Genomic DNA, 57,671 nt, shown 5'->3' with positions numbered 1-57,671 from the left:
TACACCGGTACCGCGTCCGTGCGCGGCCCCGCATGGTGCGGTGCGGGCTCCGGCCATCCGGCGGTCGCTCGACCCGAACGTCGGCGAGGTAGCTTCCACAGGCGCGGTGGGCGGGGGGAGACCGGAGTGCCGAGATCGCCGAGCGCGGTGTGGATGTCGGTCACGATCTCCACGACGTACTCCCCGGTCAGGTGCACGACGTGGGGGAGGACCCACGGCTCGAGCGAGCCGGTGATCTTCCGGAGCCTGCTTGGCCCGGCGTGAACCGCGTCGACCCGGTCCCCGTGCGTCAACTCTTTGGTTCCTCGGGGTGTCGAGAACCTCGCAGCGGCTCATTCGACGGGCTCGTCTCGGGTGGAGACGTGCGGGATCCCAGTTGTCTAGCGCTGCTTGAGGCGGAGTGCTTCTTTGCGGGTCTCGGCCTGGATGGAACGCTCGCGCTCCAGCCACGCCGGGTTCTCCGCTTTCAGCGCATCGATCTCAGCGGTGGTGAGCGGTCCGGTGATCCCGCTTCTGGCCAGGCCGGAAATGGAGACCCTGAGTTTCGCGGCGATGACCTGCTTGGGGTGCGGGCCGTTGCGGCGCAGGTCAGCGAGCCAGGCGGGTGGCGACGACTGCAACTCGTTCAGCTCGTCCCTGGAGACGACCCCCGCCTGGAACTCGGCGGGAGTGGCCGAGAGGAGGACACCCAGCTTCTTGGCCGCGGTCGCGGGCTTCATCGTCTGGATGGTCTTCCGTTTGGGCGAGGTCATGGCACCCAGAATAGTCAATCGGAACGGGTTCCCTTGACATCGGTAGCCTGAGGAAGTGACTGATGGGGAGACCGGCAAGGTGTTCCGGCTGGCGTACGTGCCCGGGGTGACACCCGCGAAATGGGTCAACGTCTGGACCGAGAGGATGCCCGGCGTGCCGGTCACCCTGATCGCGGTTTCCGCCGCCGAGGTGGTGGGACTGCTGCGGGATGGCGGCGCCGACGCCGGATTCGTCAGGCTGCCGGTCGACCGGGACGGGCTCAGCGTGATTCCTCTCTACGTGGAGACCACGGTGGTCGTGGTGCCCAAGGACCACGCGGTGGCCGCCGCCGCCGAGGTGGCCGTCGCCGACCTGACCGACGACGAGGTGTTCCATCCCCTGGACGACACCATCGAGTGGACGGTCCGGCCCGGGTTGCCCGCGTTCACCCGCCCGGCCACAACGGCGGGCGCGGTCGAGTTGGTAGCGGCCGGCGCCGGGCTTCTCCTGGTTCCGCAGTCGCTGGCACGCCTCCACCACCGCAGGGATCTCACTTACCGGCCGATGCTGGACGCGCCGCAGTCTCAGGTCGCGCTGGCCTGGCCCACGGACGCGACCACTGACCTGGTGGAGGATTTCATCGGCATCGTCCGCGGCCGGACAGTGAACAGTTCGCGGGGCCGTACCCCCGCCTCCCCTGCGGAGAAACCGGCACAGCGGCAGGCACAAAAACCCGCACAGAACGGCTCCGGCCGCCGGACCGTGCCGGCCCGCCGTAAGAGGAAGGGTTACCGGCCTCGGTGACATGCAGCCCCGAACCTCGGCTCGGACCCGGCAATAAATGTGACCGGCCCGGCGACGTGCGGTGAAGCGCCCCGGCTTCGATGGAGAGCTCAGGGGTTGATTCCAACGGTCGCGTTGGGGCACCGGCAAGATCCTAAAAGGAGAAGATCGCTTAGTCCTGACCGTCGGTTCGAGGGGATTACCAGGGTGGTCCTGCGCTCGATCGGGTCATCACGCACCGCGACCATCAGACACGCCTGGTTCACTGCGGCACTCGCCTCTCCATGCCGACATCACCACCTACCGATGTACTCCCGCAGTGGGGCGGGCTTCAGCCCGGCTGCGTCCGCCGCGTCCAGGACCCTTCGCAGGTCATCCTCCACGGTCTCGTTGAAGTGCAGCAGGATGATGTCGCCGGCCTTCAGGCGAGGAATCGGAACGGGGTCCGGCCCCCAGGTGGTGAGGTCGTACGTCCACGTGACCAGGGCTTCCGCGCCGCAGGCACGGGCGGTGGTCCGAGTGGTCTCCGAGTACGTCCCGTACGGGGGACGCAGCAGACGCGGGCTGTCGCCGAACTTGGCGAGATGCTGGTCGCGTGCCCCGCAGATTTCCGCCCGCTGCCCGGCGGCGTCGAGCGTGGACAGGTCGGAGTGGTTGACGGTGTGATTCTCGACTCGGAAAGGCCCATGGTTGAGCAGGGCGCGGAAGTAACCGTCACCGTACGAGTACGCACCCGGCAGCAGAAACAGCGAGGCGGGCACCCGGCGGTCGAGTAGCAGCTTCGCGGCAGCTGGATCGTGGGACCAGCCGTCGTCGATGGTGACGAACACGACCGGGTCGGTGGTTTCTATGTGGGAGACGACCGGAACGGGCTCGGGCCAGGCGGCCGCAGACTGAGAGGCCGACGCGTGTGCAGGGCCAGTCAGCGCGCCAATGAGCGCTACTGGGACAAGGGTGACAAGTGCATCGCGTAGGGCGCGGCGCAGCTTTGATCTTGGCATGGTGCCATATTGGCCTAGACCAATTGGCGTGTCCATAGGTCCGGTTGTGCTTGAAACGGACGCACGTGATTCGTATGTCCGAGTTTCGCAGTCGGCGGGCAGACAAGGATCAGGTAGATGGCGGCATCCCTGCTCAGGGGTAATCGGGGAGAGTGCCGATGAGTGCGGGTTCGGCGTCGTCGTCAGGCAGGGTCAAACCGGTCACCGACTCGGCCAACTCGGCCGCCTTGTTGAGATCGCTGTCGGTCTCCATGTCCAGCGTGCGCATCTGCTCCAACAGCCGGTCCGGATCGCTGCCCGACCGCGCATCGGGCTGGTCCGGCTCGAACTGAGTGGTGACCACGCCGTCCTCGGCGTACACGAAATTCTGGTCGAGGTTGACGTTGAAGAACACCGATGCGGCCACCGTGCCCTTGCTGAGCCTGCAGATCACCTCATCCAGGATCCCCGCGAAGCCGTTCGGTTCCACCAGAATCACCCCGCCCTCGACGCGGAACACGGCGATGGCAGGATCGCATCCCGGTTCCGCCTCGGGATCAATGGTCACATCCATTCGGGCGAACGCCTCCGCGGGCGACAAATCTCGGACGTAGGTCACACACACGGCCTCGTCGTCGTACCAGTCGTTCATGTTCATAGCCCTCCCTGGCGATGGGCGTGATCCTCGCACACCGCCCCGACAAATCCGATGCCATGACCAGGCGTGGTTCACCTGCCGGAAGATATGAGCCAGCGCAATTCATTTGTGATCTGCGGGCCGAGGGTGGCTTCCGCACCGGTGATCAGGGCGTTCAACTCGGTTCTCATCGGTTCGGTTGTGGTGTGATAGGCGGTCGCCGCATCGTGGGCACGCCAGGTTTTGAGGTCGTCTCGCGCTCGCCGTCGGAGCGACTCGTCAGCGTCGGTCGCGAGGATCAGGCCGGCCTTGATCCGGCTCCAGGTGTCCCGGTGGGAGAGCAGCCGATGAGCGGCCACCCGCACGTGCCGGGGGTGCGCGGCGTCGAGCAGCGCCCAGAGCCGGTCTGATGGGGGAGGCGCATCGCGCAGTGCGGCGACCACGTGCCGGACCACGACCGGGGCGGGATCGTCGAGCATGGCGGCGAAGTCCAGCGAGGCGTTCAGGCGGTGCAGTGTGCGGACCGCCTCCGCCCGCACCCGGGGGCGGCGATCGGTCAGGTACGGCCGGGCGAGCTCGGCGTCGCCCCCGGCTCCGCAGTCGGCCAGCCCGGCCATCAGGCTCCTGGCGTCATGTTCTGGCCGCCCGGCGAGGAGTTTCCGATAGGCCTCGGCCGGGTCGTCGCCGCATCGCCGTACTGCCCACTGAGCGGTGAGGCGCACGATCGAGGAGACGTCGGTCAGCAACCGTGTTCCGTACTCGGGATGTCCCAGGTTCACCAGGGCGGTAAGCGCGGTCGCGCGGACCTGGGCGGCTCGACCGGTCAGCAGCGGTTCCAGCAGATCGGGCCTGCCCATGCGGGCGACGGCCTCGGCGCACCAGGTCCGGCAGACGATGTCGGGCTCGCGCAGTGCGGATTCGACCAGGTCGGATTCCGCCAGACGGCAGCCATCGAGGGAGACTCGATAGGCGAGCCTGCGGGCATGTAGATCGGCGCAGCCACGCATCGCCGTGAGCGTGTCATCGCTGGCACGCGCGAAAGCTTCTTCGATGGCGGCCGCGATGTGCGAGCCACGCTGGCGGAGGCCCAGCCGTACGGTCAGCGGGGTGATCGTGAGCAGGACCTGTGCCGATGGCACGGCCAGCACCTCCGCCAGGGCCTGATTCGCCGCCGAGCGGACCTCGTCCGCCCAATCGGTCGCGCGGACGGCCAGCACGGGGAGGAGCCGAGGGTCGGTCCGCATGGCGGCATGCCGTACCGCACGCTCGCGTTGGCGGCCGTCGCGGGAACACGCCACAAGCGCGACGGCGAGCGGGTTGGTCAACTCCCGCACCGCGGTCGACGGCCGCAGAGCGGGGTCGTCCCTGTAATACCAGGCTGGACGGAGAGCCACATCGAGGTCGAGCCACAGCCCCGGCCTGGCCGATGCCAGGATGTCGAGGGCCCGCTCGGCGAGGCTTTCGTCGGCGACCACGCGGAACAGCGCCTGGCGCAGGTCGTCCAGTGGGTACGAATGGCCCGGCGTGGCCTTGGCCGCGAGCCCGGCGATGGATTCCAGCCGTGCGGCGTTGTCTGCTTTCCTCGGCATCTGCCCATGATCTCAATGCCTGCCGCTCACGGTGGAAGGATTTCTCGCGGCGGACAGACCCGGCATCGATGAGCGTTCGACCGGCGAGCGGCCCGTGGAGTCGGGTTCCCTCCTCGAACGTCGCAGTTCCTTGTATCTCAACGGCGCGGTTGGGCGCGCTCAATCGCGTGTACCTGGTGGAACGAGTCGCACCGACACCCCGGGAAATCCGGCCCGTCGGAAGATCACACGGCCGACGATCGACTTTCGGGTTGTCTCCGTACACTGTCGGGCATGGCATGCCGCATCAGTGAGTTGGTCATCGACGCCGCCGACCCCGCCCGGCTCGCCGAATTCTGGAGCAAGGTCCTCGGCTACGTCGAACTCGGCCGGGAAGACGACGGAAGCATCGAGATCGGTCCGCCCGGCGTCGGCTTCGGCGGCCCGCAGCCCACTCTCATCCTCAGCCCCAGCGGTGACCCGCGGGCCGGGAAGCTCCGACTGCACATTGACGTCAACGCCACCGACCGCGACCAGGACGCCGAGCTGGAGCGGCTGCTCGCTCTCGGGGCCAGGCCCGTCGACGTCGGCCAGACCGGCACCGAGAGCTGGCACGTCCTGGCCGACCCGGAAGGCAACGAGTTCTGTCTCCTGCACACCCGGCTCCAGCCCCTCTGACCAGTTCCTCACGTGACGACGACGGGACCTGGAAGCGGTAGGCGGCCCTTGCGGATCTTGCGATCATCCATGAATCGTCACACGGGAGGCGCCAACGCATGAACACGTCACCGTCGCCATCTGGAACGGAGCGGACTGACGGATCAACGGTCCAGATCGGTGCTCTCGTTCCGCTGAGTCGGCCTGGCTGGGTCGAGGCAGGCCGGCACCTGCTCGCCGGACTCGAGTTGGCCGTTCGCGAAGTCAATGACGCCGGCGGGATCGGCGGAAGACCACTCGAGCTGGTGGTCCGAGACACCGCGGCCGATCCGCAGAGGGCCGCGGCGGCCGTCGATGAATTGGCCCGCCTGGGCGTGGCCGCCCTGGCGGGGGAGTATCACAGCGTCGTCGCTCGCGCCGCCGCCGCCAGGGCCGACGCCCTCGGCCTGCCGTTTCTCTGCTCGTCGGCGGTTCTCGACGCGCTCACCGAACAACCGACGGAATGGGTCGCGCGCCTCGCCCCCGCGCAGTCCCACAGCTGGCGGATCTACGCGGACTTCCTCCTCAGCGCGGGCCACAGGCGCATCGCCGTAGCAGCCGAGTCGAGTGTCTACTGGGCGTCGGGGGCCCGAATTCTGCGTGACTACCTCGCTCCACGGGGCGGCACCGTCATCGAACTCGACATGCGCGCGCTGGCCCCCGCGGTCGTGTGCGACGTACTCGTCGGAAATCACGCGACAGCCCTCCTGCTTCTGGTCGGCCACCCGGAGCCGGCGGTGTCGATCGTCACGTCTGTCCGCCGAGACCGGCGCCTCGCGGAGATCATGATCGGTGCTCCGGCCGGGCAACCGGAGTTCGCCCAATGGGCGATGTTGCTGGGCGACGACAGCGCCGCGATCCCGTTCTTGCGCTACCTGCCCGAGCGTCTCAGCCCACTCGGTGCCCGAGTCGAGAGGGCCCTGCGCGAGCGGCTGGCCGAAGCACCCTCCTTCGTCGCCTTCGAGGGTTACGACACGGTCGCCGTCCTCGCTGATGTGCTGCGTTCTCACGGCGCGGACCGGACGCGCATCGCCGGATCCTGGCCGCGCGTCGCAGTCGAAGGCACCCGCGGGCAGATCCAGTTCTCCCGCACGCCGGGCATCAACGTTCGGCAATGGGCTTGGCCGCCGATCCAGGTCGTCGATCGAGATCCGGCGGAACCCGATCGCTTTCGGATCCTTCACACCGGCTGAGAGAGCATGAAGGTCCGGCCGTCCAGATCTGTCCGAGTGGCTTCAAGTTGCGGATGATCATGCCCGGTGCTGTCATCTCGGCTCGGTGACTGTGCCGGTTTTCGCGGATCCCCGACGCGATTGACTGTATTTGGCAATGATCGGGTCATTTACCGTTTTGGGTTGATATGTGACGTATACGGTTTAAGGTGTGAGGGGTGGGGGTCCGCAATCGGGGAGATGCATTTGCAGTGACCTGGCCGCAAGCCGCCCGAGAAGGTCTTCTACAGCCTGACGAGCGGATTGTGGAGTGCTTCTTCGATCGGGAACCGGTCGAGGGGCGGGTGCGTCCTGCCATTCTCCGGTCGTGGCGGCGATGCCGGGCGGCGGGCCTGGCCCCGGGAACGCTTGATTTCGGGGATCCCGTGGAACTGGACTGGGACGGCCCGCTGGTCCGGGCGGCCCGTCCGGTGGTCGAACGCGTGCTGCCCGTCCTCGCGGACGCGGACGCGGCCTTGCTGTTGGGTGATGAGAAGGCGAGGCTGCTGCTGCTTCGTACCGGCGACAGAGCGCTGTCGAGGGAGCTGGACGCGCGGCATCACTGGCCCGGAGTCAGCTACGCCGAAGAGTTCGTCGGCACCAACGCCTTCGCCGGTGCGCTACGGGAGAGGCTGCCTTTCCCCGCGTCCGGATTCGATCACCTCTCCGCGTGTCTGCAGCCGTTCGCTGCGACCGGCGTTCCGGTGCTGGACCCGCTCACCGGACAGGTGAGGGGCGCTGTGGCCGTCGTCTGCTTGATCGGGCGGGAGCATCCGGCGATGGGCATGCTGGCCCAACGGGTGGCCGATGCCATCGAACGACGGCTGCTCGAGCACAGCAGCGAGCGGGAACGCGACCTGCTCCAGGCCTTCCTTCGCACCGAAGCGATGCCGCGCCCGCTGCCGGGCGGGGGCCTGCCTCCGGGTGAGCTGACCCCCGGTGATCGCGTCCTGCTGGAAGACAGGGCGGTGGAGTTGATCGCCCGTGGGCAGCGTGCCGCCGTCCAGGTGCCGCTCTCCGGTGGCCGGGTGGCCGTGCTCCGCTCGGTGCCGAGAATCGAATCCGCCGGGGTGGTCGGCGTCCTCGCGCAGGTGAGGATCGAGGGTGGTCCGTGGGAGCCGATGGCGGACCTGCCTTTCCTCGCGCCGCCGGCACCCATCGAGGGCCCGATGGGCACGATGGGCACGGTGGGCTCGGTGGGCCCGGTCTCCGAGATCGGCGCGGCGGAAGCGGCGAAGACGGTCGCGGCCGCGACGAAGCCTGGCGTCGCTGAGACGGGCCGGCGACCGGAGGCGGCGCCGGTGCCTGAAATGCCGGTGCAACATGGTTCTTACGAAGATCCTTGGCTGCTGCTGGCCGGTGAGCCGGGTGTCGGGCGCCTGGCCGCCTCGGCCAGGAGGCGGCTGCGAATCCTGTTCGAGGCCGCAATGGGGATCGGTCAGACGCTGGATGTGGTGCGGACGGCCGAAGAGCTCGCCGAGGCGACCGTCTCCCGCTTCGCCGACCTGGTCACGGTCGACCTCGCCGAGTCCGTCCTGCGGGGCCAGGAGGCCGACGCCCCGTCGGCAGATCTGCGCCGCGTCGCGATCCGGGGCGCCGACGGCACCCCGGGCCTTTCCGCCTCCCGAGGGCAGCTGGTCCGTTACCCTCCGTCGTCGTCGCAGGCGCGCTGCCTCGCCGAGGGATGGCCGGTGCTATCGCCGGGACCGGGCGGGGAGAACCGGTCGCTCATCGCCGCCCCGCTGAGCGCGCACGGCAACATTCTGGGTGTGGTCACCTTCCTGCGGCGGGCCACACCGTTCGCCGACGACGACCTGTCTCTTGCCGAACAGCTCAGCGCTCGCACCGGGGTCTGCATCGACAATGCCCGCCGCTTCACTCGCGAGCATGCCACCGCGCTGGCCCTGCAGCGCGCCATGCTGCCCCGGCGCCTGCCCGAGCAGAACGCGGTCGAGGCCGCCTACCGCTACCAGCTCGCCTACGAGGCGGCCGGCTATGCCTGGTTCGACGTCATCCCCCTGTCGGGTGCGCGTGTCGCCCTGGTGGTGGGCGAGGTCGCCGGCAGCGGATTGCAGGCCGCGGCCGCCATGGGACGGCTGCGCACCACGATCAGCAACTTCTCCGCGCTCGACCTGCCGCCTGAGGAGATCCTCGCTCATCTCGACGACCTGGTCTGTCGACTCGTGGTCGAGCAGGCCGAGCAGGCCGGCGACGATGCCGCCGGGCTGCTCGGCGACATCGCCGAAGACACCACGCTGGGTCGTGCCGGCGACGCCGCGACCGGCACGACCTGCTTGTACGCCGTCTACGACCCGACCAGTCAGTGCTGCGGCCTGGCCTCGGCGGGCCACCCCCCGCCCGCCGTGGTCGGCCCCGACGGCACCGTGAAACTCCTGCACACCCGTGCCGGGCCACCGCTGGGCCGGGGAGGGCCGCCCTTCGAGACGACCGAACTCAGCCTTCCCGAGGGCAGCAGGCTCGTCCTCTACACCGGCGGGCTGCTCGCCGACGACCCGGCCGACCCGCGCATCGGAACGCAGCGCCTGCGCCAGGCGCTGGACACCGATCCCGGCCGCACCGCCGAGGAGACCTGCGCCTCCGCGCTGTCCGTCCTGCCGCACGGCCGGTGCCGCGACGACGTCATCGTGCTGGCGGCATGCACCCGGGCACTGTCACCCGGCCACATCGCCTACTGGGACCTGCCGGCCGATCCTGCGGCGGTCCGTCGCGTACGGGCCGAGGCCGCGCGGCAGCTGTCGGACTGGAACCTGGACGATCTGGTCTTCACCACCGAGCTGATCTTCAGCGAGCTGGTCACCAACGCGATCCGTTACGGAGCCGAACCCATCCGCGCGCGCCTGCTCCTGGACCGGACGCTGATCTGCGAGGTGTTCGACGCCAGCGACACCTCTCCTCATCCGCGCCGGGCCGTCGCCACCGATGAGGGAGGACGGGGACTCTTCCTTGTCGCCCAGCTCAGCGAGCGTTGGGGCACCCGCTACACCCGGCGCGGCAAGGTCATCTGGGCTGAGCAGTCTCTGGATCAGGAGACACAGGAGGGCACCGGGGAGCCGTGGACGGTTCTCGGCCTGCCGGAATGAGTTCTCGACGCGTTCCGTCACCTCGCGGTCGCGCAGTCGTTCTCAGCTGGTGGCGCCCCAGGTGAGGGAGAGCCCGGTGGCGGCGCGTTCGGTGCGGATCTCCATCATGGTGCCCAGGATCGTGGCATGGTCGGACACGACGGGAACGGCGTCGGGCGTATAGGCGATCCGGATGCTGACGAGCACGGCACTGCCCTCAGGCTCGTGAAGGCGGCGCGCGGCGGCGGGGTCGAGCAGCCCGGGCCGGACCACCTCGGACGCCCGGGCGACCGCCACTCCCGCTTCGGCGAGCGCCGTGTAGAGGGAGACGGCGGTGAAGTCGCGGTCGCGGATCTGGTCGGCCACCGGCCGACGGATCCAGGACACCTGGTGAACGGCGGGACGGCCCGCGAACTCGCGGACCCGCTCCAGCCGCAGGGCGGTGTCGCCGGGGCGCAGCCGCAGCTCCGCGGCGATCCGGGCGGGAGCCCGGCGCATCGCCCGCCCGGCCACCACGGTGCGCACGTCGTGGCCCTGTTCCCGCAGATCGTCGGCCAGACTGCGGAGCGACCCGAGCGGGTACGCCAGGTGGGGCGGGGCCACGAACGTGCCCTTGCCGTGCCGCTGCACGATCAGCCTCTCGTCGCTGAGCTCCCGTAACGCCTGGCGCAGCGTCATGAGGGTCACCCCGTAGGAGGCGCTCAGCTCCCGTTGCGAGGGCAGCGCCTCGCCGGGGGCGTAGTGTCCCGACCGGATCTTCGCGGCGAGGTCGGCGGCGATGGCGCGGTATCTCGCCTCGTGCCCGGCGTCGGGGATCATCGTGGTGCGTCACACTCCTGGTCTTCCGAACCTGAGCCGAGGGCCCGGCGCAGGGTCGTGAGGAAGGCCCGCAGGTCGTCCGGCCCCGCCCCGTCGAGCACCCGCCGCATGACCGCGGCGCCGACCACCACGCCGTCGGCGTACCGGCCGGCCTCCCGCGCCTGGTCAGGCGTGGAAATGCCAAATCCTAGCAAGACCGGCCGGTCGGTGACGCGCCTGATCCGCTCGGTGAGCTCCGCCGCCGAAGCGGCGAGGGCGGCCCGCTCGCCGGTGGTGCCCATCAGCGACACCGCGTAGACGAATCCGCGGCTGCGGCGTGAGATCTCCGCCAGCCGCGGCCGCGGCGTCGCCGGCGACGCCAGCAGGACCAGCTCGATCCCGGCGGCGGCGGCCACGTCCGTCAGCTCGTCCGCCTCGTGCACCGGCAGGTCGGGCACGATCAGGCCGCCGACGCCGGCCCGGCGCAGCGCGGCGCAGAACGCCTCGGGGCCGTCGTGCAGCACCAGGTTGTAGTAGGTGCTGGCGACCAGCGGCACGCCCAGGTCCCGGGCCTCGGCGAGGTCGGCCAGGTCGGCGAGGATCCGGCGGGTGCTCGCCCCCCGGGCCAGTGCCGTCTCGCTCGCCTGCTGGATGGTGACGCCGTCGAGCGTGGGGTCGGAGAACGGCAGGCCGACCTCGATCGCGTCCGCCCCGGCTTCGGCGAACGCCCGCAGGTAGTCCGTCCAGCCGGGCGTGATCCCCCCGGTGACGTACGGCATGAGCAGACCGCGGCCGGTGTCCCGGCGGGCGCGCAGGTGGCGTTCGACCGCGCCCGCGGCCAGGGTGGGGTTCGTCACAGCAGCTCCTTCAGGGTTGAGACGTCCTTGTCGCCCCGGCCGGACAGCGTCATCAGGACCGTCGATCCGGCGGGCAGGTCGCCGCCGCCCGCCGCGCGGATCACCCAGGCGAGGGCGTGCGCCGATTCGAGCGCCGGGACGATGCCCTCGGTGCGCGCCAGCCGTACCGCCGCGCCGACCGCCTCCTCGTCGGTCACCGTGACATACCGGGCGCGGCCCAGGTCGCGCAGGTGGGCGTGCTCCGGGCCGACCCCCGGGTAGTCGAGCCCGGCGGCGATGGAGCGCCCCTCGACGATCTGCCCGTCGTCGTCCTGCAGGAACAGCGAGCGGCAGCCGTGCAGGACGCCGAGCCTGCCGCGGGCCGCCCCGGCGCCGCCCTCCGCCTCGACGCCGACGAAGCGCGCCGCGGTGTCGGCGAAGCCGGCGAACGTGCCGGCCGCGTTGGAGCCGCCGCCGACGCACGCGACCACGTGGTCCGGCACGCCGGTCCGCAACTCGGCGGCGCACTGCCCGCGGGCCTCGTCGCCGATGACCCGCTGGAACTCCCTGACCATCCACGGGTACGGATCCGGCCCGATGACCGAGCCGACGCAGTAGTGGGACTCGCCGGTGACGCCCACCCAGTGCCGCATGGCCTCGCTGGTCGCGTCCTTGAGCGTTCGGCTGCCCGTGGTGACCGGGACCACCTCGGCCCCCAGCATGCGCATCCGGAAGACGTTCAGCGCCTGCCGCTCGATGTCGCGCTCGCCCATGAAGACCGTGGCCTCGAGCCCGAGCAGCGCGGCGGCGGTCGCGGTGGCCACCCCGTGCTGGCCCGCTCCCGTCTCGGCGATCAGTCTGCGCCGTCCCATCCGCGCGGCGAGCAGGCCCTGGCCCAGCACGTTGTTGATTTTGTGCGATCCGGTGTGGGTGAGGTCCTCGCGCTTGAGGTACAGCCGCACGCCCAGCTCCTGCGACAGCCGCCGGGCCGGTGTGAGCGGGGTCGGCCGTCCGGCGTGCAGGGCGAGCAGTTCCGCCAGGGCGCCGCGGAAGCCCGGATCCGCCCGCGCCTCCCGGAACGCCTCGTCCACCTCGCGGCACGCCTCCACCAGGGACTCCGGCGCGTACCGCCCGCCGTACTCGCCGAACCGGCCCCGCGCCCGGGGCTCGCCCATCGTCCCGGTCGCCGGTACGGGCTCACGCCATGGCGGCACATCTCGCATCCCACGCTCACCTCGTTCTATAACTCTGTTCAGAGTTCTATAACAGTGAGTGTGGCATGGACAGCGTGGGACGCGCCACCCCGGCCGGCCCCGCTCGCCGGCGCGCGGCAGCCGTTCTCGTGCCCGGCCTCCCGCCTGCCCAGCTGAAGGTCGGTTTCGTCTCAGCGTTGATCGTCTAGTTTGTCTCATATATCAATACGCAATTGCTCGAATGGCGAGATGCGTGTCAGTGTTGGCAGCATGGCACGTGAAACCGCCGTGTACACCCACGGCCACCATGAGTCCGTCCTGCGTTCCCACCGCTGGCGCACCGCCGCCAACTCCGCGGCGTACCTGCTCGAGGAGCTGGAGCCGCACATGCGGATCCTGGACATCGGATGCGGTCCGGGTACGATCACCGCGAACCTGGCCGAGCTGGTGCCCGAGGGCGAGGTCGTCGGGGTCGACGTGGAGCCCGGCGTCCTGGAGCAGGCCCGCCGCGAGACCGGCGGACGCGGCCTGACCAACGTCCGGTTCGAGACCGCCGACGTCCACGCGCTCGGCCACCCGGACGATTCCTTCTGCGTCGTGCACGCCCACCAGGTGCTGCAGCACGTCGCGGATCCGGTGGGAGCGCTGCGCGAGATGCGCCGGGTGTGCAGGCCGGGCGGGGTCGTCGCGGCACGCGACAGCGACTACGCCGGGATGGTCTGGTACCCCCGCGTGCCCGGACTGGACGACTGGCTCGATCTCTACCACCGCGTCGCCCGCGCCAACGGCGGGGAGCCCGACGCCGGACGGCGGCTGCGCTCCTGGGCCCGGCGGGCGGGCTTCACCGAGATCAGGTCCTCCTCGGCCACCTGGTGTTACACCACCCCAGAGGATCGGGCCTGGTGGAGCGGGCTGTGGGCGGACCGCACCCTCCAGTCCTCCTACGCGCGGCTGGCCGTGGAGGGCGGGCATGCCACGCTGGAGGATCTGCGGCGGATCGCGGACGCCTGGCGGGAGTGGGGCGCCCATGAGGACGGCTGGTTCAGCGTCCTGCACGGAGAGATCCTCTGTCGCCCTTCGTGAGGGCCCGCGCCTGCCGGCCATGGGAAGGACGAGACGCCCGCCCCTCCGATGGGGGAGGGGCGGGTATCAGGCTGGGTGGCTAGGGCCGGTTGTCGATGGTCAGGCCGGCCTGCTGCTTAGTACCAGCCGTCCCATCCGCAGAAGTTGCCGCAGTGGCCGGCGACGTAGATGTTCCAGGTGATGTCGTCCAAGTCCGAGTCGCCGTAGCCCCCGTAGCCCCCGTAGCCGTAGGCGCCGGCCCCACCCCATTGCGTGGGGGCGGTCGTCGCGCTTGCCGCCGTGGCGCTTGTGGCGAGAGCGCCACCGGCAAGAGCGGTGCTGAGTGCGAGTCCGGCGATGACCTTATTGAGCTTGGGCATTATGTGTCCCCCTCGAAGGATCATTTGCCTAATTTGCCAAAGATCTCACTCGATGACCGTTAGGTGGTCATCACTCCGCGATTTACTACATTTCCGGATCGAATGAGCGATAAACGGTGCTCTGCACTCTTTGATGCCATCTTATTCACGCAAGAGCCTTTATATGCCATTTATGACGGATTTGTTCCCTAGTGTCCGATTGCTGCCCGGGTGGTGCAGCGGCTTCCCGTGCGACCGCGCGGTCTTCTGCCGTTTCGCTCGTTTGACGCGGCAGCCGTACACGCGGACCGAGATCGGCATGGCAGTGTTCTCCGTTGTCAGCGCATTCCGGGTCGGTTCGTGTCGAGTTCATGGCCGGCGGTCAGGATGGTGCGCAGGCAAAGGTCGTCCTGGCGCAGCTCGTCCAGCCGGTTCGCGGCTGTGGCCAGACGTGCGGCCAGCCGGGCCGTGGGCCAGGAAGGGTGCTCGGCCAGCCGGGCACCCGCGATTCGTACGGCGAGGGGCAGCCGGCCGCACAGTTCGGTGATCTGGGCGGCCGACCGCGGATCACTGCGGATCCGCTGTGGCCCGGCGATCGTCGCCAACAGATCGATCGCTTCATGCTCGGAGAGCACGTCCAGGCATAGGCGAGCGGTCACGTCCAGGGTGGCGAGCCTGGCGCGGCCGGTGATGATCACGGCCGCGGCGGAGCGGCCCGGCAGCATCGGCCGCACCTGACAGGCGTCGACGGCGTTGTCGAGCACGATGAGCATTCGCCGGTCGGCGATGTGGGTGCGGAACAGGGCGGCGATCTCGTCGAGGGGCTGATGGCCGACCGGTCCGGGGACGCCGAGGGCTCTGAGGAACCGGGTGAGCACCTCACCCGGGGCGAGCGAGGCGCAGCCGGGAGTCGTGCCGTGCAGGTTCACATAGAGCTGTCCGTCGGGATAAGCCGAGGCGACGGCGTGAGCCGCGCGAATGGCCAGCCGGGACTTCCCGATTCCGCCAGGGCCGTCGATGGTGACGACTGATCCCCTCGGTCCGGGGGCGTTCAGGATCGTGACCAGTTGGGCGAGTTCGCGTTCCCGGCCCAGGAACCGCCCGGCGTCCGAGGGCAGCTGTGCCGGTGCCACGGCAGGGGCGACTGCGCAGGGAGAGCCCGGGTAGGGAGCCGTCCTGCTCCTGCCACGGTATGGGCTCGCGCCGTGGGCCGGTGCGGCGCAGGTATGGACGGGCCGCCAGCAGGGTCAGCAGCTGCTGCCAGTGCTCCGCGGCCAGCCGCTTGCCGAACCGCTCGGCGTACTCGGCCCCGATGTGGGCGAGGGACCGCGTTCCGTCGAGGCGGGATATGAGAAACGCCTCGCGGGGACCCACCTGCATATATGCCATGGTCTCGGTGTCGGCGACGATGTGGACGCCGGCCGGCCCCTTCCGCAGGGGCGGTCCCACCTGTACGGCCTGCCTGAGTCTGGGCCGGGCCTCCTCCAGCCAGGCCGGGTCCTGCTGTGCCGCCGCGACCGGCGTGTCGCTCTCCGCGGACCTCACACCGCCCCCGCGAGGTCGGTAGCAGGGTCAGGGGCAGGGCCGGCCGCACTGTCGGCGCTGGGTTCGAGGATCCGCTCGATCAGATAGGAGAGGTAGATCTCATCCAGGATCGCCGCGCCCAGCCGGTTGTTGGTCATGTGGATGTACGAGCTGAGCAGGATCGCCGCCAGGTCGCCACCCCGTGGGATCGGTCGCGGGCCGCCCCCGTCTTGTCCGGGGAAGAGCAGCTCGCCGCGGTCGGCCGCGGCGGACACCCGGTCACGCAGTTCCCGACAGTGGGACAGCCAGGTCTGCTCCATGGGGGACATCTCCGCCTGACCTTCGGCTTCGGCGAGGGCCCGGATCCGGGCGATCCGCGCCGAGAGCGTGGGGCGGGTCAGCTCGAGGTTCCGATCGAAGGAACCGTGCAGCCGCTCGTCGCCGGGCTCCTGGTAGGAGGTCTCCCAGAAGTTCCGGTAGCGCTGGAAGAACTCGCGCACCGCGGTGTCCGTGCCGAGGAACGTGCAGGCGGTCATCAGGCTGAGCTGGACGGCGAGCCCGAGCAGCACCGGCCGGACGTGCGTGTTCGAGGTGGCGAGGAGGTGGGCGACCATGTCGCTGGAGTGTTCGAAGTGCCATTCCGCGAGCTGGATGCCGACTTTCCCGCCGTAACGGTCGTACTCCGGCTCATAGGGGAAGATGGCGATGCTGTTGTTCGGACGGAACGGCATCCGGCCGTCCTGGCCGTACTCCTCGTTCCAGCGGGCTTCGCCGTACTCGGCCAGGTACATCTTCCGGTACAGGTCAGCCAGGCCGTCGACGTCGTTCTCGTACAGCGCCGGGCGTCGCCGGAGGAAATCCTCCAGCGCGTCCATGGCCCGGCGCGTCACTTCCTCGGTGGGTACGTGTGGGCCCCTGGGACAGCCGGGCGGGCCACGTCCTCCACCGGTACTCCGAACCGGTGATGAGCACGCCGAGGATCAGCATGACCGCTCCACCGAACAGCGGATAGCTGCCCGCCGCGGCGTGGTGGACCGCCGATGGCAGCAAGGACCCCAGCAGCTGGGCGCGTTCGGCGGCCTGCGTGACCGGGTCCAGGGCGGCGTAGACGATGTACGGCACAGCGAAGCCGAAGCCCACCACCATCACGAGCCAGCTGCCGCCGATGATGATCGGAGCGAGGCGCTTGCGCAGCTGGAGCGCCTCGGCCGCGAAAGCATTGATCATCGCATTTCTTTCAGTCCGCGCACTTGCCCGTGATGACGCGGCCGAGGGGGCATCCGGTGGTGGGCCGGCCGGCGCTGAAGGCGATGGGGACAGGAGGGAATCGCTCATTCGCCGCTCCCGGCGTCCGTGGTCAGCGCGAAGAACGCCTCCTCCAGCGATCGGTGCTCACGCCGTACCTCCTGGACATCGACACCCGCCTCCACCAGGGCCCGCACCAGGGCCGGGATGTCGTCCTGGTCCAGCTCCAGCCGCAGATGCGGATCCTCCGCGTCTTCCGTCCGGATGGCGCCGGACCACGCGGGATGCGACTTCAGCACCGTTTCCGCCACGTCCAGCGGCCGCCCCCAGACGGCGACCCGCATGGACCCGCTCTGGGCGAGCAGCGCCGAAACCGAGTCCTCCGCCACGACCCGGCCCCGATCGAGAACCACGACCCGGTCGCATACCTGCTGGACCTCGCCGAGCAGGTGGGAGGAGAGCAGCACCGTGGACACGCGGCTCAGGTCGCGGATGAGCGTGCGCATGGCGGCCATGCCTTCGGGATCGAGGCCGTTCGTCGGCTCGTCGAGGATGAGCAATGACGGATCGCCGAGAAGCGCGGCCGCCACCCCCAGGCGCTGTCTCATGCCGAGGGAGTAGCCGGTGACCCGGCGGTCGGCGGCGTTCTCCAGGTCGACGATGCGCAGCACCCGGCCGACCTCTGTGGCGGGCAGGCCGCGGGCGCGGGCGAGTACTCGCAGGTTGACCCGCCCGGACAGGTGGGGCACGAACGCCGGCGACTCGATCAGGGCGCCGATGTCGCGCAGTGCCACCGGGTCGGCCGGGGCTCTGCCGAGGACCCGCACCCGCCCCCTGTCGCTGCGCACCAGGCCGAGCAGGATGCGCAGCAGCGTCGTCTTCCCCGCGCCGTTCGGCCCGAGGACGCCGTACACCTGTCCGGGAGCGACGCTCAGCGTCACCCCGCGCACCGCCTGGACGGTGCCGAACGCCTTCGTCACGTCCTCCAGTTCGACGACGGGGGCGACGGCGACCGCGGACTCGATTCCAGAGGCGACCTCCTGGCTGATGGTCATGTCTCTTCCGGACTGCGGGTCATGGCTGTCCCGTTCTGTGGATCAGGTGGATCGTGATCGGTAACGAGATGATCCACTGAGCCGCTCCCCCCGTGCTCCCCTCTTGCTCCCCCCCGCGTCTTCCCGCTGTTCTTTGAGCCGGGCAGCCCGGGATAGACACATGGTTAGATGAACATCTAATTTGACATCTCTCTAATCCGTAGGGCATCCTGCTGTGCAGCTACTTAGATAGGCGTAAAAACAGAAGCGGGTGCCATCCCCGCGATCGCAAGGAGAACCGTCATGAGCGGATGCTGCGGACCTGCCACCGTCGAGTTCGAGCCGAGCGTGCCGGCGGCACGCCTGGAGGAACTGCCGGTCGTGGTGATCGGCGCGGGCCCGGTGGGGCTGGCCGCCGCCGCGCACCTGGCCGAGCGCGACCTGGACTTCCTTGTCCTGGAGGCGGGGGAGCGGGCCGGGGCGTCGGTCGCGCGGTGGGGGCACGTACGGGTGTTCAGCCCGTGGAAGTACAACATCGACGCCGCGGCCCGCCGCCTGCTCCAGGCCGCCGGGTGGCACGAGCCCGACCCCGAGTGGCTGCCCACCGGCGCCGAGCTCGTCGAGGACTATCTCTCGCCGCTGGCCGCGCTGATGGGCGAGCGGCTGCGCATCGGCGCGCGGGTGAGCGCGATCAGCCGCCTCGGCTACGACCGGGTCCGCACCGCCGGCCGGGAACAGGCGCCGTTCCTCATCCGCCTGACTGACGGCCGGGAGCTGTCCGCGCGTGCGGTCATCGACGCCTCGGGCACCTACGCCAGCCCGAACGTGCTGGGCGCCAGCGGCCTGCCGGCGTACGGCGAGCAGGCCGCCGCCGAGGTGATCGACCACGCCCTGCCCGACGTGCTCGGTGTCGACCGGGAACGCTATGAGGGCAGGCACACCCTGGTCGTCGGCGCGGGCCACTCGGCCGCCACCACGTTGCTCGCGCTGGCCCAGCTGGACGGCACCCCCGTCACCTGGGCGATCCGCGCGGGCAGTGCCGCCCGCACCTACGGCGGCGGCGAGGCGGACGCGCTGCCGGCCCGCGGCGCGCTGGGCACCCGCCTGCACGCCCTGGTCGAGTCCGGCCGCATCCGTCTGCTGACCGGTTTCTTCACCCACGCCGTCGAGCGGGACGGTGAGCGGGTGCGGGTGGTCGGCCGGGACCCCTCCGGCGTCGAGCGGAGCGTGACCGTCGACCGGGTCGTCGCCGCCACCGGATACCGTCCCGACCACTCCATCACCGCCGAGCTGCGGCTGGACCTGGACCCGATCCTCGGCTCCACCCGCGCGCTGGCCCCGCTGATCGACCCGAACATGCACTCCTGCGGCACCGTCCCCGCGCACGGTGTGGACGAGCTGGCCCACCCCGAGCCCGGCTACTACGCCGTCGGCGTCAAAAGCTACGGCCGCGCCCCGACCTTCCTCATGGCGACCGGCTACGAGCAGGCGCGTTCGGTGGTCGCGGCGCTGGCCGGCGACTGGGAGGCGGCCCGCGACGTCCAGCTCGACCTCCCCGAGACCGGCGTGTGCTCCTCCAGCCTCGCCGAGGCGCAGGAACAGCGCATCGGCCTGGCCACCGGCATCAGCGGCGGCCTGCTGTCGACGCCGCTGCCGCTGGTCGGCGTCTCCGCCTCCACCGAGGGCGGCGGCTGCTGCGGTTGAACCGTTTCTGCCGGAAGGGTGGCGGTTTCCCCCACGGTTGGCGGATCGTCGCCGCGTTGGCCGTCACCCAGACCATCGGCTATGGCGTGCTGTATTACGCCTTTTCGGTTTTCCTCGTCCCGATGCAGCGCGACCTGGGCGCCGGCGGTGCTCAGGTAGCCGCCGCGCTCACCACGGCCGTGCTGACCACCGCTCTGTGCGCGCCGCTGATCGGACGATGGCTGGACGCGCACGGAGGCCGGGCGTTGATGAGCATCGGTTCCGTGCTCGGTACGCTGGCGGTGCTGGCCTGGTCGCAGGTCACCAGCCTGGCCCAGCTGTACGGTGTCTTCCTGGCGGTCGGCGTCGCCTCGGCGATGGTGCTGTACGAGCCGGCCTTCGCTGTGATCGTCGGCTGGTTCGACGGCCATGAGAACGGGCGGGCGACCGCGTTGCTGGCGCTCACCATCGTCGCCGGGTTCGCCTCCACCATCTTCCTGCCGCTCGCCGGCCTGCTGGTCGAGCACCACGGCTGGCGCACCGCCCTGATCATCTTGGCCGTGTCCTACGGCACGGTGGCGATCCCGTTCCATGCCCTGGTGCTGCGCCGTCCCGCACGCGCCGCCGTCGCCGGGGACAGGACCGCCCGGCGGGTCGATCTGGTCAAGGCGGCGGTTCGGGCGCGGCCGTTCTGGCTGCTGGTGGCCGCCTTCACCGCTCACGGCGGCGCGGTGGCCACCATCGGCGTGCTGCTTGTCACCTATCTGATCCATCTCGGTCACCCTCCGGTGTTCGCCGCGAGCGTCGCCGGACTGCTCGGCGTGCTGTCGGTGACCGGCCGCGTGGTCACCACCGGGCTGCGGCGCAGGTGGTCGGCCGCCGCCGTGGCGGCAGCGGTGTTCGCCCTGCAGGGACTCGGTGCGCTTGCCCTGCCCCTTGCCGGAGGCTCGGCGGTCGGCGCGATCGGCTGCGTGTTGGTCTTCGGACTCGGCTTCGGCGTCGGCACTATCACGCTGCCGTATCTGCTCGCCGAGCGGTACGGCACCGCGGCCTACGCGAGCCTGTCCGGCCGGGTCGCGATGTTCTCGGTGGCGGCCAAGGCCGCCGCGCCGGTCGCGGCGATCGCCCTCGCCCAGGCCGTGGGCTACCACTGGGTGATGGTGGCCGTCGTTTCGGCCTGCGCGGTCGCGGCGTTCGCGTTGCTCGCCTACCATCACCTGTGACTGGACGTCCTGGCGACGGGTTGCTCCAAACTTAGATGGAGGTCAATATAGAGGTATGTCAAACATCGGTTCGAACGCAGACGGCCTGACCGCCTCGCCTTCCGGGGCATGCTGCGCTCCTCTGGCGTCCGTATCGTTGGACCCCGCCGCCGCCGCCGACATGGCGAAGATGTTCAAAGCCATGGGAGATCCGGTGCGGTTGCGGTTGCTGTCGCTGATCGCCGCTCATCCAGAGGGGGAGGTGTGCGTGTGCGATCTGACCGACCTCTTCGACGTGGCTCCTCCCACGATCTCCTATCACCTGAAGTTGCTGCGCGAGGCAGGGTTGGTCGATCACGAGCGCCGGGGAACGTGGGTTTACTACCGGCCGATGCGTGACCGCCTTTACCGGCTTTCCGCTCTGCTGGCCGCACCGGACCTCACCGGCATCCCGAAGTGAGGCGCGGTCAGGGGACCGTCTTCGCGGGCACGTTCAACACCGCGCTCAGTCGTTCCAGTGCGGAGGGTATGACCCAGTAGAACACCCATGTGCCTCGTCGTTCACAGTCGATGAGACCGGCATTGCGCAGCACCCTCAGGTGGTGAGAGATCGTCGGGCCGGTCAGGTCGAAGGCCGAGGAAAGGGTGTTCACATATGCTTCTCCTCCCGGATGGGATGCGATCAATGACAGCAGTCGCACCCGCACGGGATCGGATAACGCCTTGAACGCCGCCGCCACCTCTGCCGCCTGATCGACGTCCACCGGTGCCGTGGCGAGCGGTGGACAGCAGATCACCGTTCGAGGGCGTCCTTGCTTCGACACCCGCCTATATTGACAGAGTTCTAGACGGGCGGCAATGGCGAAAGTGGTCAGATCGGGGTAAGGTCCTCGGCTTACACGGTAAGCCAGCCTCTCTCGACGGCTTTCACACCGGCCTCGAAGCGGCTACGGGCGCCCAGACGATCCATCAGACCGGCGACCATGCGACGGTGGGTGCGCAGCCCGATTCCCAGTTTCTTGCTGGTGGCTTCGTCGGTGAGGCCCTGTGCCAGGAGTCGGAGCAACTCGCGCTCCTGAACGGTAATGCTGTTGTCACAGCAGCGCCGTTCCATGCCCAATGGCGTCGCGGAAGTCCAGAGGTGCTCGAACAGCGCGATGAGCGCCGCGATGATGCCCGCGCCGCAAACCTCCACGGCACCTTTCTTGCTGCATTCGGGATCGAGCGGTATGAGCGCCACCTCCCGATCGAAGATCACTATCCGCAGGGGGAGGGTGGGCATGGTGCGGACCTCGCCGCCGAGGGCGACCATCCACCGTGCGTAGTTGAGCGTCGCCGTGTCGTTGCACGCGCTGTCCATATACACGGTGCGCACGGTCACACCCCGTTCCAGCATCGCGTGGTCGAGCGGTCTGCTCGCTTCCAGGCTTTCCGGCGACTGAGCGCCGCCTGGCATGAATGACAGGCACTCGGATTTCGTGCAGTAGGCCAGCGTTTCGATGCGGGCACGTACGGCCTCGAGGCTTTCGAGCGCATCGCACTCATGACGCGCGCCCACGGCGCACAACTCGCTGTATTCGCTGATCAGGTGGGCGACCGCCTGCTGCGCCGCCATGAACTCCTCCTGGCGGCGCGACAGTTCTGCCCGCTGGCGCTGCAGGAGATCGTGGAAGGCGACGCTCGGACTGCCCGCGCGCAAGGTACCGGACGACCGGCGCAGGAGAGACAGCTCCACCAGCTTGTCGATAGTGCTACGGACGGAGGTCTCCGAGACGCCCACCTGGGTCGCGACCTCTGCGACGTCAAGGTTCTTCCGGGTCAGCACCAGGCGGTAGATGGCGTCGGCATGGGCATCCAGGCCCCATTCCTGAAGCATAGTTCCCCCAAGCACCGATGCGAGGCGACGCCATTAAATAACACGCGGCTGTAGCTGTCCATGTCAAAGTTGTAACGTTCGGCGGTCAATAAAGCCGTGGCCGTCGAGCCGCCGGCTGCGACGCCTCTGGTCGGCGGCCGGCGCCTGCGCGGCGTCCGACATCGGTCGCCGGCCATGGAGCTGTGACCTTGTCGATCCACGCCCTTGGCACCAAGTTGCCGGGCAACTTGCTGCCTGTTCCGGCTACTTTCATAAAGCCCTGACAAATACGACAGTGGTGGCGTTCCACGATGTCCACTCATGAATGCCGGGCATCACGGCGTGGATCCGGCGTAGGCGCGTTTCCCGGGTACGTGCGCATGCCGGTCGTTTCCAGACGACGATTTCCGCAGGTGGGCTACAACGCACAATCGTTTTTTCGACATGCCGATCCAGCCGGCCGGGAAACTCTCGGCACGCGCTCGTGGGAGGAGAAAAGCATGGCCGCAGGTGCCCCTGACCCCCGCCGTAAGGAAACTGAATTGACCGTACGGACCCTGCGTACCGTCGATTCCGAAGTGAAGGTTCTCGGCTCCAAGAGCTACACCAACCGGTATCTCGCGATCGCGTCGTTGTCCGGCCAGGACACGACGCTGGAGAACGCGCTGATATCAGATGACACGGTGTACTTCGCTCGCGGGATCGAGGCGCTGGGTCACGTGCGGGCCGAGATCGACGAGCGGCACGAGACGATCCGCGTCACACCCACGGGCGAGCCGATGCGAGCTCCCGCCGATGAGATCTTCATGGGCGGGGCGGGGACTCCGCTGCGGTTCCTCATCTCCATGGCCGGCCACGCCCCGGGCGTGACCACGATCACCGGCAACAAACGAATGCAGGAGCGCCCCATGGGCGACCTGCTCGCCGCGTTGCCCGCTCTCGGGGTCGACGCGGTCAGCGTCCGCGGCAACGGCTCGCCCCCCGTCCAGGTCGCCGGCGGCTCCTTCCGTGGCGGAGCCACCCAGATCAGCGGCGCGGTGAGCAGCCAGTTCACCTCGAGCCTGCTCATCAACTCCGTGCTCGCCGAGACCGACGTGGAGATCACGATCACCGACGATCTCATCTCCAAGCCCTACGTCGAGATGACGATCGCCGCGCTCGCCGAGATGGGCGTGCAGATCAAGCGAGACGGATACGCCCGGTTCACGGTTCCCGCAGGCCAGGCGTTCCGCGGCGGATCCGTCACCGTCGAGCCGGACGCCTCCGGCATGTCCTACTTCCTGGCCGCCGCCGCGGTGCTCGGCGGTCGCGTCACGATTCCCGGCATAGGCCGGGACTCCTATCAGGGCGATGTGGGCCTGGTCGACGCGCTGGCCCGGATGGGCTGCGCCGCGTCCTTCGACCAGAAGGGGATCACGCTCACCGGCGGGGAACTGCACGGCATCGAGATCGACATGGAGAGCATGCCCGACGTCGTGCCGACGCTCGCGGTGGTCGCCGCCTTCGCCCGGGGGACCACGCACATCAGCAACATCGCCAGCCTGCGCGTCAAGGAATGCGACCGCATAGCGGCGGTCACCAACGAACTGCGCAAGATGGGCATCGCCGTGGACGAACACCATGACGCGATGACCATCACGGGCGGCACGCCCACGGGAGCGGTCATCGAGACCTACGACGACCACCGGATCGCGATGTGCTTCGCGATCGCCGGGCTGCGTACCGAAGGGGTGGTGATCAAGGATCCCGGCTGCGTCGCGAAGTCGTACCCCACGTTCTGGGAGACCCTCGACACCCTGTTCCCCGACGGGAAGTCGACGACGTTCCCCGACGGGAAGTCGACCCGGTGAACCTCGCGTCGCGGGGCATCCTGCTGGTGCTGGACGGGTGGGGCCACGCCCCGCCCGGCCCGGCCAACGCGCTCAGCCGGGCGGCGATGCCCGACATCGACTCGCTGATCGCCGAGCGGCCCTCGACCCTGGTCCAGGCCTCGGGTGAGGCCGTCGGCCTGTTGCCGGGAACCGTCGGCAACTCCGAGATCGGGCACATGGTGATCGGCGCCGGCCGGCCGCTGCCGTACGACAGCCTCCTCGTGCAGCGCCAGATAGAAACGGGCGCGCTCGCGGACCATCCACTGCTCAACGAGGTGTGCGCGAAACTCGCCGCGACCGGCCGGGCCCTCCACCTGGTGGGACTGTGCTCGGACGGGCAGATTCACGCCCATGTCGACCATCTCAGGGAGCTCCTGCGCATCGCCGCGAGCTCGGGCGTGCCCGCCGTATGGATCCATGCGATCACGGACGGCCGTGACGTCGGCGACGGTACCGCCGCGGGATATCTCGACCTGGTCGAGAAATTCGCAGCCGAGGCGGGAACCGGCCGGATCGCGACGGTGATCGGCCGCGGGTACGCGCTCGACAAGAGCGGAGACCTGGAGCTTACCGGCGCGGCCATGCGGGCGATCGCGGACGGAGTGGGGGTCGGCGTCGCGCGGGCGCGGGACGCTCTCGACGGGCAGCGCAGTGACGTGTGGGTGCCGCCCAGCGTGATCGTCGAGGCGGAGGACACGCCACCCGGCGTGGTCGGACAGGGGGATGCCATCCTGTTCACCAACTTCCGCAGCGACCGGATCCAGCAACTCGCCGACGCGCTCGTGACCCATCTGGCGGCACGCGACGTAACCGTGCTGAGCCTCGCCAGATATGACACCCGGGCGGCGATTCCCCCCCTGGTGGATCGCGCGGACGCGTCGGGAGGGCTCGCCGACGAGCTCGAGCGGCATGGGCTGCGCTCGGTCCGCATCGCGGAAGGCGAGAAGTTCGAGCACGTGACCTACTACCTCAACGGCCGTGACGATCGAGTTCGCGCGGTCGAGGAGCACGTCAGGATCACCGGGGACGACCCGCCCGACTACCGGTCCCGCCCGGAGATGAACCTGCCGCTCGTCGTGGACGCGGTGACGGAGGCCGCGCGCCGCGCCGATGTGGCGCTGGTCGTCGCGAATCTGGCGAACATCGACGTCGTCGGGCACACCGGAGACGCGGAGGCGACGGTCGCGGCCGCGGAACACACCGATGCGGCGGTCGGCCGGATCTGCGCGGCCGCCGGCGAGACAGGACGGTGGGTGCTTCTCGTGGGCGATCACGGGAACGCCGAGCAGATGACGCGGCCGGACGCCGACGGAGGCCTGCGGCCGTACGGGGGGCACACGACGAATCCGGTGCCGCTCGTGTACGTGCCGGCTCCGCACGGCCGGTCGGCCGGCGGCGAACTGAAGTCCGAGGGAACCCTCGCCGACGTCGCGCCCACGGTTCTGGCCCTGCTGGGTCATCCGCCCGGCGCCGCCATGACCGGCAGGTCATTGCTGTGAGCGCCGAGCCGGCCCGCACGGTTCCGTCCGGCGAGTCGACGTATCAGGCAAACGACGGAGGAGATCGAGTAATGCCAGAACGTCCACGTATCGCCGTGATCGGAGACCACAGTGCCAAGGTTCCGGCCCATCCGCGGCTGGACGCGTTCATCCCGTTTCTCGATGTCGAGGTCGACTGGATCCCCACGGAAACCATCCGCGGCCCGGAGACCTTCAGACCGTACTCCGGCATCTGGGTCGTCCCCGGCTCTCCCTACGCATCGAAGGAGGGAGTGCTGTCGGCCATCCGTCTGGCCAGGGAGGCGGGCATTCCGTACCTGGGCACGTGCGGCGGCTTCCAGCACGCCCTGCTCGAGTACGCGCGCAACGCGCTTGGCCTGGCGCACGCCGACGACGTGCAGTACGACCCTGACGCCAAGGCACCGTTGATCACTGCTCTGTGCTGCTCGATGGTCGGCGAGACGGCCTCCCTGTTTCTCGGGGACGGAACTCGGCTCGCATCCGTCTACGCCCATGCGGAGCAGACCGTCGAGACGTTCCACTGCAAGTACGGCCTCAACCCGGAGTATGTCGACCTGATCGAGCAGAGTGCCCTGGTGATCAGCGGCTGGGACGCGGAGAAGGCCCCCCGTGCGATCGAGCTCTCCGATCACCCGTTCTTCATCGGAACTCTGTTCCAACCGGAACTGTCCTCCGCTCCCGGATCGATCCACCCGCTCATCGAAGCCTTCGTCGCCGCCGTAATCCGGCACGCCGAACATTCCGGAAGTTCTGCCACCCCCCAGGAGGCTGCTGTCACATGGAAGTATTCGTCCTGATCCTCGTCGTGGCGCTCGCCGCGGCCAACGGCGCCAACGACGTACCGAAGGGGGTCGCCACGCTCGCCGGAGCGGGCGTCACCAAGCTTCGTACGGCTATCGCATGGGGAACCATCGCCACCGTGCTCGGCTGCCTGGTGTCGCTGACGCTCGCCTCGAAGATGACCGATCTGTTCTCCAAGGGGATTGTCTCGGCGAATCCGACACCGGTCTTCGCGGCGGCGGTGCTCATCGGCACGGTCGTCTGGGTGATCCTCGCCACGGCGTTCGCGTTGCCGGTGTCCACCACACATGCCCTGGTCGGGGCGCTTCTCGGCGCCGGGGTTCTGTTCGCCCGTGACAGCGTGCAGTGGGACGGCCTGCTCGGCAAGGTCGTGGTGCCGCTGCTGCTCAGCATTCTCGTGGCGTACGCCATCTCGGCCGTGCTCGGCCTCATCACCCGCAAGCTCATGGCCAGATCGGCGGGGAGAAGGAACGAGAGCGGTGACAGCCCGGTGTCCGGCGGCACGCCGGCCGCCACGCCGGCCGTCACGGCGACGACCACGGCCGCGACCGTGGTGACGCACGTCGAACCGACCAGGGCGCAGCAGGCGATCGGAATCGGCCACTGGATCACCAGCGGTCTGGCCAGTTTCGCCCGGGGGCTCAACGACACGCCCAAAATCGTGGCGATCGGATCCTTCGCGCTGGTCGGAGGGATGACCACCACCACGTTGCTCTTCGCCGTCACGGCCGCCATGGCGATCGGCGGGCTCGTGGCCGGCTCCCGTGTCGCCGACCGTCTCGCCTACTCGGTCATCAAGATTCCGCACGCGGAGGGCTTCGCCGCCAACCTGACCACCGCGGCCCTGGTGGGACTCGGTGCCATGCTCGGCCTGCCGATGTCCACGACCCAGGTCTCGGCCGGTGCGATCTCCGGCATCGCGGCGAACGACCTTTCCCGGCTGAACAAGAAGACCGTGCGCGATCTCCTGATCGCATGGCTGCTGACGCCGCCGGTCGGTGCGGCCGTCGCCGCCGGCGCCTATCTCGTTCTTTCCTGACACCCGACCTTTCCTGACGCCCCTCCTTCCCGATGCCGGCGGCCGTCGGAACAGTCCCGGCGGCCGCTCATTGACAGGAGCATGATTCGATGATCTTATAACTAAGAAATTATCGAATCAACAGAGGGGATGACGACATGAATCGGCGACAGGACACCGAGGAACGCGTCACCGGCGGATTCATATCCGGCTCGCCGCAGGACAGCGGCGCGGCCGCGACCGGCTGCTGCGGCGAACCCGCCTCGGGCCCCGTTGAGATCACCGTCACCGAAGCCGATCTCGAGCACGCGTCCGGGAGTTGCTGCGGCGAGCCGCGCACGACGAGCGATGGCTGCTGCGGGACATAGGCGTACGGACAACCGGCCATGACATCACGAGAAAGGCCTGACCCCGGATGACCACGACCGCCCGGCCCGAGATCGAGAGAAGGCTCATGGCGCTGGCCGATGCCTTCGACGAGTCACGGGCGATGGCCGTCCTGGAATCGCTCTGCGCGGAGCGGCTGTCCGGCCGGGCCGTGGGTACGCGGGGACGCGACCATGCCACCGGGCTCATCGTGAGCGAACTGGGAGCTCTCGGGTTGCGCCCCGTCACGGACACGTTCCAGGTACCGGGAGTATTCAGGCTGGACTCGCAACCGATGTTCACCGTTTCGGGCCCGCACCTGTCCGGGGCGCTCGAACACCGCCGTGACTTCGCTGAGCACCCTCGCTCCGCCTCGATCGACAGGCCCGTCGAGGGTCCCGTCTCGCGATGGGACGGCGCACCCCGGGACGGTGCCTGGAGCGTCGTGGAACGCGTGCCGAGCGGGAGTGCCTTCGCCGAACTGGCCGATTCGGTCCGCGCGGGCGGGGGCATCGGCCTGCTGACGCCGCAGCGACCCGCTGCCTCCGGCTTCCTGACAAAGCGGGTCGTGGGCGAAGCACCCGTGGATCTCCCCGTCATCGCCGTCCGGGACGAGCACCTGGCCGCCCTGGACGGCGACACCGTACGAGCGATCATGCCCATCTGGCGCGGGACCGTCACCGGTGCCAATGTCGTCGCCGCGCTGCCCGGCACCGATCCCGATCTCGCCGGCCGGCCGGTGCTGGTCACCGCGCACTACGACGGGGTCGGGGCGGATCCCGGACGGCATTATCCGTGCGCCGGCGACAACGCCAGTGGAACGGGCGTGCTCGTCGAGGTCGCCCGTACGCTCGTGGCGCAGCGCTTCACGCCGGCTCGTCCTGTGGTCTTCGCCGCGCTCGACGCCGAGGAGGTGGGCGCCCGGGGATCGCTGCACCACGCGGGCCGGCTCGCCGCAGCCGGTGACCGCCCGGACGTCGTCAACCTGGACATGGCGGCGAAGTTCAACGGCGCCGTGGCGGCCGAGCTGGGGCCGGATTCCGAAGCGATCCGGGACGCCCTCGACCAGGCGGGACGCATGCTCGGCATCCCGCTGGCCGTCGGTCCGGTGGCCTCGGACAACCGGCGGTACGCAGCGGCCGGGTTCCCCGCCGTAGGCCTGGGCCTGGGCGCGGCTCACTACCACTCGCCGCTGGACGGCCCGGAGCACGTCGAGCCGGGTGCCCTTCGCATGGCCGGCCGGCTGCTGCTGGTCGCCATCGGTCGCCTGGCACTTGAGACGACACGTGCGGCCGGAGCGTGACGCCGTCCCGGCGCCCGCCGGCCGCGGAGCACACCCCCAACACACGAGGAGTAGTAATGGCGAGCACACCGCCGTCCATCTCGACCCAGCTCATCGGGCTCGCCCCTGAGGTCAGGGACAGTCACGCGAGCTTTTCCGACAGTTTCGAGGGCTTCTTCAACGCGGTCTTCGACGGCAAGGCCCTCGATCCGAAGACACGCGCCGCCGTCGCCCTCGCGGCGGCACTGGTGCTGGACCGGGAGGAGACCGTGCGCGCCTTCCTGGCGACGGCCAAACAGATCGGGCTGGGAAACGAGGAGATCGGGCAGGTGGCGGGAATCGTCGAGGTCCTGAAGCTCGACGCCCTGCGCCGACCCGCCACGGCGGCGGCCGCACCGGTGAAGAGGGCCAACACCTGCTGCTGATCGCTCATCGGCTTTCTGGCGCATCACGTCAGCGACAACGGAAGGGGAATGCCGGTGACAGCCGGCGGCGAAACTCCGGGGGGCACGGTCGTCCTCATCGGCGGCCGTGCCGAAAGGGAGTTCACCATCCTGCGCGAACTCGGCTACCGGATCCTCTACCTGGACCGGCGAGTCCCGCTGCGGTGCATGCTCTGGGCCGATGTGCCGATCGACGTGGACGTGGACGACTGGGACCTGGTCTCCGATTTGATCAAGGACCGGCTCGGCGGAACCCCGCCCGCGGCGGTGCTGACCCACGTGGAAACGCGGATCCCGTTGATGGCCCACCTCACGGAGTGCTTCCTCCGTGACGGGCGGGGGCTGACCCTCGACGCGGCATGGAACTGCCGGGACAAGTGGCAGACCCGTAACCGGCTCCGCCGCGCCGGATTGCCCGTGCCGGAGTTCGGGCTCGCGGACGACGCAGCGGACGCGGTGCGGATCGCCGCGGACATCGGCCTGCCCGTCGTGCTGAAACCGCGAGACGGGGCCGGCGCCTTCGGGGTACGGCGATGCCTCACCACCGACGAGGTGCGGCAGGCGGCGAATGCCATCCTCGCCGATCCGGGCCCGGCCACCCGGGCCGGCGTTCTGATCGAGGAGTACCTGGACGGGCCCGAGTACGCCGTGCAGACCCTCACCCAGAACGGACGCACGCGGCTGCTGAGCGTGTTCCGCCAGTACATGACCGAGCCGCCGATTTTCGTGGAGACAGGTTACGAACACCCCAGCGGCCTCGGCAGCACCGACGAGTCGGCCCTCGCGGAAATGGTCGCTTCGGCGCTGGCCGCCCTCGGGATCACGGACTGGATCAGCCACACGCAGGTACGGCGCGGGCCCGGCGGGTTCCGCATCGTAGAGGTCAACGCGCGCCGTCCGGGCGGCCGCCTGGTCGAGATGACCTCCGTCGTGTCCGGCGTCGACATGATCGTGGCGGTCTCGCAGTTGGCGCTCGGCCTCCCGGTGACCATCGGAGCGCCGCGGGCCACGCATGCCCTGTACCGCAGCGTCGTCTTCGACGAGCCGGGATTCCTGACGTACCGGACTGATGTTGATATATCGGCTTTATCGCGGTCGCCGGCGCCGATCGTCGAGGTGGAGGTCGCGCCGGGTGAGCCGGTGCTGCCGATGGATCACCCGGAAGGCGGGGTGTACGGCCGGATCGTGGTGTTCGGCCATTCGACGACAGAGGTCGCCGACGGTGTTCGCGCCGTCAGGGAAGCGCTGGACCTGCGGGTGATGCCGGCCGATGACCTCGCCTGGACCGGATCGGACAGCCGTGAGTTCAAGTCGTGCTGCTGAGGTGATCGTGACGAGCCACGAGTATCGCGTGATGCTCTCGGGCGGGGTGGCCGGCATCGACAGGGACGTCTGGAACGACGTGGTACGCCGCTGCGGCGGCACGACCTTCTACGCCTGGGAGTGGCTGGCCGCGTTCGAAGAGGCGCCCCCGGGGACGTTCCAGCCCGCTCATCTGCTGGCCTATCGAGGAGATGAGCTGGTCGGGGTCTGTCCCGCCTTCCTGGTGCACCACTGCCCGCGACTGGACTACGCGTACTCCCTCAGTGCGGCACCTGGGCTGCGCGACCGGGGTCCGGTTCTGCTCGCGCACAGCCTCGCCGGGTTGATCGGGGGTCCTCTGGTGCTGCCGGGCCATCGAGACGCCGCGGCGGCGCTGATCGCCGGTCTGGAACAGGCGGCCTCGGTGTTGGACGCATGGGCGTGGGGCGTCGCGAACCTTCCGGCCGGCGCCGCCACCGGATTGCTCCTGCGCGAGGGTTACGCGGTGGCGCACGTGGCCACGGCGTACCACATCGACACCACATGGCCGTCTCCCGCCGAATACTGGAGCACGTTGCCGGGCCGCCGCCGACGCAAGCTCTGGCGAGAACAGCGGCAGCGGGCCGAAGGCCTGGTCATCGCCGAAACACGGCTGGACGCGGACACGATGGTGCGACTCGCCCACGATCTGCTCCGCGCCCACGGAACACCGGTCGACGTGTTCCCCGAGGCGTACCTGCGGGCCCTGCACCGGCACCTGCGGCCCTACGAGAGGACGATCGTCGCGGCCGACGCCGACGGGATCGCGGCCATGTTCAGTGGCTGGCAGTTCGGGGCCGAGTGGTCGTTGTGGATCGCCGGGTTACGGGCCGCACGGTATGCCGCGTTCGAGCCCTACCACTCGATGCTGGCGCACACCATCGAAGCGGCGGTCACCTCGGACACCCGCGTGCTCAACCTGGGCCGGGGCAACGCCCCCATCAAGCGCCGATACGGCGCGATCGGCACGCCGCTCTTCCTCGCGCTGAAATCGGCGAACCGGCGCCATGACGCACTGCTGCACGCGTGGTGCCGGCAGTTGGAGGTGCGGAGCCAGGCCTCGCCTGACGGGCTTGACGTAGTGAGCAGGTGCTGCTGATGCCTGAACGACTCGCCACGGCCGACGCTCGGCCGAGCATCCTGTGCGTTTCGGGCCGTCGGGTGGTCGATGTGCTCGGGGAGATGGGCGTCCACACGGTTTTCCTCAGCGATCCCACGCCCATCGACCTCGCCTGCCTGGTCGACCTGCCCCTGGACCTCGACCTGGACGATTGGGCGGCCACCGAGGCCGTCGTCCGTGGACTCCACGACGCGCGGCCCTTCGCCGGGGTGCTGAGCGTCTACGATGCGTACCTGCCCCTGGCCGGTTACCTCGCCGCGCGGCTCGACGTGGCAGGGCTCGCCCTGCCCGCCGCGTTCAACTGCGACAACAAGCTCCGGATGCGGCTGACTCTCGAGGCGGGCGGCATCGCGGGACCGGCGTACGCGGTCGTGGGCGATCCCGATGAGGCGGCGGCCGCGGCCCGGCGCCTGGGATATCCGGTCGTCGTCAAGAAAATGGGGGCCGCCGGGGGCAGGGGAACCCGGCTGTGCCGCAGCCCGGAAGAGGTGGCCGCGGCGGTCACCGCTCTGTGGGCGGAGACGAGCCCCAACCTGCTGGTTGAGGAGCATGTCGAGGGTCCCGAGTACGCGGTGCAGACCGTGACCGTGGGCGGAGCCACCGAGGTGATCAGTGTGCTGGCGCAGCACACGGCGACCGGGGCGCGACCGGTCGAGACGGGCTATGACTTTCCCAGCGGCCTCGGCGACCAGGGCGAGGTGAGGCTCGGGGCCTTCGTCGCCCGAGCTCTGCGGGCACTGGGCGTCGACAGCGGGATCGCCCACACCCAGGTCCGCCTCGGTCCGGCGGGTCCGGCGGTGATCAATGTCAGCGCGCGTCCACCCGGTGGACGCCTGTGCGAGGTGACGGAGGCGGTCTCCGGCGTCGACATGGTGCGGGCCGCGATCGAGGTCGCACTGGGCCGGCCCGTCACCCGGCGGTCGCCCGTGGCCGGTCATGTCATGTATCGGTGCGTTGCCTTCGACACGGCCGGCACGGTCGACTACGACCCCGGGGCGCTCGCGATGGCCGGAGACGGCCCCGCCTGCCTCAGTGTGTCCATGGACGTCGAGCCGGGAGAGCGGGTGCTCCCCGTCGATCACGTTGACGGCGGGGTCTACGGGCGCGTCGTCGTCTACGCGGACACGGCGGAGTCGCTCGAGCCCGCTTACCGGCGGGCCGTCGATGCGCTGCGGCCACGCCTGAAGCGGAACGGAACGTGAGACCACCTGCCCCGGATGAGGATGGTGACCTACCGATGTCAGACAAGTCGGGACCACAGGCGGCGCGGGAGGTGACCCGCGTGCTGGTGCTCGGCGGGCACCGCACCGTCACGATGCTGAAGGAGCGGACCGACTACGAAGTCGGCTTCGCCGACGAGTTCATCCCCTTCGACCTTTTCGCATTGATCGACATCCCCTTCGAGGTGGACTTCGACGACTGGGAATCGGTGGTGAAGCAGGTCGAGCGCGTGCACGCCACGCGACCGTTCACCGCGGTGGTGAGCCAGGTCGACCGACTCGTTCCCCTGGCCGGTGTGTTGCGCGAGCGTCTGGGTCTGGCAACAGGGATCACCGCCGAGGCCGCCGGGAACTGCAACGACAAGGCCGCCACGCACAGGTGTCTGGCCGAGGCCGGCCTCGCCGTCACCCGTCACCACGTCGTCGGCAGTGCGGAGGAAGGGGTGACGGCGGCCAAGGAGATCAGCCTGCCCGTCGTCGTCAAGCCGCGGGACGCGACGAGTGCGGTGGGACTCATGCACTGCGCCACAGCGGAGGAGGTGTCCGTCGCCGTCCGGGACATCCTGGACGGCGGGCGCGACAGCGCGCTGGTCGAGGAATATCTCATCGGGCCGGAGATCGGGGTTTTCGCCAGCCGCGCCGGGGGAGAGACCGAGATCTGTTACGTCTTCGAGGGCGAAGTGGGACCGCCGCCGAAGTTCGTCAAGCTCGGTGGCTGGTTCCCGGGGGCGCTGGCCGAGGACGATCTCTCCCGGGTGAGCGAGTTGACCGAGCGCGCCCTCGCCGCCGTCGGGCTCGACAACTGGATCGCTCTGGTGCAGTTCATCCTGACCGAGGCCGGGCCGAGGGTCGTCGAGATCAACCCGCGGGTGGCAGGTGGTCAGGGGGTCGCGCTCATCACGGCGACCAGCGGATACGAGTCGACGCTGGTCGCGGTGGAGGCCGCCTTGGGCCGCCAGATGCGACCTGATCCCCCCAAGGCGCCCGTCGGCCTCTACCGCAGCCTCGTCTTCGAACACGAAGGCAGTCTGTGGTATCGCCAGGAGGCGCTGCGCGAGGTCGAGGGGCTGGAGTCTCCGGTCGAACCACTGATCGAGATCGACGTCGAGCCGGGAGAGGCCGTGCTCGCGATCAACCATCCGCGAGGTGGGGCGTTCGGCCGAATCGTGCTGGCCGGAAACAGCCGTGAAGAGGTCGCCCGGGACTACGAGCGGATCATCGCGTGGTTGGACCTCCGGGTCGAGCCCCTGCACGACGCCGAGTCGGAGAGCGCGAAGACGCACTCGTCCTGCTGTTGACACCGGGCATATGCCCGGTCTTGACGGGATCCGTGAGCTCTGATTTCATAATCTTGAAATTATCAAATCAGATGGGAGAGGGGTGCGTGATGGCGGACGACATGATCGGCTCGGGCTGCTGCGAGACCAGCGGCATCGAGGACGCGGCCGAAGACGGCGCCGAATGCAGCTGCGCGTGCGCGTGCTGCGACTAGGAAGCGGCGTGTCTGTGCGACCGGGCGTGGCGCGGCCCACCATCCAAGGACCGCGCCGCGCCTCAGAGGTGCACAGGGGGCCGGCCGGAAGGAAGAGGTAAGTGAAAGAGACGCTTCACGCGCTGCGCTTCATCTACGGCTACCCGCTCCGCTACCGACGGGCGATGACCGTGGCCACGCTCACGATGCTGGCCGGCCTGCTCAGCAGCATCGCCATCCCACTGGTCATGCGCGTCGCCATCGACGCGGGCGTCCTCGGCGGTGACCCGGGCCTGCTGCTCGTGATCGCGGTCGGCGTCCTGGCCATCGGGGCGGTCTCCGCGACACTGCTTCACCTCGGCAAGCAGCTCCGCTTCAAAGTCGCGAGCCGGGCCGTCAACGATCTGCGGCATGACCTGTTCCGCAATCTCCTCCGGCTCGGTCCCGCCGACACGGCCGAGGCATCCGGCGGGAGGGCGCTGACACGGCTGGTCTCCGACGCGGTCTTCGTCCGCGGCCTGACCAACGGCGGCCTGCTGGAACTGCTCAACCAGCTTCTCGTCACCTCGGTGATGTACCTGGTCGCAATGGTGATCGACGTCCGCACCACGCTTCTCGCCTCGATCCCGCTGGTCATCGTGATCGTGGGCCATCTCACCGTGCAGGGGCGCCTGCACCGGGTGTTCGTGGAGGTGAAGGGACAGTTCACCAACCTGCTCTCCGGGGTCGGGGAATCCCTCTCGAACATCGGAGTCGTGAAGTCCTTCAGCCGTGAGGGCGCCGCCTCGGATCGGCTGAACAAGATCAATGAAGAGCTGTCCGCGCGCCGGGGCAGCATGAAGACCACCTACAGCCGCTGGGAGGCCATCCTCAACGTCGTGGGCGCGCTGCCGACGCCGATCGCCCTGTGGCTGGGCGGCGCCGCGGTGGTCGAGGGCGGTCTGACCGTGGGCAGCCTGGTCGCGCTCACCGCGCTGATCATGATGGTGCAGATGAGCATGCACATGGTCACCATGCACGCCAACGGGGTCTTCCGATCAGTCGTGATCGCCCAGCGCCTGCTGCGCATCGTGGAGGCGCCGTCCGTGCTGGACATCCGGTCCGGGACCCGTCCCATGCCTTCGCTCACCGGTGCGCTCACCGCGACCGCTCTCGTCGTCGACATCGGGGAACGGCGGGTTCTCGACGAGGTGAGCCTGGACGTCACGCCAGGCGAGGTGATCGCCTTCGTCGGGCCGACCGGCAGCGGCAAGACCACCCTGCTCCACGCGCTGGCCCGGCTGCGCGACCCCCAGTCGGGAATAGTCCGCTACGACGGCACCGACGTCCGCGAGTACGACCTGGAATCGCTCCGGCGCCAGGTGGTGTGCCTACCCCAACGGCAGTGGATCTTCGAGGGAACCCTGGCCGACAACATTCGCTTCGCCCGGCCCGACGCCACCCCGGAGGAGGTCGCCGAAGCGGCCGGAGCGGCAGGGCTCGGTCATTTCCCGCTTGAGCGCACGCTCGCCGCCGACGCGGCGGACCTGTCCGCCGGCGAGCGTCAGCGTGTGGGGCTCGCCCGCGTCCTGCTCGTCGACCCCGCGATCCTGTTCCTGGACAACCCGACCGCCAACCTCGACGCGGAAACCGAGGCGGAACTGCTCGACACCATCATGCGAGTACGGCGGGGCAGAACGCTCATCATCGCGACCCAGCAGCCCGCCGTGACGCGACACGTCGACCGAGTGATCGCGTTGAACAACGGCGCTCCCGTGACGCCCACCTCGCCGGCGGCGCCCGTACCCGAAGTCGATCCCGCGGCCGGCGACGCGCCGTCGGCCCGGCCGCTGGCATCCGCCGGCCTCCAGGAAGGGGGCAAGACCAATGGCTGATTCGGCCACGGTGGCCGCACCCCTCGAAGAGAGCGAGGCCGACCGGACCCTCCGCCGGGCGGCCCGGCGACTGCTTCCCTACCTGAGGCCGCACATCGGGTGGATCGCCCTGGCCACCTTGATGACCATCCTCAACTCCGTGATGACGATCGCCCAGATGTACACCGTCATGGCGGGCATCGGTCACATCGTCATGGGCGACCTCGACGCGGTCGGGCGGACCGCGGTCAACCTGGTGGTTCTCGCGGTCCTGGACAACATCATCCGCATCACCTACAACGTCGCGATGATCCGGGTGAACGAGCGGCTCACCGTTACGCTCCGCAACGACCTGGTGCGCCGCCTGCACAACGTGCAGCTGTCCCGGCACGTCTCGCAGGCCAGCGGCACCTGGGTGACCCGCGTGCTGTTCGAGGCGGAGCGCTTCCGCGGATACATCACCAAGACCGGTCTGGAGCTCGTGCAGAGCAGCGTGTGGTTCATCGCGTTCGCGGTGTTCCTGCTGGCACTGAGCCCCGGGGTCGCCCTGCCCACGATCGTCGTCATCCCGATCATGGCGATCATCGCGGTGCGCTGGACGCGCTATCTGAAGGCGGACACGCGGCGGCAGCGCGAGGCCTGGGACGGCGTCGTCGGTTATCTGAACCAGCGCATCGACGGGCTCGCCGACATCCGTGCGTTCGGCAGGGAAGACAGCGTCATGGCCGACCTGGAGGAGCGCTCGGCCGGCTACACCAAGGTCCACAACAGGTTGTCGACGAAGCGGCTGTGGCTCACGTCCTATCTGGGCTTCACCGTCCACATCGCCTTGGCCTTGCTGATCTTCTTCGGTGGGCTTCAAATCATCAACGGTCATCCGCTCGGCTCGGGCTTCTTCTTCGACCTGGCCGCCGGAATGATGCCGATGACCTGGATGCTCCTCGGCACCAACTCGATGATGGCCTCGATGGGCATGGCTCAGGGCGCCGCACTGGCCGCCGGCACGCTGGCCGCGTTCGCGTTGTTCTCGAAGCGAATGCTGAACCCGGTCCGGGACGTGGCCCACCAGCTCGGTCAGGCTTCGGACATGGCGGTGTCGGCCAGTCGCATCCTCGAGGTGCTGGATCTGGACGAGGAAGAGGACACCGGCGACACGCTGCCCGAGGTCCGAGGTCACCTGCACGTCGACCGGGTGAGTTTCGGTTACGCGGACGGAGTCGAGGTCCTCCACGATGTGACGTTCGAAGCACGGCCCGGGGAGCACGTCGGAGTCGTCGGCGCCAGCGGTGCCGGCAAGAGCACCCTGATGCAACTGCTCGTCCGCTTCTACTCGCCGACATCGGGCACGATCCGCATCGACGGCCACGACGTGTCCCAGGTGACCAGGTCGTCCATACGCGCCCAGGTCCTGCTCGTCACACAGGAGGCTCAGCTCTTCGACGGGACGGTCGCGGAGAACATCAGGTTCGGCAGGCCGGACGCCACAGATGAGGAGGTCGTCGAGGCCGCACGGGCGATCGGCGCCGACGAGGTGATCAACGAACTGAGCGGCGGTTACCAGACCAGGGTGGGCGAGCGCGGGGCGCGTCTGTCCGTCGGCGAGCGGCAACTCGTCGCCCTCGCACGCGCGATGGTCGCCGACCCAAGAGTGATCATCCTCGACGAGGCGGTGTCCAGTGTGGACCCGGCCCGGCAGCGCGTCGTGCTGGCGGCGATCCGGCGGTTGCTGGACGGCCGCACCGCGATCGTGGTGGCGCACTGGCTGAGCCTGGTCGAGGATCTCGACCGCGTCTTCGTGCTCGAAGACGGCCGGATCGTCGAGTCGGGCACCCCGGTGGAACTTCTCACGGGTGAAAGCCGGCTCGCCGAGCTCTGCAAGGTCCAAACCGGAGAAATCACCGTACCCGCTGGGAGGAAGTAGCCATGTCCACCACCGGACAGAGTGTCGGACAGAGTGTCGGTCGGCTTTTCTGGGCCGCCGCGAACAACGAGCCGTTGCCCGTCACTCAGGCCGAGAGCAAGAGTTCGTGCTGCGGCCCCAGAACCGCGGCTCCCAAAACCGGGGCCGCCGATGCCGCGGCCGCCGGGACCGGGGCCGCCGAGACCGGGGCCGTACACGTCGAAAAGGCGTCGTGCTGCGGTCCCAAGCCGAAGGCGGGCGAGGAGACCACCCCCGCTGTCAAGAGTTCGTGCTGCGGATAGGGCGCGATATCCAGTCGGGAGGGAAACGATGAGCAGGCGCTCAATTCGCACCGCGGTCGCCGGGCTCCTCGCCGCGTTCCTCGTCGCGACGGCGGTGGCCGGCTGCGCGCAGAGCAGGGCCGACGAGACGACCTCACCTGCGGCGTGCCAGACGGAGAAGCAGGGTGCCGGGCTCACCGTGCGGTTCACGACGGTTCCGTGTCCGGCGAAGGGCGGCATGGTCGCCGTGGCCCAGTTCACGATCAGGGATTCGGCCGGCGAACCCGTCCGCGACGCCACCGTGAAGGTCAACTACGACATGCCCAGCATGAACATGCAGAGATCTTCCGAGCAGACGGCCACCCTCAACGGCGACGCCTACGAAGCGAGGCTCGTTCTCGGCATGACCGGCTTCTGGGTCGTCACGATCCAGGTGAGCCGCGGTTCGGCGGCACCGGCCGCCATGCGTTTCGACGTCCGGGCCAGATGAATGCCACCTGCCCTGACAACCAAACCTGAAAGGAACATGTCGTGAGCGTCGTCACCACATATGCGGTTGAAGGCATGACGTGCGGCGGCTGCGCCAACCGGGTGCGCAGTGCTTTGACCACCGGCATTCCGGGTGTCGATGTGATCGAGGTCGACCCGAAGGCCGGGCGGGTTCAGCTCAGCTCAGCCGCACCTGTCTCCGAGGAAGCCGTCCAGGCCGCCGTGGAGAAGAGCGGATACCGGTTCGCCGGGATCCTCTCATGAGAAGCAGTGTCAAGATCGCGGGTTTCCTGGCGCTGCTGGCCGTGGTCTTCCTGCTGTCCTACGCGCTGGGCACGGCGGTGCCTCCAGTCGAGTTCTGATCGCGGGTCGAGAGGAGATAGCCGTGTCCGGAACAGCTCTGCCGCTGGCGGCACGATCCGAGGTCACCCTGTTGATCGGCGGCATGACATGTGGCTCGTGCTCGGCGCGGATCGAACGCAAGCTCAATCGGATGGAAGGCGTACGGGCCGAGGTCAACCTGGCCGTTGAGCAGGCGCATGTCGAATACGACGCCGGAGTCTCGGTCGACGATCTGATCGCGGTGATCGAAGGCCTCGGATACACCGCGGCCCTCCCAGAGCCCGAACCCGTGGCCGCGGAGGGGGCCGAGAGCGACGAGCGTACCGATGACGGCTCCCTGTCCGTCTTACGGCGGCGGCTCCTGATCTCCGCGGGGCTCGCCGTGCCGGTCGTCGCGATGGCGATGATCACTCCACTCCAGTTCGACTACTGGCAGTGGCTGTCACTGACACTGGCCGCGCCTGTGGCGGTCTGGGGTGCGTGGCCGTTCCACGTCGCCGCATGGAAGAACCTGCGGCACGCCTCCGCGACGATGGACACGCTGATATCGCTCGGGGTGATCGCGGCATTCGGCTGGTCGATCTATGCGCTCTTCTTCGGATACGCCGGCATCCCGGGCATGCGAATGCCGTTCGTGATGCGGCCGATATCGGGTGAGGGATCGCACCACATCTACCTCGAGGTCGCCGCCGCTCTCACCGTCTTCATCCTGGCCGGCCGCTATGCCGAGCACCGGTCCAAGCGGCGGGCGGGCGCCGCGCTGCGGGCGCTGCTGGAGCTCGGGGCCAAGGACGTCGCGGTGATGCGAAACGGCCGCGAGGTCCGGGTGCCCATCGACCGGCTGGCGGTCGGAGAGCTGTTCGTGGTCCGGCCGGGGGAGAAGATCGCCGCCGACGGTGTGGTCGTCGAAGGCGCTTCCGCCGTGGACGCCTCCATGCTCACAGGCGAGAGCGTTCCGGTCGAGGTGGGCCCGGAGTCATCGGTCGTCGGCGCCACCGTCAACACGAGCGGGCGTCTGGTCGTCAGGGCGACGCGGATCGGTGCCGACACCCAGCTCGCCCAGATGACACGGCTGGTCACCGAGGCGCAGGCGGGCAAGGCCCCCGTGCAGCGCCTCGCCGACCGGGTGGCGGCCGTGTTCGTTCCCGTCGTCGTGGCGGTGGCCGTCGCCGCGTTCGGCTTCTGGCTGGGCAACGGACTCGACGTCGCCGGAGCGATGACCGCCGCCGTCTCCGTCCTGGTCGTCGCCTGTCCGTGCGCGCTCGGCCTGGCGACGCCGACCGCGCTCCTGGTGGGTACGGGCCGCGGCGCCCAGCTGGGGATCCTCATACGCGGCCCGGAGATCCTGGAATCGACCAGACGCATCGACACCATCGTTCTTGACAAGACGGGTACGGTCACCGCCGGATCGATGCGACTGGCCGATGTCGTACCCGGCCACGGAGAGGACGCCGACCGACTGCTCAGGCTCGCCGGTGCGCTCGAAGACGCCTCGGAGCATCCGATCGCGCGGGCCATCGCGGCCGGGGCACGCGAGCGCCTGGGAACGCTTCCCCCGGTTTCCGATTTCGAAGGCAGCGCGGGCCTGGGGGTACGCGGTGAAGTCGAGGGGGTCGCGGTACGCGTAGGCCGGGCGTCGTGGCTGGAGACGGAGGCGCCGACCACGCCCGAACTGGACAAGGCGATCGGAGAAGCGGAGGCTCTCGGTCTCACGCCGGTTCTCGTCGGCTGGGAGGGGCGGGTCCGCGGCGTGCTCGTCGTCGCGGACACGGTGAAGCCGACCAGCGCCGAGGCCGTGGCGGAGATGCGGAGACTGGACCTGACGCCGATCCTGCTGACCGGCGACAACCGGCGAGCCGCGGAATCGGTGGCCGCGCGGGTCGGGATCACCGAGATCGAGGCCGAGGTCATGCCGGCGGGCAAGGTGGCGGTCATCCAGAGACTGCAGCGGGACGGGCGGGTCGTGGCCATGGTGGGCGACGGGGTGAACGACGCCGCCGCTCTCGCTCAGGCGGACCTGGGCATCGCCATGGGCACAGGTGCGGACGCCGCGATCGAGGCGGGCGACATCACGCTCGTGCGGGGGGACCTGCGCGCCGCGGCCGATGCCGTACGGCTGTCCAGGCGGACCCTCGGGACGATCAAAGGCAACCTCTTCTGGGCCTTCGCCTACAACGTGGCGGCCGTTCCTCTTGCGATCCTCGGGCTGCTGAACCCGATGGTCGCCGGAGCCGCGATGGCGGCGTCCAGCCTGTTCGTCCTCAGCAACAGCCTCAGACTGCAGCGCTTCCGCGCCGCCGCGGAGGAGAACCGATGATGCGGACCGTGGCCTTCGGCGTCCCCATGGCTGTCGTCGACGTGGAAGAGGCGCTCAACGGCGATTGGACAGCATGCCGAGGCGAGGTCGACATCGTACGGGTGCAGGACCCGCCGCTCGCCCGATGGGCGGAGCTGGCCGCGGCGGGATTCTTCCCCAAACCCCAGGTCGTCGTCTGGCGGACGGCCACGGCCGAGACCGAGCACGACTATCTGGCGCGACTTCCGAGCAAGGACAGGCGCAACGTCTTCGCGGCACGCCGCCGTGTCCGCGCCACCGGGGTGAGATTCGAGATCCGTCCGGTCTCGGCGGGGCTGCTCGAACTGTTCCTGCCGCTGTACGAGCGTGAGGTCGGCAAGATGCGGCACGGATGGGCGGGCGCGAGCGCGCAGCGGGCCCAGATCCTGGCCGCGGCCGATCAGTACTTCGCCGTGTGCGTCTGGGACGGCGCCGATTTGGCCGGAGCCTGTCTCAGCCTGCAGTCCCGCGAGAAGGACGAGGTGCGGGCGCGCTTCTCCGCGGTGGTGCCCCACCACCGTGCGGCGGGGCTCCCGCGGCTGCTGTACATGAAGGTGATCGAGGAGGCCCGCCGGCGCGGATTCGGCTGGGTCAGCCTCGGCAGTGATCCCAACCTCTACGGCCACATGGTCAAGCCGGGCCTGTTCGGCTTCAAGAGCCGCCTCGGGTTCGTCTCCGTGCCGTCGCATCTCGTGGATCCCGGCTCGGGCTCGGACCAGGCCGACCGGATCGTGGGTCTGAGCGCGCTCACCGATCCGTCCTTCGTCCTTGCCTACGCCACCGGCGACGACGGTCGGCCGGTGCGTGGACCGGACCTGAGACTGGAGATGTTCGGTGCGACAGGCGACGTCGACCTGCGTCCCTACAGGTCGGCCTTTCTTACCGGAATGCGCACGCATCGCGTGGACGCCGTCCCATCCCCGTTCCCATCCCTGACGGGTGACTGAAACGATAGGAAGATTGCCGTATGACCGATCCCTGCCTCCAGCCCCACCGCACATCCGTGATGCCCCGTGGAAGGGGGACAGGTCAGGGCGTCTCGCCGTACCCCGCGCTCCCCCCGGGCGCCGGCTGGGACGTCGCGACCGCGACCGGACCGGATGCCTGCGTGCGTCACTTCCTGCGGACCCGGCAGGCGAAGCATTTGTACGCCTGCTGGCCCGAGAGGTTGTCGTGGAGCCGGTCGTCGATCAGCATGTTCGCCGGCTCGTAACGCGGATCGCCGTAGTCGTCGCCGACCTGTTGGGCCGGGCCGAAGGTGTTGGGCACGAAGACGGTGTCGACGCGGATTCCGCTGTCCAGCAGCGCCGTACCGGTGACAGAACCGCGCGGGCTCTCCACGATCACCGTGTCGCCGTCGGCGATGCCGAGCTCGCGCGCGGTGCTGGGATGGATCTGCACCAGCCGGATCCCGTTCAGGCGCTTACCGGTCGGAGTCCAGTGGGTGACGGAGGCGAAGTGCGCCACGCTCGGCCGGCCGGTCATCCCCATGAGGGGATATTCGGCGTGGACGGCCCCGGAGCCCGGCACGCCGAGACGAACGGGCCTGGTGAGGGCCGCCGGATTGATCGGATTCGGGATGAACCGGTCCTCGTACGCGATGGTGGGGTTCGCGCCCGTCACCTCCGGATGGGTGTAGAAGATCGGCAGGGCATGGTGTCCGCTCGGCGCGAGCCTGCTCTCCAGGCTCGGCGTGGTGATCTCGATTCTGCCGCTGGGGGTAAGGAACCTCTTGCCGTGGTTGGCGGGATCGAGTGACTCGGCGGCGCCGTACCAGCTCGGGTGATCCAGGTACAAGGTGCTGACGCCCGGATGATCGGTCGTGGGGCAGGGCCAACGCAGAGGTTCGGCACGGGACCGAAGCCGGTCGCGAGTCATGCCGCCCATGCCCGGGGTGTTGGCGACGAAGGCGTCCCACAGCTTCGGGTAGCTCTTCCACTCGGCCGGGAAGGCGTCGGTCCAGTAAGAATCGGGGTGGCGCCGGTCGTTGCGGCCCAGGGCGTGGGCCAGATCGATCCAGATCTCGATGTCCGACCGTGATTGGCCGACGCGTTCCACGGCGGCGTCCTGCCAGCGGATGGCCCGGTCGTCGCGACGCATGTAGACGCCCTCGAACTCCAGACCGCTGCAGACAGGCAGGATGATGTCGGCGTAGTACGCGGCCTCTTCCATGAACAGGCCCGTGTACACGTAGAAGTCCAGCTTCGCGAACGCCTCCCGCACCTTGCCGGTGTTGGCCGAGCTGATCAGCGGGTTGCCTTCGGTCATCACGGCCTTGAGACGGTAGGGCCTGCCGGTGAGGATCGACTCCGCGAACGTGTCCGGACCGACCGGCAACGCCGGACCCCGGCTCGGTGTCGCCACCTTCAGCGATGGAAGGTTCAGCCCGCCGGGCCAGGTATTGTGCATGAAATTGCATCCTCCGCCGGGGACGCCGATGTTGCCGGTGACCGCGGCCAGCATCGCGAGCGTACGGTAGGTGTCGAAAGCGCCGAGCTGATGTGAGATGCCCGCGTTGCAGAAGATGGCGGCAGGCCGCCTGGTGGCGTAGTCGACGGCCAGTCGCCGGATCGTCGCGGCGGACACGCCCGTGACGCCCGCGGCCCATTCAGGGGTGTAGCCCTTGGCCTTCAGGTGGTTTCGCAGCTCCTCGAACCCGAGCACCCACCGGTCGACGAAGGCTTTGTCGTGCAACTTCGCGGTGACGATGTGATGCAGCATGCCGAGGGCGAGCGCGAAGTCCGTGTGCGGTTTGGGGGCGATCCATTGATCCGCGTGCGCGGTGGTCGGGGTGCTGCGCGGATCGACGACCACCAGCCGCGCACCGGTACGCTTCCGGTTGCGCAGCAGGTGGGCGAAGGTCACCGGGTGCGTCTCCGCCTGGTTCGTGCCCAGCAGCAGGAGGAACTTCGCCGACCCCAGGTCCTCCTTGCCGGTCGCTCCGTCGACGCCGTAGCCGTTGGTGAAGTTGCCCAGCCCGAAGGTGGCGGCCAGGGCGTTGCCTCCGGCGTCGTTGCAGACAGGGCCGACGTCGGTGTCGTTGGGACTTCCCAGCAGGGCGAAGACTCGGGAGACGAGCGCTCCTGTTCCCCGGGGGAGCCGGCCGGTCGTCCGGTTCGCGATCGCACGCGCCTCCCCGGCGTCTCGCAGCGCGAGCCAGCGGCGAGCGATGATGTTCAGGGCCTCGTCCCACGAAATGGGCTCGAAGCGACTCTTCGGGTCGCCCTTCCGCCCGGAGACGCGGCGCAGGGGCCTGGTGAGCCGCAGGCGGTTGTAGACGAACTCGGTCATCATGGGGGCTTTGACGCACAGGTTGCCGGCCTGTACCGGATCCCGTTGCTCTCCGCGGACTTCGAGGATCCGGCCCAACTTGAGCGTCACCTCGATCCCGCAGTTGCTGTTGCAGAACTGGCAGGCGCTGTGCACCGTACGGTCGGGGCTCAGCGCGGACGAATCCACGTTGAAGTCAGGCATCGACGACTTGTCCGTACCTCCGGCAGCGGGAGGTGCGGCGAATGCCGCCTGAGCCGCGAAGGGAACAAGCCCCGGCGGTCCTCCGGCGGCCACGCCGGCGCTCGCGAGCAGTGCGCCGCGCAGAACTCCGCGCCGGGTGAAGTCCGTGCGTTCTCCGGCCGGTGAGGACTCCTCTTCCAGCATGGCGTCTCTCCCGTCGCAATGGTTCCTCGCATCGACATGGTCACGACATGGTCAGTGCCAGGAGTCCGATGTGCCGCGAACTCAGGGCGTCAGCACCACTCTCGTGTTCGCTTGCGAGCTCTGGGAATGGATCGCGCAGGCAGCAAGGTGCACGGCAGCTTGATGCCATCCGGAACCGCCTCATCAGGTCCGGCGGGAAGGGTCCCCGCCCCGCGGTACGGATCTCGTTGCGACCGTGGCCCCCGTCACAGATGGTCCACTTGATCGGGATCTCACGGTAGTCGAGGGCGTCGAGCATGTCCGTGGTCGCCTTCTTTGTCTGGTTCGCCGCGCAGGTGAAGCTGTAGGGCGAACGGGGGTGACCCCGGCTGGTAGGAGGTCACTCGCCACCCCACCGGCCGGTCGTCGCCGGGCTGTGGCCCCGGACCTCCAGGACCTTGGCGAAGTCCCGCTGGCGATGCCGTAGGCCGTGAACGAGCATCACCTCGCGGGCTCCCACCTCGTCGGCAACGTCGAGGAGCCCGCGCCTGTCCGCGTGCGCGGACAGGCGCATCATCTCGATGCGTGCACGCAGCGGGATGTCCTTCTCCACGCCGTGGTCGTTCATGGATAGGTACGAGGTCTGCTCCTCGACCAGTCTGAGCAGCCTGGCGCCGGGGGACTCCTCGTCCTGATAACCGGAGAGGAACAGCGCACTGCGGGGCTCCGGCAGGATCCGGGCGGCCCATTGAACGGCAGGGCCCCCGGTGAGCATGCCCGATGTCGTGATCACGACGCCGGAGGTGAACAGGTCCAGGTCATCGGGACGTTGCGCGCGGGACACGCCGCCGCCGAGGATGTGCAGAGGAGCCGACCGGTCCGCTGTGATGCGCTCGAACGACGACGTCACATCGGCGGCCATCCCGTCGAGCAGTACGGGCACGTGCGGGAGATGCCTGCGCATGATCATGGCGAGCTCCTGCGCCCGCCCCAGTGCGAAGGCCGGGATGAGCACGCGCCCGCCGGCTGTGTACACCTCCTCGATGGCCCGGACCAGGTCCCTGACGCGGGTCTCCCGGGAGTCGTGGTCCTCCGCACAGCAGGTGGACTCCATGACGAGGAGATCCGCCTCACGTGCCGAGTCCGGGACGGAGTAGCCGTCCACGGTCTCTTGGCGGAAGCCGGAGATATCACCGGTGATGACGACGCGTTGGCCGCCGGCTTGGACGACGACCCCTGCGGCACCGAGGATGTGGCCGGCAGGGAACAGCTCTACGGTGAGGTCGCCGATCCTGCGTACGACGCCGAACGGGACCTCCTCGCAGCGCTGTACGGCCGCCTCGACCGCGTCGCGCCGGTACAGGACCTCGCTGTCCGCGCCCCATCGGCGGTGGAGCCGCTCCCGCTCGCTCATGAGCTTCGCTGAGTCGGCCCACATCCGGGGCATCAACTCGGTTGTCTCCGGGGTGGCCAAGATCCGCAGATCCGGAAGGCGTTCGACCAGAGCGGGGACATAACCGCAGTGGTCAGTGTGGGCGTGCGTGACCACGACGGCATGAACCGCCCCTGCGAGGGCCTGGTCGATGTCGCGCGGCGGGAGCGCCGGATCGCCGGGCCGAAGTCCGGCGTCGACCAGCAGGCGGGTCCCACCTGCCTCGATGAGCATGCAGGAGCCGCCGATCTCGTCGGCGCCTCCCAGAGGGTGAACACGAAGGTGGCGTTCCCCGCTGACGGTTACCCGAGGAGGCGCCGGCACTGGCCGCGAGGGCGTGACAATCGCCTGGAGCGCCGTCGCGAGGGCCTCCGGTGCGATACCGGCCGCCTGGGCCGCGAGAAGAAACGGAGGCTCGGTCCGCTCCTGAGTTTCGGCCCGGAGGTTGCGCGGGTCCCGGGTCTCCGGCCCTCCGTCGGCAGCGTCGGGGACCCGCTGCAGGGCCGCCAGCAGGGTGGACGCCAGAATGCGGGGATCGTGCAGCCGCCGTTGCAAGGCCGCCGCCTGGGTGTCCAGCTCCTCCGCGCGCTTTTCCGCGTCGGCGAGCGCGCCCTTGGCGCTCTGGAGTGCTCTGTGGGCGTGCTCGTGCCGCCCCCTGGCCGTCTCCAGTCTGCCACGAAGATCGTCGATCTTTGCCTGGTGGCGTTTGCGCAGGGTGCGACGAGTGTCGTCCTGCCGGCCCAACCGCTCCGCAAGACGTAGGCCGGCCTGGACGACGTCGTCGTCAGGGGACAGAAGTAGCGTGGCGACGGCCTTCAGGTCCGGCTGGTCGCGGTTGATCCGCAGGTCACGCCGGAGTTTGGAGCGGAGAGCCGGGACCTGGACCAGCGCATCGACGATCATCTGGCGATTTTCGACGGCGAATCGCGCCGCGTCGTGTTCTTCCCCGTTCAGTCCTGGCCGGGAGAGAATCACCTCCGCCGCGGCGCGAAGAATCGGTTGGAGAAGGTCCGTCACCGGGAGAGCCCCATCCGCTGGGTGGCCTTCAGAAGGACGGGTTCCAGCTTCAGCGTCCCATCGTCCTGAGGAACCAGCGCACCGAGGATTCGGAGCACCTCCACAAGGTCCGCGGTGGAGATGAAGCCCTCCTCCTGGAGATTCGCCTCCGAAAGAGGATGGTCGTCACCGTCGTCTCCGATCGATGTGAGGAGGTCGGCGAGCGTTTCGGGGCTCTGGCTCTCCGCGGTGTCGAGGATCTCCACCAGCGTCTGCCACGCGGCACCGAGCGCCGGGCCGGAGAGCACTCCGGACGACCGGACGAACTCCCCCGGAGCCTCTTCCAAATACGTCCGGCATTGCTCCAGGGCGTGTTCAGGGTCGGCGTCGCGAGCGGTGAGCGTCTGGACCACCTTGCTGATCAGTAGTGGCCAGCCTCCGGTGGTGCGCAGCAGCGCGTCCTGGCTCGACCTGTCCTGGAAACCGAGGCCGACCTCGTGCATCCACTGCCGGACAGCGGCCTGGTTGAAGCGCTGGAGCTCGATCAACTCGGCGACGCCGGCCAAGCAGCCGGGGCCGTTGTCTCCCGTCTCGACCCCGCGACCGGCCGAGAGCCACTCCGAGGCATGCTCGGGCGGCACGACCAGGGCGATGGAGCGGGTCCCCTTGGTCGGCGCGGGGATGGCCTTCGCCGCCGTCCGCGCGATGGTGGCCGCCTTCCTGGGTTGCTGACCGCTGAGGTCGACGATCACGGTGTCGTGACCGGAGCTCTGCTCGGCGCGCTGCAGCGCCCCTTGGAGAGTGAGACCGTCCGCTCCGACCCGGAGTGTCCGGGCCTGATTGTGCCGCGACGCGGTCTCCTCCAGGGCGGCGGCCACCCGATCGATCTGCAGGGCCGGGGAGCCGGCGATCAGATGTAACACGTTGCGGTGACCAAGCAGCCGCGTCACCTGGCTGCCGGTCAGGGGGGACCGCTCGCCGTGTTCCTTGTAGACGTCGCGGTAGGACTGCGCATCGAACTCCTCGGGCCGCTCGAACGTCTCGGCCTGCCCGAGCACGGCCTCCACCTCCTCGGCGCCGCCGAGCAGGTTGAGGATATGCGGGGTGCGCAGCCGGTAGCGTTCGCCATCAGCGGCGAGGACGCCGAGGTTGACGCATTCCTCCAGCAGCCCCCGGAATCCGTCGCTGGTTGAGTCCTTGAATCCGTGCGGCCACCATTCCAGGCACTCGGCTCGCAGTTGGCTGGTGGTCAGTTCGCCGGCGGAACTCTCGTCGAGCGCGTGGAACGCAACGGTATAGGCGATGACCTTGTAACGCTTGTCCAGGTTCAGAGTCCATTCGAAGCGGTCACGGAAACCACGCGCGAGCTTGTTGTCCCGCCAGACCGCCTCCACGTCCTCTCGTGTTATCTCGTACGGCAGCGCCATATGCGCTGCCGAGATCCGGCGCAGCCGGGTCAGCAGGGCGTCGGCGAACAGCTGGATGAGGGCCGGAGCGTTGTTCGCCTCCGCGATCACGCGCGCCCCCAGACGGGGGGAGAACCTGAACCCGAGCGCCTCCAGGGGCTTGGTCAGCAGATTGTAGGCGTCCTGCGGGTCGAGCGGGCCGACCGCGATGGGCGTTCCCAGATGGGCGAGAGGCTGGTTGGACAGGCTCTCGAACCGGGCCGTCTGGTGCAGACCAGCGAAGACGACCTTCACGCGCCGGTCCGTCTCGTTCATCAGGTTGCGCAGGGCGATGACGTTACTGAAGGAGGCGTCCCTCGCGTCCGCGTTGAGGAACTCGTCGGCTTCGTCCAGCAGGATCAGCAACTGCCGCGCCGGATCGGCCTCGATCCACTCCTTCACACCCCGGCAGATCCCTTCCGGGCCGGCCGAGGGCGCCGAGAGCTGCGGCAGGACCTCGGCCTGCGTGAGCCGGTCGGCGAGCGTCCGCCACAACGCGGCGACAGATTCGATCTTGCCGATGTTCTGGATCACCTCGGAGATGACCACCCGGTTCGGGTCGGTCTTGCGGAGGTTCCGCTCGGCCTTGCGTAGCAGCGCGGACTTGCCGAGCTGCCGCCCGCCGTAGACGAAGGAGGATCCTGCCCGGCTGGTCACCTCCTGCAACTGGTCCAGGCGCCCGTAGAACATCTCCTCCGGCACGTCCCCGGTGGGCGCGTACGGGTTGGTGGCGGTGAACGGGGCCAGCAGGTTCACCGTTGTGCTCCAGTCCGCGTCGGGCAGACAGGCGAGGTAGCTGATCGCGGCGTCGTCCAGGAACGCAGCGACCGGTGTGGGACGTCTACGGCTCACCGCGGCCAACTGGCGGCGCTGCTCCACGGTGAGCACACCGAAGTAGAGAACGAGGACGGTCTGGTCCGCCGGCTGGTCCTTCAGCCACTCGACGACCTGCTGCGGTCCCGGCGCTCGCCACACCAGCAGGAGCTGGAGCCGGTCACCTGACGGGCTCATCCGGGAGCCGAAGGCCGGCAGTTGCGGATCGACGATCGTGCGCACCTGATCCAGCGTGATCCAGAGCCGGTCCCGTTCCTCCCGGGAGGCCCCCTGCTCGCCCTCCAGGCCGATCACCTGCAGCACCGCGGTGATGGCGGACCTGAGGTTGCCCGCTCCCTTCGGCCCCTGGGACAGAGCGTGCCAGAGACGCAGGCCCTCTCCCGCGACGCTTCGTCGGCTGTGGGGGATGCCGGAGACCGACAGTACGGTCCGGCGCAGGAGAAGGCCCAGTTCGGGCTCGTCGACCTCCTGACCCGTGCGGAGCGCGTCCTTGAGCCGCTGCAGCCACTCTGCCCCTTCCCGAGCCTTCTGCCTGGCCGGCAGCCGGGCGGACATGGTCTCGAAGGCCTGCGGGAAGTGCGGGAAGAACCGTTCCAGATGGTCAACCGTGTCCGATATCTCGGGCAGCCGCTTGCCACTCTCCGCCTGCGCCATGAACTCACGGGCGGTGGTCAGGTCACCCTCCTCGATGTAGGCCCTGATGCGTTCCCGGACGTCGGCGATATCGGCGTTCTCGGCGCTCAGGGCGGCCAGTTCGGCCAGGCCCTTGGTGAGCTGTTCGTCGCGGATGCGGGCGACCTCCCGTTCCAACGCGTTCAGCTCGCGCGTGATCACGTCGAAGTCGTCCCGCTCGTCATTGCCGAGAGCCTGGAGCAATGCGGAGAAGCGGGTGGCGGTCACCTCGGGGAGCACTCCCGCTCGGCGCCACTCCGCGATCCGGTCCTGGACATCGTCGATGCGGTCGTCACGCTCGTGCCGGGCTTCGTTGACCAGCTTCTCCCTGCGCTGGCGGAGCTCGGTGTGGAGCTTGTGGTCCTCCTGCGCCAGGACCGACAGGAGGGCCCGGGTGCCGCGGTGGTCGCCTATCCTGGCGCGTCCCTCGAACGCCGCCCGCCAGTCGCGGTTGCCGGCAGTGCAGAGGGGAAGCAGGTCTTCGAGCGCGGGCCGGGTTCGCGGGATGACGGTGTCGGCGCCGAAGTCGATCACGGGGGACAGGAGCAGGTCACCGTTGAGCAGGTGGGTGAGCAAGGGTTCCGGCTGCGTGAGCGGCTCGCCGTCCAGCAGGCGCAGGGAGTCGTGGACCAGCCGCGAGATCCCGGACGCCGCCGCGGCGACGAGCGGGTCGGAGGAGGTTGCCAAGGCGGTGATCTCGTCCTCGACCTGTGTCCGATGGCTCTGCACAGTCGCGCGGAGTTCGTCCAGGTGCCGGACGACCCAGGAGACACCGGAGTCGTCCGTCTGCAGCGACTCCAGATCGCGTACCGCGGCCACCCAGTCGGCCACGAGGTCGAGAGCCTTCTCGATCTTCTCGATCAGTTTGGCCCTGGCGCCGGAGTGGATGCGGTCGGCCCCTCTGCGAGCCCGGGTCTTGGCCGTCGCGTCGATCAGCCGGCCGATCGCGTCTCCAGTCCGGAGCCTGTCGAGTTCCTGTTCGATCTCGCGCACCATGGACGCGTCGTCGCGGGCTGCGATCGCCAGTAGCCTCCCCGGACCCGACGAGTCATCCTGGATCAGGGTTTTCCAGACATCCGTGGCCAGAGCGTACTTGATCTTCTGGGATGGGCCCTCGTCCAGGAACCTGGCCGCGGTGGCGGAGGCCTGCTCCCGGCTTCCGCCCGCCCGTGAGGCGTCGTGCATCCGCCCCGACAGGCCGGGCACCAGATAGGCCCCGGCCTTCGCCATCCTGCCGAACGCCTCACCGTACGCCATCAGGCCGGGGTACGGCGACAGCACCGGCGACAGTTCGTCAAGCAAGCGGGTCGCCTCCGGGGTCGGGTGAACCAATCCGCTGCGTAGCGCGGCCGCCCAGGCCAGCAACTGACCGGGTGTGTCGTCGCCGAGGGTCTTCACGGTCACGTTCGCTGCGGACTCCGTGAAGGCGGCCGACAGCCGGCCGGCGAACTCGCTCGTCTCCGCGGAGATCGCGGCACACTGTCGCGCGCTCGCCTCCGCGGACGGTCTGCAGGCGGCCTCACGCAGCCACGCCGCCAATCCGAACCGCCCAGCACGGAGCGCGGCCGCCTCGGCCACGGCGGCGTCGCCGGTGAGGCCCACGCCACCGGTGAGCTTCGGGGCGCCGTCGCCCGCCGGGGAGGCGGTCGGCCGGGAGGGTCCCACCCCGGACCTGTCGTCCGCGCCCACCTCGGTCACCTCTGTGCCCGGCGGAGGGACGAACTCCTGCGGGGCGGCCACACGCGCCTTCACCGGACGCGGCAGCTTGTACTCGACCGGCTGTTCGTCCTTGACGGGCTGCGCCATGGTCTCGATGAAGGCGTCCAGGTCGGCGAGCTCATCCAGGCCGGTGTGCTGGTTCACGTCCACCGGAACGGGTGGAGTCTCCGCGGCGGATGGCGAGGAGGGCGCCTGCGGCTCGTCCGTCGCAGGAGCGACACCCCCCTCGTCATCCTCTGTCGGGTCTTCGTCCGTCGAGCCCCCACCTGTGGAGCCCTCAGCGGGCACGCCGTCCGATGGGGTAGTTGCGCTGTCGCCGTCGTTCTCCGAAGGCATCCCGTCGCTCAACGGAGCAGGCAGGGTCGCGTCGACATCATCGGGAACCGTCAGCCAACCTCGAACCGCTGCCGCGCCCAGCTTCCGCCATTCGGCGGGGGCCTCCTGGCGGAACCGTTCCTGCAGCTCGTCGGTCCTGTCCAGGGCGTCGGGATCGTCGGCCAGGCTGATGAGTTCCGCCAGGAACTCCAGAACAGGGCTCTCTGTCCTGGCGGCCTCGCGGACCTCCTGGAGAAGGTCTTCAAGATTCGACGGGCCGTTGACGTGGGCCAGGGCGAGGATCCTTCTGCGCCGGGAGTCCTCGGTCTCGAGTCGGGTGATTTCGTGCTGGAGCGTCTCGGCGGTCGTGCCGGAAAGTGCGAAGCCGCGCACGGCCTCAAGCCTGTTTCGGAGCCCGTCGAATTCGCGGACGCCCCGCAGGATCGCCTCGACATCCTCATCAAGAGGCCGTCCGGCATCGGCGAACGCCTGCCGTACCCGCTCGGCGGAGGTCGCCGCGTTCCCAAGCGTCCGACGCAGAAGGTCGAGTTCCGCCCCAAGGGCCGCGGGAGAGGGCTGCTGATCGTCCTCAACGGGCTCGCGGGTGACCGAGGTCATCTCTTCCTCTCCAGCATGAGACTCATTGGAGTGGGATGCCTGGAGCGATCCAGTGGCCGGATTGGACAGGGCGGCCTCCCGGAGTTCGGAGAACGTGATCGGCTGCTCCGGGAGCAGGGGATGGCCGATGCGGAGCTCTCGCCAGGCGGAGCGGACCGCGTCCGCCGTGACGGGACTCATACGCTCAGCACAGCCCACGAGCAGACCGAGCGCCACCGTCGAGAGTGGCAGGTCGTGCCGGTAGACGTCGGCGAGGACGAGGTCGACCATGCTCTCGGTGAGGTCCTTGGCGGTGGTCATCATTGCGGCGAGCGCAGGGGCGTTGGAGAGGACGTCGACGGCCTGACCAGGGTGGAGCAGGCGGGCGCACTCGTCCGCGGAGAGCTCGTCGTGGTTCTCAAAGCCAAAAAGGAAGGGCGAGCTCAGAGCACAGGCAAGGGAGGCCCGCAGCTTCCCGTCGTTCCCCTGGAGGATGCGGGTGAGACCGGTGGCCGCCGACCGGGACATTGACCTGACGTCGCCGAGCTTGGCATGCCTCAGGACCCTTCTGCGGACCGGCGACGGATAGTGACGGACCGCCATCAGGTCGTCCGAGGCCACCCGGGCCGCCACATCCGTCATGATCAGGCCGACGTGTTCGTACGCGGCCAGGGCGCTGACGTCACCCAGAGGTGCCGGGTGCCGGTCATGCGGGCCCTTCCCGATGCAGAGTTGGCGCACCGTATCCCCCTTCTACCTTCGTGGATTGCGAATCGTCCATGGACAGCGAAACGTCGATCGGTGCCGCCGAATCCAGGCGAAGAGCGATTGGGGCGGGGACTACAGTGGAAAATGACCGGTCTCGCTGAGGGTCGGCGCGCTGGATAGTCGGTGACGAACAGACCATACTCTGCCAGAACCTGATTGCCAACAGTGAATCGGATTCACAGGGCAACCTGCTCTAATAGTATATATACTCGGAGTAAAGGTGCAGGAACGCTCAAGTATCGCTTGGCAGGCATGGGCTTCTACCGTGTAACCGGTGCACCCGGTCACCCCGCCGCCGCGATGGAGCCCGGTTTGTTCAGGATGCCGAGCTGGAGGTCGCGGCAGGTTGCCCGCGCATCTGGTAGATGTCCGCGTCCTGATGTGCGGACTGCAGGACGCAGCGGCCGCCACTGCCCGCGAGGGCCTCGCGCAGGGCGATGGTGACGAAGTCTCCGGTCTCGATGGCCCACGAACGCTATTCGGCCGCCGTACCGGTGATCGCATCGAGCACGACCTCCAGGGCTCCGGCCATGATCTGGCCGGGTGTCATCGGGGCGCCCGGAGCGATGCCCGGGAAGATCCGTGGCGACCGGGTCCAGTCGGAGAAGCCCTTGAGGCTGCCGTACCTGCGGATCCAGGCCTGCATGGCGATGGCCTCGTTCCACTGTTTGTAGGTGTAGGCCATCGTGTTGGCCAAGGTGCTGGGGGCGCGGAGCTGGTACTGCAGCAGCCGTTTCGCAAGGAGCCCAAGCCCCATGTGACTGAGACAGGCGATGCGGCGATCAGGGCGGAGGTACGAGCTGGGAACAGTGACGAGACGGCCGAAGTCGGCGACGTGAGAAAGGCGCACCTCTTGCCCGTCGCTGAGGACAGGCAGATCGAGCAGGGCGAACTTGTCCTTCGCTCCAGTGCGATCACGCCCGAAGCTGCCGTAGGAGTCAACTGCGGTAACTGGCGCCACAGTCAGCCGCTTGCGGAGGTTGTCACCCTGATAGCACTGGCATGGGTGCGGAACAACCATGACGAGTGACTCGACGACATCGAACTCGGCTCGGCCGGGAGGGGGAGGGGTCGAGGGCATGATCGGGAATGGCACACCTCGAAATACATCGCCCTGGAAGATCGGCCGGTCGATCTCGCAGGCAGATCCGCGGCACAGGTAGAGCTGCTCAGCTTCGAGCCAGTTGGTGTCCTCCACTGCAGAGGTGGGGGGATTCATGGACGATTAGAGCCTTCCGCCCGGTTCTGTGGCCGCGTCTGGAGACTGGTAGGGGCTCCAGGGCTCGTCCTCCGCATCGTCGTTCGGGAGATCCTCAGGATCGGGGGCCGAGAGTGCCACGATTACGCCCCCGACCACAGGCTCCGGATCGGACAGCTGGATGATGGCACAATGGAGCTGTTCCCACTGGCGTGTTTTCAGAAGCTCCACAGGGGTTGGACCGCCGGCGACCGGCTGATGGAGCCATGCCCGCGCCTCCACATCCCCCAACCGCCGGGTCAGATCGGCCATCAAGGTGTGGAGGTACCGTAGCTGGCCGTGACGCAGATCGCTGATAGCATGCCCGCTAGCCCAGCGCGAATACTGCTCCCGGGTCACGCCGAGGACGCTGCCGAGGACCTTGGCACCTAGGCCAGTCATGTCGCGAAGCTCACGGGCGAGACGTGCGTGGGCCGGGTCGTCGGGCAGTCGGGCCGACTCACTGGGCAGATTCTCAACAATCGGCTCAGCCGGAGTGGACGGGCGACATTCCTCAATCTCCAGGACCGGTCCCGCGATGGCCAGCCTCAACGCTCCCGCCGTGCCCAGCAGGGTGGCCCAATGGAGAAGCGCAGTGGGACTCTCCGCATGGCGCAGTGCCTGGAACAGGTCATCCAGGATCGCGGAGTCGAGTCCGGCTGAGTGGCAGCGCACAACGAGCCTGACAGCTTCTCCTTCAGAGTAGGTCCCCAGCGGGAAGGCGATGGAGAATCGCCGATCAATCGACTCGGCGGCGCCCCTCGTGTCTGTCGTGGGAGCCTGCATGCCCCCGGACGTGAAGCTGACCACAGTGCCTCCCTAATGGTCGTAAGCTCGGCGTCAAGACACCAGCTGCTTCCGGTGCGTCTCTGGAACGCACCAGCAGAAGCAACGGTATCCCGCGTCGTTCATCCGGTCGAAGTAGTTGAGGGTCTCCTCAAGCGAGAAGGGGGCGGCGTTGCCGTCGACGCAGTCGATGTCGATCAGGTAGGAGCCGAACTGCTCAGCGCTCATTCCATGGCGCAGCAACAGCTGGGCCGGCCCATCCGTTGCGATCGCCTGGCTCAGGGTGGTTGTGAGGTTCGGCAGCCACCCCGGATCGGAGGCGGGGCCCAGTAGCTCGGGCCTGACACGGTCGATAAACGTGCCGTCGGCATCGGCCGCGAGATGGTTGATGTAACGGAGCCCGATGCGCTCACGAACCCTGAGGTGCACGGAGTCGTTTACCGCGGTCAGCGCGGCTTCGACTCGCTCCCGAAGTGCGGCCCACGACGTGTAGGCGGAGGTCTCCACTGTCACATGGTCGGGGCCGATCACTGCCGACCAGGACTGGGACAGGTCGGTGAGACGATGCTGGAGCCGGGTGGCAGTTGTCACACCTGACGAGGTCATCGTCAGAACCTGCTCCTGTTCCTGCAGCAGGCGCGGATAGCTCTCCACGAGGGCTTCGTGCACGGGAGCGATCCCCTCAGGAGTTCCCAGCGCGAGCTGCTGGGCGAAACGCACCTGGGCGAGGACTTGCTGGACAGGAGCATGCCGCAGGGTGACGGCCTCGGCGTAGGGCAGGAAATCAAACACGGAGAGCTCCCAGGCAGACTCAGATCACAGGCTACATCACACTACAGGGCTGTGTAATGATCAATATGCCGGGGTGGTCACAATGCCGTTGTGGCGAGAGACCAGCATCTGCACGCGCTCCTCGGCTGCGTCAAGCGTGGCGCGTTCGGCTGACGGCGTCACGTTACAGGGGCGTGTCCCCAGTCCCGGCGAGCTGCTGGGCCAGGGCCGTTATCTCGGCGAGCAGGCCGGCCAGGTGGCTGGTCGAGTTCGAGGGCGTGCTGGTGGATGGTGATGTCGGCGTGCCGTATGCGGTGGGCGGTGTGCGCGCC

The 57,671-nt window shown here is 68.8% G+C and carries 48 protein-coding genes; 28 read left to right on the top strand and 20 right to left on the bottom strand.

The features are described 5' to 3' along the window. Positions 1 to 380: 380 nt before the first annotated feature. Complete coding sequence (locus Mth01_RS22515; protein ID WP_204017911.1) at positions 381 to 752, bottom strand: DUF5997 family protein; 372 nt, start codon at positions 750 to 752, stop codon at positions 381 to 383. A 55-nt stretch (positions 753 to 807) separates the two neighbouring features. Between Mth01_RS22515 and Mth01_RS22510 the strand changes: the two genes are divergently transcribed. Next, complete coding sequence (locus Mth01_RS22510) at positions 808 to 1,536, top strand: LysR substrate-binding domain-containing protein (RefSeq protein ID WP_239089909.1); 729 nt, start codon at positions 808 to 810, stop codon at positions 1,534 to 1,536. A gap of 272 nt (positions 1,537 to 1,808) precedes the next feature. Here the strand turns inward: Mth01_RS22510 and Mth01_RS22505 are convergent, their stop codons facing one another. The 3 genes from Mth01_RS22505 to Mth01_RS22495 form a co-directional block, all read right to left on the bottom strand. Next, positions 1,809 to 2,516: a polysaccharide deacetylase family protein gene (locus Mth01_RS22505; RefSeq protein ID WP_275409004.1), complete on the bottom strand. Its 708-nt coding sequence runs from the start codon at positions 2,514 to 2,516 to the stop codon at positions 1,809 to 1,811. Between the two features lie 133 nt (positions 2,517 to 2,649). After that, on the bottom strand, positions 2,650 to 3,228 hold the full coding sequence (locus tag Mth01_RS22500) for a DUF6461 domain-containing protein (RefSeq protein ID WP_204017909.1): 579 nt from the start codon (positions 3,226 to 3,228) through the stop codon (positions 2,650 to 2,652). Next, entirely contained in the window at positions 3,225 to 4,721 is a 1,497-nt protein-coding gene (locus Mth01_RS22495; protein ID WP_204017908.1) for a hypothetical protein, read from the bottom strand. The genes Mth01_RS22500 and Mth01_RS22495 overlap by 4 nt, the downstream gene beginning before the upstream one ends. 273 nt (positions 4,722 to 4,994) lie before the next feature. Here Mth01_RS22495 and Mth01_RS22490 point away from each other — a divergent pair, with 273 nt between their 5' ends. From Mth01_RS22490 to Mth01_RS22480, 3 genes are all read left to right on the top strand, one after another. Further along, entirely contained in the window at positions 4,995 to 5,378 is a 384-nt protein-coding gene (locus Mth01_RS22490; RefSeq protein WP_204017907.1) for a VOC family protein, read from the top strand. A gap of 98 nt (positions 5,379 to 5,476) precedes the next feature. Further along, positions 5,477 to 6,589: an ABC transporter substrate-binding protein gene (locus Mth01_RS22485; protein ID WP_204017906.1), complete on the top strand. Its 1,113-nt coding sequence runs from the start codon at positions 5,477 to 5,479 to the stop codon at positions 6,587 to 6,589. A gap of 404 nt (positions 6,590 to 6,993) precedes the next feature. After that, the gene (locus Mth01_RS22480; protein ID WP_204017905.1) at positions 6,994 to 9,708 is read left to right on the top strand and encodes a SpoIIE family protein phosphatase; all 2,715 of its coding nucleotides are present in this window, start codon (positions 6,994 to 6,996) and stop codon (positions 9,706 to 9,708) included. A 42-nt stretch (positions 9,709 to 9,750) separates the two neighbouring features. Here Mth01_RS22480 and Mth01_RS22475 read toward each other — a convergent pair whose 3' ends face one another. The 3 genes from Mth01_RS22475 to trpB are packed head-to-tail and all read right to left on the bottom strand — an operon-like array spanning position 9,751 to position 12,544. Then, positions 9,751 to 10,506 carry a GntR family transcriptional regulator gene (locus Mth01_RS22475; RefSeq protein WP_204017904.1) on the bottom strand — a complete coding sequence of 252 codons (756 nt, stop codon included), beginning with the start codon at positions 10,504 to 10,506 and terminating at the stop codon, positions 9,751 to 9,753. Further along, the gene (gene trpA, locus Mth01_RS22470; protein WP_204017903.1) at positions 10,503 to 11,342 is read right to left on the bottom strand and encodes a tryptophan synthase subunit alpha; all 840 of its coding nucleotides are present in this window, start codon (positions 11,340 to 11,342) and stop codon (positions 10,503 to 10,505) included. The genes Mth01_RS22475 and trpA overlap by 4 nt, the downstream gene beginning before the upstream one ends. Next, positions 11,339 to 12,544 (bottom strand): tryptophan synthase subunit beta, encoded by a 1,206-nt coding sequence (trpB, locus tag Mth01_RS22465; RefSeq protein WP_204017902.1) that lies wholly within the window; start codon positions 12,542 to 12,544, stop codon positions 11,339 to 11,341. Before trpB ends, trpA begins: the two co-directional genes overlap by 4 nt. A gap of 56 nt (positions 12,545 to 12,600) precedes the next feature. Between trpB and Mth01_RS30180 the strand changes: the two genes are divergently transcribed. Further along, complete coding sequence (locus tag Mth01_RS30180) at positions 12,601 to 12,723, top strand: hypothetical protein (protein WP_275409003.1); 123 nt, start codon at positions 12,601 to 12,603, stop codon at positions 12,721 to 12,723. 61 nt (positions 12,724 to 12,784) lie between these two features. After that, positions 12,785 to 13,597 (top strand): methyltransferase domain-containing protein, encoded by an 813-nt coding sequence (locus tag Mth01_RS22460; protein WP_204017901.1) that lies wholly within the window; start codon positions 12,785 to 12,787, stop codon positions 13,595 to 13,597. 116 nt (positions 13,598 to 13,713) lie between these two features. On the opposite strand, the gene Mth01_RS22455 is transcribed toward Mth01_RS22460, so the two are convergent. From Mth01_RS22455 to Mth01_RS22435, 5 genes are all read right to left on the bottom strand, one after another. Next, complete coding sequence (locus tag Mth01_RS22455; RefSeq protein ID WP_204017900.1) at positions 13,714 to 13,956, bottom strand: hypothetical protein; 243 nt, start codon at positions 13,954 to 13,956, stop codon at positions 13,714 to 13,716. A gap of 317 nt (positions 13,957 to 14,273) precedes the next feature. Beyond that, positions 14,274 to 15,068, bottom strand: coding sequence for an NB-ARC domain-containing protein (locus Mth01_RS22450; protein ID WP_204017899.1), 795 nt, complete (start codon positions 15,066 to 15,068; stop codon positions 14,274 to 14,276). A gap of 408 nt (positions 15,069 to 15,476) precedes the next feature. After that, on the bottom strand, positions 15,477 to 16,349 hold the full coding sequence (locus tag Mth01_RS22445) for a lantibiotic dehydratase C-terminal domain-containing protein (protein ID WP_239089908.1): 873 nt from the start codon (positions 16,347 to 16,349) through the stop codon (positions 15,477 to 15,479). Continuing rightward, positions 16,264 to 16,686, bottom strand: coding sequence for a hypothetical protein (locus tag Mth01_RS22440; RefSeq protein WP_204017898.1), 423 nt, complete (start codon positions 16,684 to 16,686; stop codon positions 16,264 to 16,266). The genes Mth01_RS22445 and Mth01_RS22440 overlap by 86 nt, the downstream gene beginning before the upstream one ends. Positions 16,687 to 16,790: 104 nt before the next feature. Further along, positions 16,791 to 17,759, bottom strand: coding sequence for an ABC transporter ATP-binding protein (locus Mth01_RS22435; protein WP_204017897.1), 969 nt, complete (start codon positions 17,757 to 17,759; stop codon positions 16,791 to 16,793). Positions 17,760 to 18,041: 282 nt separating this feature from the next. On the opposite strand from Mth01_RS22435, the gene Mth01_RS22430 reads away from it, so the two are divergent. From Mth01_RS22430 to Mth01_RS22420, 3 genes are all read left to right on the top strand, one after another. Beyond that, complete coding sequence (locus Mth01_RS22430; RefSeq protein WP_204017896.1) at positions 18,042 to 19,442, top strand: FAD-dependent oxidoreductase; 1,401 nt, start codon at positions 18,042 to 18,044, stop codon at positions 19,440 to 19,442. A 56-nt stretch (positions 19,443 to 19,498) separates the two neighbouring features. Further along, positions 19,499 to 20,644: an MFS transporter gene (locus Mth01_RS22425; protein ID WP_239089907.1), complete on the top strand. Its 1,146-nt coding sequence runs from the start codon at positions 19,499 to 19,501 to the stop codon at positions 20,642 to 20,644. A gap of 136 nt (positions 20,645 to 20,780) precedes the next feature. Continuing rightward, a complete protein-coding gene (locus Mth01_RS22420) occupies positions 20,781 to 21,083 on the top strand; it encodes an ArsR/SmtB family transcription factor (protein WP_308440832.1) in 303 nt (100 codons plus the stop codon). A gap of 7 nt (positions 21,084 to 21,090) precedes the next feature. On the opposite strand, the gene Mth01_RS22415 is transcribed toward Mth01_RS22420, so the two are convergent. Both Mth01_RS22415 and Mth01_RS22410 read right to left on the bottom strand, forming a co-directional pair. Beyond that, positions 21,091 to 21,387, bottom strand: a complete 297-nt coding sequence (locus Mth01_RS22415; RefSeq protein ID WP_308440831.1) for an ArsR/SmtB family transcription factor — start codon at positions 21,385 to 21,387, stop codon at positions 21,091 to 21,093. A 131-nt stretch (positions 21,388 to 21,518) separates the two neighbouring features. Further along, a complete protein-coding gene (locus Mth01_RS22410) occupies positions 21,519 to 22,499 on the bottom strand; it encodes a helix-turn-helix transcriptional regulator (protein WP_204017893.1) in 981 nt (326 codons plus the stop codon). A gap of 521 nt (positions 22,500 to 23,020) precedes the next feature. Between Mth01_RS22410 and aroA the strand changes: the two genes are divergently transcribed. The 18 genes from aroA to Mth01_RS22320 all read left to right on the top strand — a co-directional run bounded on the left by aroA (position 23,021) and on the right by Mth01_RS22320 (position 43,078). Next, positions 23,021 to 24,328: a 3-phosphoshikimate 1-carboxyvinyltransferase gene (gene aroA / locus Mth01_RS22405; RefSeq protein WP_204017892.1), complete on the top strand. Its 1,308-nt coding sequence runs from the start codon at positions 23,021 to 23,023 to the stop codon at positions 24,326 to 24,328. Further along, complete coding sequence (gene gpmI, locus Mth01_RS22400; RefSeq protein WP_204017891.1) at positions 24,325 to 25,848, top strand: 2,3-bisphosphoglycerate-independent phosphoglycerate mutase; 1,524 nt, start codon at positions 24,325 to 24,327, stop codon at positions 25,846 to 25,848. The genes aroA and gpmI overlap by 4 nt, the downstream gene beginning before the upstream one ends. 71 nt (positions 25,849 to 25,919) lie before the next feature. Further along, positions 25,920 to 26,666 carry a CTP synthase C-terminal region-related (seleno)protein gene (locus Mth01_RS22395; RefSeq protein WP_204017890.1) on the top strand — a complete coding sequence of 249 codons (747 nt, stop codon included), beginning with the start codon at positions 25,920 to 25,922 and terminating at the stop codon, positions 26,664 to 26,666. Then, the gene (locus Mth01_RS22390; RefSeq protein ID WP_204017889.1) at positions 26,648 to 27,709 is read left to right on the top strand and encodes an inorganic phosphate transporter; all 1,062 of its coding nucleotides are present in this window, start codon (positions 26,648 to 26,650) and stop codon (positions 27,707 to 27,709) included. The genes Mth01_RS22395 and Mth01_RS22390 overlap by 19 nt, the downstream gene beginning before the upstream one ends. Positions 27,710 to 27,846: 137 nt before the next feature. Further along, positions 27,847 to 28,056 carry a hypothetical protein gene (locus tag Mth01_RS22385; RefSeq protein WP_204017888.1) on the top strand — a complete coding sequence of 70 codons (210 nt, stop codon included), beginning with the start codon at positions 27,847 to 27,849 and terminating at the stop codon, positions 28,054 to 28,056. 47 nt (positions 28,057 to 28,103) lie between these two features. Further along, positions 28,104 to 29,357 (top strand): M28 family metallopeptidase, encoded by a 1,254-nt coding sequence (locus tag Mth01_RS22380; RefSeq protein ID WP_204017887.1) that lies wholly within the window; start codon positions 28,104 to 28,106, stop codon positions 29,355 to 29,357. A 56-nt stretch (positions 29,358 to 29,413) separates the two neighbouring features. After that, positions 29,414 to 29,761, top strand: a complete 348-nt coding sequence (locus Mth01_RS22375; protein WP_204017886.1) for a carboxymuconolactone decarboxylase family protein — start codon at positions 29,414 to 29,416, stop codon at positions 29,759 to 29,761. A 48-nt stretch (positions 29,762 to 29,809) separates the two neighbouring features. Then, positions 29,810 to 31,102: an ATP-grasp domain-containing protein gene (locus Mth01_RS22370; RefSeq protein WP_204017885.1), complete on the top strand. Its 1,293-nt coding sequence runs from the start codon at positions 29,810 to 29,812 to the stop codon at positions 31,100 to 31,102. 7 nt (positions 31,103 to 31,109) lie between these two features. Then, entirely contained in the window at positions 31,110 to 32,219 is a 1,110-nt protein-coding gene (locus tag Mth01_RS22365; protein WP_204017884.1) for a GNAT family N-acetyltransferase, read from the top strand. After that, positions 32,219 to 33,442 carry an ATP-grasp domain-containing protein gene (locus Mth01_RS22360; RefSeq protein WP_204017883.1) on the top strand — a complete coding sequence of 408 codons (1,224 nt, stop codon included), beginning with the start codon at positions 32,219 to 32,221 and terminating at the stop codon, positions 33,440 to 33,442. The genes Mth01_RS22365 and Mth01_RS22360 overlap by 1 nt, the downstream gene beginning before the upstream one ends. 35 nt (positions 33,443 to 33,477) lie before the next feature. Beyond that, entirely contained in the window at positions 33,478 to 34,758 is a 1,281-nt protein-coding gene (locus tag Mth01_RS22355; protein ID WP_204017882.1) for an ATP-grasp domain-containing protein, read from the top strand. Between the two features lie 295 nt (positions 34,759 to 35,053). After that, positions 35,054 to 36,805 carry an ABC transporter ATP-binding protein gene (locus Mth01_RS22350; RefSeq protein ID WP_204017881.1) on the top strand — a complete coding sequence of 584 codons (1,752 nt, stop codon included), beginning with the start codon at positions 35,054 to 35,056 and terminating at the stop codon, positions 36,803 to 36,805. After that, the gene (locus Mth01_RS22345) at positions 36,798 to 38,705 is read left to right on the top strand and encodes an ABC transporter ATP-binding protein (protein ID WP_204017880.1); all 1,908 of its coding nucleotides are present in this window, start codon (positions 36,798 to 36,800) and stop codon (positions 38,703 to 38,705) included. The genes Mth01_RS22350 and Mth01_RS22345 overlap by 8 nt, the downstream gene beginning before the upstream one ends. A 2-nt stretch (positions 38,706 to 38,707) precedes the next feature. After that, on the top strand, positions 38,708 to 38,986 hold the full coding sequence (locus Mth01_RS22340; RefSeq protein ID WP_204017879.1) for a hypothetical protein: 279 nt from the start codon (positions 38,708 to 38,710) through the stop codon (positions 38,984 to 38,986). Positions 38,987 to 39,014: 28 nt separating this feature from the next. Beyond that, the gene (locus Mth01_RS22335) at positions 39,015 to 39,455 is read left to right on the top strand and encodes a FixH family protein (RefSeq protein ID WP_204017878.1); all 441 of its coding nucleotides are present in this window, start codon (positions 39,015 to 39,017) and stop codon (positions 39,453 to 39,455) included. A 41-nt stretch (positions 39,456 to 39,496) separates the two neighbouring features. Then, positions 39,497 to 39,718 carry a heavy-metal-associated domain-containing protein gene (locus Mth01_RS22330; RefSeq protein WP_204017877.1) on the top strand — a complete coding sequence of 74 codons (222 nt, stop codon included), beginning with the start codon at positions 39,497 to 39,499 and terminating at the stop codon, positions 39,716 to 39,718. Positions 39,719 to 39,839: 121 nt separating this feature from the next. Then, a complete protein-coding gene (locus Mth01_RS22325) occupies positions 39,840 to 42,113 on the top strand; it encodes a heavy metal translocating P-type ATPase (protein WP_275409002.1) in 2,274 nt (757 codons plus the stop codon). Then, on the top strand, positions 42,110 to 43,078 hold the full coding sequence (locus Mth01_RS22320; protein ID WP_204017876.1) for a hypothetical protein: 969 nt from the start codon (positions 42,110 to 42,112) through the stop codon (positions 43,076 to 43,078). The genes Mth01_RS22325 and Mth01_RS22320 overlap by 4 nt, the downstream gene beginning before the upstream one ends. A 166-nt stretch (positions 43,079 to 43,244) precedes the next feature. Here Mth01_RS22320 and Mth01_RS22315 read toward each other — a convergent pair whose 3' ends face one another. The 4 genes from Mth01_RS22315 to Mth01_RS22300 form a co-directional block, all read right to left on the bottom strand. After that, complete coding sequence (locus Mth01_RS22315) at positions 43,245 to 45,788, bottom strand: molybdopterin-containing oxidoreductase family protein (protein WP_204017875.1); 2,544 nt, start codon at positions 45,786 to 45,788, stop codon at positions 43,245 to 43,247. Between the two features lie 379 nt (positions 45,789 to 46,167). Next, a complete protein-coding gene (locus Mth01_RS22310) occupies positions 46,168 to 48,102 on the bottom strand; it encodes an MBL fold metallo-hydrolase (protein ID WP_204017874.1) in 1,935 nt (644 codons plus the stop codon). Between the two features lie 110 nt (positions 48,103 to 48,212). Continuing rightward, a complete protein-coding gene (locus Mth01_RS22305; RefSeq protein ID WP_204017873.1) occupies positions 48,213 to 54,518 on the bottom strand; it encodes a hypothetical protein in 6,306 nt (2,101 codons plus the stop codon). A gap of 502 nt (positions 54,519 to 55,020) precedes the next feature. Further along, a complete protein-coding gene (locus Mth01_RS22300) occupies positions 55,021 to 55,302 on the bottom strand; it encodes a hypothetical protein (RefSeq protein ID WP_204017872.1) in 282 nt (93 codons plus the stop codon). Between Mth01_RS22300 and Mth01_RS22295 the strand changes: the two genes are divergently transcribed. After that, positions 55,303 to 55,575 carry a hypothetical protein gene (locus Mth01_RS22295; RefSeq protein ID WP_204017871.1) on the top strand — a complete coding sequence of 91 codons (273 nt, stop codon included), beginning with the start codon at positions 55,303 to 55,305 and terminating at the stop codon, positions 55,573 to 55,575. 195 nt (positions 55,576 to 55,770) lie between these two features. On the opposite strand, the gene Mth01_RS22290 is transcribed toward Mth01_RS22295, so the two are convergent. Together Mth01_RS22290 and Mth01_RS22285 are read right to left on the bottom strand one after the other, a co-directional pair. Beyond that, positions 55,771 to 56,592, bottom strand: coding sequence for a hypothetical protein (locus Mth01_RS22290; RefSeq protein WP_204017870.1), 822 nt, complete (start codon positions 56,590 to 56,592; stop codon positions 55,771 to 55,773). A 30-nt stretch (positions 56,593 to 56,622) separates the two neighbouring features. Next, complete coding sequence (locus Mth01_RS22285) at positions 56,623 to 57,360, bottom strand: TIGR04255 family protein (protein WP_204017869.1); 738 nt, start codon at positions 57,358 to 57,360, stop codon at positions 56,623 to 56,625. Positions 57,361 to 57,671: the final 311 nt, after the last annotated feature.

Origin of the sequence: Sphaerimonospora thailandensis (genome assembly GCF_016863115.1) — a bacterium.
In the GTDB taxonomy this organism is placed as follows: Bacteria; Actinomycetota; Actinomycetes; order Streptosporangiales; family Streptosporangiaceae; genus Sphaerimonospora; species Sphaerimonospora cavernae.
This window is presented reverse-complemented; position numbering and strand designations above follow the sequence as displayed.

Coding starts and splice junctions, on each gene's coding strand:
- Mth01_RS22455 (WP_204017900.1), bottom strand. CDS start 13,956: ATGCCCAAGCTCAATAAGGTCATCGCCGGACTCGCACTCAGCACCGCT.
- Mth01_RS22410 (WP_204017893.1), bottom strand. CDS start 22,499: ATGCTTCAGGAATGGGGCCTGGATGCCCATGCCGACGCCATCTACCGC.
- Mth01_RS22345 (WP_204017880.1), top strand. CDS start 36,798: ATGGCTGATTCGGCCACGGTGGCCGCACCCCTCGAAGAGAGCGAGGCC.
- Mth01_RS22355 (WP_204017882.1), top strand. CDS start 33,478: ATGTCAGACAAGTCGGGACCACAGGCGGCGCGGGAGGTGACCCGCGTG.
- Mth01_RS22310 (WP_204017874.1), bottom strand. CDS start 48,102: ATGATCGTCGATGCGCTGGTCCAGGTCCCGGCTCTCCGCTCCAAACTC.
- Mth01_RS22515 (WP_204017911.1), bottom strand. CDS start 752: ATGACCTCGCCCAAACGGAAGACCATCCAGACGATGAAGCCCGCGACC.
- Mth01_RS22360 (WP_204017883.1), top strand. CDS start 32,219: ATGCCTGAACGACTCGCCACGGCCGACGCTCGGCCGAGCATCCTGTGC.
- Mth01_RS22490 (WP_204017907.1), top strand. CDS start 4,995: ATGGCATGCCGCATCAGTGAGTTGGTCATCGACGCCGCCGACCCCGCC.
- Mth01_RS22505 (WP_275409004.1), bottom strand. CDS start 2,516: ATGCCAAGATCAAAGCTGCGCCGCGCCCTACGCGATGCACTTGTCACC.
- Mth01_RS22340 (WP_204017879.1), top strand. CDS start 38,708: ATGTCCACCACCGGACAGAGTGTCGGACAGAGTGTCGGTCGGCTTTTC.
- Mth01_RS22390 (WP_204017889.1), top strand. CDS start 26,648: ATGGAAGTATTCGTCCTGATCCTCGTCGTGGCGCTCGCCGCGGCCAAC.
- Mth01_RS22385 (WP_204017888.1), top strand. CDS start 27,847: ATGAATCGGCGACAGGACACCGAGGAACGCGTCACCGGCGGATTCATA.
- Mth01_RS30180 (WP_275409003.1), top strand. CDS start 12,601: ATGGACAGCGTGGGACGCGCCACCCCGGCCGGCCCCGCTCGCCGGCGC.
- trpB (WP_204017902.1), bottom strand. CDS start 12,544: ATGCGAGATGTGCCGCCATGGCGTGAGCCCGTACCGGCGACCGGGACG.
- Mth01_RS22375 (WP_204017886.1), top strand. CDS start 29,414: ATGGCGAGCACACCGCCGTCCATCTCGACCCAGCTCATCGGGCTCGCC.
- Mth01_RS22485 (WP_204017906.1), top strand. CDS start 5,477: ATGAACACGTCACCGTCGCCATCTGGAACGGAGCGGACTGACGGATCA.
- Mth01_RS22475 (WP_204017904.1), bottom strand. CDS start 10,506: ATGATCCCCGACGCCGGGCACGAGGCGAGATACCGCGCCATCGCCGCC.
- Mth01_RS22370 (WP_204017885.1), top strand. CDS start 29,810: ATGCCGGTGACAGCCGGCGGCGAAACTCCGGGGGGCACGGTCGTCCTC.
- Mth01_RS22495 (WP_204017908.1), bottom strand. CDS start 4,721: ATGCCGAGGAAAGCAGACAACGCCGCACGGCTGGAATCCATCGCCGGG.
- Mth01_RS22335 (WP_204017878.1), top strand. CDS start 39,015: ATGAGCAGGCGCTCAATTCGCACCGCGGTCGCCGGGCTCCTCGCCGCG.
- Mth01_RS22300 (WP_204017872.1), bottom strand. CDS start 55,302: ATGGGGCTTGGGCTCCTTGCGAAACGGCTGCTGCAGTACCAGCTCCGC.
- Mth01_RS22315 (WP_204017875.1), bottom strand. CDS start 45,788: ATGCTGGAAGAGGAGTCCTCACCGGCCGGAGAACGCACGGACTTCACC.
- Mth01_RS22395 (WP_204017890.1), top strand. CDS start 25,920: ATGCCAGAACGTCCACGTATCGCCGTGATCGGAGACCACAGTGCCAAG.
- Mth01_RS22380 (WP_204017887.1), top strand. CDS start 28,104: ATGACCACGACCGCCCGGCCCGAGATCGAGAGAAGGCTCATGGCGCTG.
- Mth01_RS22440 (WP_204017898.1), bottom strand. CDS start 16,686: ATGATCAATGCTTTCGCGGCCGAGGCGCTCCAGCTGCGCAAGCGCCTC.
- Mth01_RS22430 (WP_204017896.1), top strand. CDS start 18,042: ATGAGCGGATGCTGCGGACCTGCCACCGTCGAGTTCGAGCCGAGCGTG.
- Mth01_RS22460 (WP_204017901.1), top strand. CDS start 12,785: ATGGCACGTGAAACCGCCGTGTACACCCACGGCCACCATGAGTCCGTC.
- Mth01_RS22320 (WP_204017876.1), top strand. CDS start 42,110: ATGATGCGGACCGTGGCCTTCGGCGTCCCCATGGCTGTCGTCGACGTG.
- Mth01_RS22435 (WP_204017897.1), bottom strand. CDS start 17,759: ATGACCATCAGCCAGGAGGTCGCCTCTGGAATCGAGTCCGCGGTCGCC.